The following is a 56,183-nucleotide window of genomic DNA, read 5'->3' on the forward strand; positions in this document are numbered from 1 at the left end:
GGCATGCGGACACACTTTTCTTTACTTAACCCGCCAAGAGGGCGCAGGGGCGGCGGCAGGAGGGCAGCGACTAGCCGCCGAAAATTGCCAGCGCGTCGGCAGCGAACGCTTCAATGATTGCGGAGTTGTCAACATCTCCCGCGCGGTTGATGTAGGCGGCCTCCGTAGTCGAGGCGGAGGCATGGCCCAGTTGCAAGGTGGCCAGCGCCGCGTTGCCCGTTGCAGCCATGGCGGTCGCTACCGTGTGACGGAGGTCGTGATAGGAAATCACCGCAGGCAGCAGCTCCCGGTCGGCCTGCGCCACATCGTCGCCGGCGAGGTGCGGCAAGCCTGCCCATGTTAGAGCCCGGCCAGAGTTTTGCCAGGGTGGGGGTATGTGCCGGATGGGTCGTCACGCATAGGCAGTACCCGCGTCGTCGGTGCCCCTGTCGTGCGTTGGCCGTGGAACAAGCTCGTAGGCTTATCGGCCAAGCGCTCGGCAATCCTTGAGTCTATTGGCCCGAGAAGCTGGTCTGGCAAAAACATGTAGGTGTGTGACGATCAGCTATAACTTTCCTCCTTGTAAGCAGGAAACCCGCTCGCCTCTCATGACAGCAATGTACTTGGATAACCACATCGCTACTTGACCGTAGATTGATGTAGCGATACGATTTGAACATGTTCAGTGAACAAGTTCAATCAAGTCGTGCTACTCAAAAGGAGGCGACGCGCAATAAAGTCTTGGATACCGCCTATGCCCTTTTTGTGTCAGTCGGGTACGCGGATACAAATGTGCGTGCCATCGCGCAGAAAGCTAACGTCAGCGTTGGAACCGTTATGAACGTCGGGAGCAAGCAGTCGCTGTTGATTCAGACCATCGGACATCGAATCACCGTCATGCACGATGAGCTCCGTGGGCAATCAGACAACCTTCTCGACGTTCTCGCTCCTTTCCTGAAAATGTTTACTGGGCAGGAAGAATTATCGAAAGCGTATGGCGCTGCCCTAATCACACAGGGAGACAACGGAGAGATTCTCAACGAGCTTCGAACTCTCTTGGTAGATGAAATCGTGTTGCGCCTAGGCAATATGCTCCCTAAAGATGACGCTAAAGAGTTCGCGACAATCCTTTACAACATTTATCTTGGGTTGCTTCTTGGCTGGGCTGCCGGTGCATACGACACCGACGAACTATCCATTCACGCGAACAGTTCCATCTCCCGTCTTAAAATCGCGTACGGAGTAAAATAATGATTCTCGAATCTTCGCCTGCTTGGCCCTCCATCATTCTTGCAGCCATTTTGTTCGGAGACGCGGTACTCTCGCTCAAACCCGTAGCATTCATCGAGGCCTGCCTCAGAGGAGTACGACTTCCTACAGAGTGGTGGTGGGCTCTTATCGTTATCAAGTGCCTAGCAGCAAGTGGACTCATTATTGGGCTCTGGATACCAGGCATTGGAATAGCGACGATGGTTGGAGTCATTGCCTACTTCTGCACCGCAGCAATCGCACATATCCGAGCCAAGTTTCTAGGTAGCGAGTTTTGGGTCAATTGCTTAGGGATGCTCGCTATTTCACTAGGCGCTCTCATTGCGACACTATTGATAGCCTGAAACGACCAATTTACCAATTGTGTTCGCCCATTGAGGGGCGCCGTTGCCCGCGCCGGGCGGCTTGCCGCGGGTGCCTGGGACCCGCTAGCCGCCTACCGCCTCGCCGGCCTGTCGAAGGGTATGAGCGTCTGCCTCGGTGCAGAAGGCATGACAAAGCCCTAGCTGATGGGTCGGGGTTGTGGGATTTGCAGAGTGGCGGGCTGCTGCGGGACTGGTAGATAGGCGTCCAGCTCTTCGACGGGTATCTGCGGTACTGCATCCGAGATACCAGTGGCGAGCGCTGCGCGACTGGGCCCGCGCCGGGATGTCACACCCGACGACGTGGGGTGGCAGGAGCAGTAACCGGAATTGAGGGGTTGGGGGCAATCCCAGTCCATTTTTATGCGTGGGGGGTAGGGGTGCGACGGGCAGGGGTTGCTGGGGCAAGGGGTGTGTGGCCCCTAGTCGACACCGTGTAGCCACCGCCGGTTAAGTCTTGTACTCAGGCTGTGGCGTATGTCCAGCTGCGGGTCTACTTCGGAAAACTCCGCACTTCCCCAAAGACTTTCCTCAAAAACTAGTAGGGGAGGTGTCCCTGTGTGGCGCGAGAAACGGCTTTGACAGGCATAAATGGCATTATAGGTCAAACCTTTACAGGGTACCCTAACGGTAGGTTACGGGTTCGAGTCCCGTTTCCGGCTCCAAAACTCCAGGTCAGGAAGTTTTCCGGCCTGGGGTTCTTTGGTTTAAAGGGGAAAATGTAGGGGTTAAGTAGCGTGAGGGGTGAAATCGTCTAACAGAACGTCCGCATCCCCTCTGTCCCGTAAGTCGGCTTAGAAGCTGGAAGAACCGCCTGAACCGGAAAACCCTGAGCTAAACCCGCTGTTGACGCCACCGCTACTGGAAGAGCTGTCGCGGGCAGTGGTGGCATCGCTATCCCAGGTGCTCACGACATAGAAGGGCACGTAGCCGTGGTAGCCAGAGCCAGCGAAGAAATCAGAGTCGTAGATGCGCGTGCGCTCGGGGCGCTCGTCGGCCTCATTGCGCTTCTGCAGCTGGGACTGCACGTGCTCCGACAAGAGCGCGGAGCGATCCAAGAGTTCTAGGTAGCGCTCCATGAACTGCGGATGGTGTGGTTCCTTGGATAATTCAGTGGCGGCATCTTCCAACTCCTTCGCGTGGCGCTCAAGCGCCGAGTCGATGCTTGCGGCCAAGTAGCCTGCCTGTGCCAGATCCTTCTCCAGCTCGTAGAGTTCATAGCGGCGAGCATCCGCATCAGCGTTCTCAATGCGGTGCAGCTTTTCAATATTGGCCTCAGCGGTTTCCACGCGCTCGCACAGTTGGCGCGCGTTGGCGATGAGCTCGGAGTGTGAGCGGAATTGCTCATCTGGCGCATCCGCCGGAATCGACATGAGGAAACCAACCTGGCTATCGATTGCTAGGAAGTCATCGCGCAAACCCTCCCAGTCCTGGCGCAGGCGCTCATCCACCAGCCCTGATTGGAGCGAGTGCGCTCGAATATCAATCTCCCTTAGCCGTTGCGCCACATCGGTGTAGGTCTGCGACACGTAGTCCCAGTCCTCGCGTGCCTGCTGTGTCTTCTTCTGCCGGCTGCGGCGTACACCGCCGGCGAGGCCGACACCAGCGCCGCCAACGCTCAGGCCCGCCACCCCGAGGCCAACGGCCGCCGCCATCCGGTCCTCTTTTGCGCCCTCGTACTGAGTATCCGCAGCACGGTCTACGTCGATTGCAGCCGCTGCGCCAGCAAAGAGGCCAGCAGGAATGTTGTCATCCCGCACGCCCGGCTTAATTGCTTCGATGGACTGTTTCAGATGGCTGTCATTCTTGCGTAGCTTCATTTGAGCAGCCACGTCCTCACCCGCGAAGACGAAGGCTTGGCGCGGATCAAGGCCCACGCCGACGAAGACCTGGCCATCAGCAAACTTATCCTTGCCGATGAGCTCCTGGTGGTTATCGCGCAGGTACTCCTCTACGGAGTCATTAACGTTTTCCTTGTTCTCGGCAAAGACCATGTAGTGCAGCCCTTGGACCACGTCAGGGGCGGCGATCCGGGAGACATCGCGAAGCATGCGCTGTTCTTCCTCCGGGGTGAGCACATCGTCTGAGTCCATGATGTCAGCCTGCACCTCACGCTGCGCGGGCTGCATGACGTAGTCAGAGCGCTCGGGCGAATCAAAGACCGCCAAGCAGGTGCCCGCACCGACACCTCCGAGAAGCAGGCCGCCCACTGCTGCTGCGCCGATGATGGCACCGATGGAGGTCACTTTGGGGCCGCGGTTGGATGCAAAAGGTTTAATATCGCGAGAGTCGGTCACGGTGATTCTCCTATTCGCGAGCGATCGGCCCCGCCAATTTTATCTGGTTTAAGGAGGTCGGGCGGGGAACAAAGGGTGCGTTTGAAGACTGATTAAAGGGCAAATGCCTGTCGGGGGCTGGGGCGGGGGAATTTTCTTTCACTTATGCGCACGTTGTCGGAAGTCCCGGTCAACATATGGATGAGCTATTCACTTATGGCCACGCTGCTGCGTATCGATAGGTGAATATTGCATCGATAGGACAGCGCAACGCCGCCAGCAGGACAGCGCAACACCGACAGCAGGACAGCGCAACGCCGACAGCCGGAAAATCACAGGCCACGGAGCTTTCACATCTGCAACTCTAGCCCCACGCTTCACAGGGGTTACATGCGCATGTAAAGTGGACTTTGTTCTTAAGTCATAAGCGTCGATAGGGCTGGTCTCGGGGAAGGGCCTGCGCTATGGGCGCTTTTGGCATTTTTCTGCAAAACCTTCCAGAAAACCCCACAAGCTGGGGTGATTTCTCCGAGAAAAATATTCTACGATAGAGCCATGTCAGAGGTGCTCTTTGTCAGTAGTTCAAACATGGGACTCTCACGCGTACTAGAAGGGCTGCTGCGGCAAGCTGCCCCAGGCCTGACAGTGTTGTCAGCAGGTATCAGCATCGATGATGATGACCGCGGTCTGGATGAAGACGCGCGGCGTGCGCTCTGTGAGGTGGGGGCACGGTGCGATGGCGATCCTCATCAACTCACGCCGTCTCTCGCAGACAGTGCGGATGTGGTCATTGTTGTGGGGAAAATCGACGTTTCGGACTACATCGCGCCAGATGTAGAGACTGAGCGCTGGGAATATGATGACCCAGCTGACCGCGGGATTTATGGTTATTCCCGCTACGCGGAATTGCGGGATTTCTTCACTCTGCGCGTCAATACGCTGGCGGAACGGTTTGCTGCCTAAATAGTCGCTGAAATAGTCGCTGTCTTAATAAAAGGTGGGGCGCGGGAACCGTCGTAAAGCATGTGCTGAAGCTGACACACTTTTGTTTTCTGACAATAATGCCCGCGTTCGCCCGGTCAACACCTAATGTAAGTAGTTATGTCTATTGGTCCATCGCTGCGACGCACCCTGTACAAACTTGCTGAGAAAGAGATGTCCCCGGCTAAGGCAAAGTTCTTGCTGAACATTTGGCCGCCGCTGTTTGGCACCGGCATCCGTATCACTGAGATTGCGGATGACTGGTCTGAGGGGCGATTGGAGCTGCGCCTAAACGCTCTGACTGCGAATATGCATGGCGCGGCATTTGGCGGTGCACTGTTTTCGATGACGGATGTGCTGTTTGGCACGCTGGTTATGCAGCGTCTGGATGTCAAGAAGTACGAGGCGTGGACGCGAACTGGGTCGTTTGAATTTATCCGGCCGGGTAAGAATGGTGCGTACCTTGAGGTAGAGGTGCCGGATGAGATGGTCGAAAAGCTTAAGGCCGAAACTGAAGGTGGCTATTCGACGGTCGTTCCATACACCTCTGTAATCCGAAACCGCGATGGCTCCCTGGTCGGTATTGGTCAGCAGGAGCTCTACGTGCGCCGTCGTGGTCGTAAGAAGCCGCCGGCCAATCCGAACCAGCAGGATTGTGTTGCCGGTGAGAACCTCATCTCTGCTGCTCGCACTCTTGCACGGCTGGGGATGCGCGGGGTGGAAAACCGTGATGTGCTCGTCCAGCAGGAACGCACCGCACGACGCTGCATTTCACCAGAGTCGCGTGCAGTCGCATGGCTCCACGGGGTCCTCGAGTACGGCGATGTCACTGTCGACGACTACCGCGCCGCAGGGCTTCCCGACGTCGTCATCGAGGCCCTCACCTCCGATAACCCCTCGCCAGCCGCGCAGCAGCTGCTTGCGGATGTCGTCACCGCGCGCGAGTCGCTGACCAAGTTCTAGGTCGAAGCTCTACGCCAATAGCCGAGTGATCAGTTCGATCACTTCGGGGTCTGTTTGCTGCTTCCAATGCGCAACAGACCTGCCCTCCAGCTCGGTTTCGAGCAAAACAGCTCGACTGTCCGGCAGGAAGCTCTGCGCGGTATCGGACCACGGAATGACCAGGTTGTCATGGTGGCTGATGACATTAATCCAGTCAGGTGTGGCTGCCTTGCGCCTTCGGAGGTGTGGGGCAGTGTTGGCTGCAGGAAGTTCATATTGTCCTGCCGCTACCGCAATTTGATCGGCTAAAGCCTGTCCCATTAGCCAGCGGGCAGGAGCCCCATTCCACCAGCCCAAAATGCGGGAGATCTCAGTCAGATTTACACCGCCGACAGAGCCCGACACACTGATGACACGTCGAAACGAAAAACGCTCGCATTCATGGTTTGCAAGACGCGTAAACAGCAGGAAAGCCAGTAGCCCACCCTGCGAGTGAGCCACAATATCGACCGTGTCCGAGTTCGTTTCAGTGCAGACTCCGTTGATATAGGCCTCGACTTCGGCGACAGAATCTACGAGGGCAGCAGTGCCACGGTCTCCGTAGGCCGGTACATAGACTCGGCGGCCGCGGGCACGGAGTCCGTCGGCAAGCGGTGCCCACGCGCCGGGACTATCGAGCGTGCCATGAAGTGCGATAACCGGAACGGGGTCTCTGAGGTCCCCCGACGCTGGACTTGGATTTGGCAGGGACGGATGTGCGGCTGTCGGTGGGAAAATCCGCGTTAGGAGCGGTCTATTCCGCATGCTCGATTGGGTCAAAATCCTCGCCTACCAGCTTGAATAGTGCCTCGCGAGTAAGCGCGCGGGGGCGCCAATCGTGCGCCATCTGCTCATGCAAAACGATGGCTTGAGGGAACGTGTCCTGCACATAGAGATTGGTGACCATGCCTGTGTCACCATCATCCAAGAAACAGGACTGTGGAGGGGAAATGAGCTGGTCATACTTGGTGGCAATGCAGGTGTAAGTAACACCGGGACCGAGGATATCGTGGGAATTGGAGTTCAAAACCATCTTTGAACCCGTGAGCTGTTCCAAACCGGAAACGCCCCAATAGCTCTGCACAAAGTTGCTCATCAGCGACTTTGTGCCGGGGATCTTAGTGATACTGGAAGCGATGCCGCCCAGATTGGTGCCGTGATTGGGCGCGGCAAGGCAGACAACATGCTTGATGTACTTGGAAATGCGCAGAGAAAGCAGGGTGGCAATTAAGCCGCCTTGCGAGTGCCCCACGATAACGGCGTGCTTTGCGTCAGTGGCGTGCAGGACAGCCTTGATGTAAGGCACGAGCATGTCGATGGACTGATTGATGGGGTCTGTTGCACGGTGCCCAAAATCTGGCGCGAAGACAGCCCAGCCATCCTCCCGTAACTGACCGCCGAGGGTCTCCCAAATGCCCTTGACCTGGCCTGTTCCATGCAGGAGGATGACCGGCCACGGCCGGGATTTGGACACTTTGGCTCCCCAGTTATCTTCGAAAACACCGCGCAGCGGACGGAAGATGGCATAGGGGAGCGATGCTGATCCTTCAGCTGCAGCCGGTTGTTGCGCCTCCGGTTCCTGCGCTTCAGGGGCAGGGACTACCGGAAGTTGTTCTTCCCGAAAATCCTCGTTTGAAGCGGCGATTAGCGCACCAACTTTCCGTCTTCGTCAGTCCCGAGGGCCTTCCGTAGCTTGGCGGCGGCCTCATCCATGGACTCTGCGGAAGGATTGCGATCTACCGACTGTAGGTTGTACCCGGACATATCGTGGGCAGGGAAGATATGAATGTGCGTGTGCGGAACCTCGAAGCCGGCGATGAGGTAGCCAGCACGCGGAGCGTCAAAAGCGGAGACAACAGCCTGACCAACCTTCTGGGCAACCTCATTGAGGTGGGCCCATAGCTCAGGCGAGGCGTCCGTCCACTTGTCCACCTCTTCAACAGGGACGACCAGCGTATGACCAGGCGCAATTGGCTCGATGGTCAAAAATGCGACGACCTTGTCATCGCGGTAGACAAAACGACCGGGGAGTTCACCGTTGATGATTTTGGTAAATACTGTGCTCATGTGCCAAGGGTAACCCGAATAGCGGATTGAGGGGTTGGGTGCGATGAGAGTTATCCGGGCTGATTAGTAAGATGATTGCTATGCGCATCCTCGTAATTGGCTCCGGTGCCCGTGAGCACGCCCTGTTGTACGCAATGAGTAAGGACCCGCAGGCTACTGATCTTCACGTAGCCCCTGGTAATGCGGGTATGAGTGAAATTGCAACCATGCATCCACTGGTCGTGGATGACCCCGCTGGCGCTGTTGCGCTGGCCAAGGAAATTGGGGCCGATTTGGTTGTTATTGGCCCTGAGGTTCCGCTGGTCGCGGGTGTGGCAGACGCGCTGCGCGACGCTGGTTTCGCAGTCTTCGGACCGAACGCTGACGCAGCTCGGATTGAGGGGTCCAAGGCTTTCGCTAAGGACGTCATGAAGGCAGCTGGGGTAAAGACCGCCTCGGCAGAGGCCATCCAGCCGGAGGCCTCCGACGAAGACATCGAGGCCGCCATTGACCGCTTTGGCCCGAACTGGGTCGTGAAGGATGACGGTCTGGCTGCTGGCAAGGGAGTCGTGGTCACTAAGGACCGCGCTGAAGCTCTCGAACACGCAAAGGCTGTTCTGGCCGCCGGTAACCCGGTGCTGCTGGAGTCCTTCCTGGACGGCCCGGAAGTTTCCCTGTTCTGCCTGGTCGACGGCGAAATCGTCGTCCCGCTGTTGCCGGCTCAGGACCACAAGCGCGTCGGTAATAACGACGAGGGGCCGAACACCGGTGGCATGGGTGCTTACAGCCCGCTGTCCTGGCTGCCGGAAGGCGCAACTGAGCGCATTGTCACCGAGGTCTGCGAGCCGGTCGCTCGTGAGATGGCCGCTCGCGGTTGCCCGTTCCAGGGTCTGCTGTACGCAGGTCTGGCCTGGGGCGAGGACGGCCCGGCTGTCATTGAGTTCAACTGCCGTTTCGGTGACCCGGAGACCCAGGCCGTGCTGGCGCTGCTGGAGTCCCCGGTGGCGCAGCTGCTCAACGCCGCTGCTACCGGAACATTGGCGGACTTCGGTCCGCTGTCTTGGCGTGATGGTTACGCTCTGACTGTTGTGCTGGCCGCTGAAGGCTACCCGGTGTCGACGCGCACGGGTGATGTCATTGAAGGTGCAGAGCCTGGCCGTGAGGCAGATGGCATTCTCCACGCAGGTACTGCCCGCAATGCTGCGGGTGAGCTGGTCTCCGCTGGTGGCCGTGTGCTCAACGTCATCGGCGTTGGTGACACGCTGGAAGAGGCCCGCGACAAGGCGTACGAGACCATCAAGACCATTAAGCTCGAGGGCTCGCACTACCGCACCGACATTGCACTACCTGCAGTTGAGGGCCGTATTTCCATCTAAATAATGCTTGAGGTGGTCCGGCTGCACTCGGATGCCTCACTGGTGCACCCACCCGGGATGAACTGGATTTCCCGGGTGGCCTCGGCGGCTGCAAAGATGAAGGTATGCACGCCGAATCTCCGCAGTCGCCAAAGTCGTCGCAGTCACCGCAGCCGTTAAACTCCTCGCAGTCACCGCAGGCATCCCAGCCCCAGCGCGACCTAGCATCCCGCCGTTGTGAGGTCGCACCCTTCCATGTGATGGATGTTCTCGCGCTCGCACAGGAGCGTCAGCGCACTCACGGTGACGCTCTATTCCTCTGCGTGGGACAGCCCGCGACCGCGGCTCCGGCTGCCGCGATTGCCCGTGCGCGTGCTGATTTAGAAAATCAGGTTCTGGGCTACACAGCGGCCGTCGGCACGCCTGAGCTGCGTGCAACCATCGCCGCCTGGCATCGTGAAAACTACGGCACGGCCACGGAAGCCGCTGATGTTGTCATCACTACCGGTTCTTCCGGCGGTTTCGTAGCGCTCTTCCTCGCAGCCCTCGATGTTGGCGACGACATCGTGCTCGCGCGCCCGGGCTATCCCGCATACCGCAATACGCTGCAGGCGCTCGGCGCCAACATTGTCGAGATTGACTGTGGTCCTGAGACTCGTTTCCAACTCACCGCCCAACACCTGGAGGCACTTCCGCGCGTGCCCAAGGCCGTGATTGTCACCAGCCCGGACAACCCCACTGGCACCATTATCGATGCCGACGAGCTGCGTGCCATTGCGAAGTGGTGTGAGCAGCACGATTGCCTGCTCATTTCCGACGAGATTTATCACGGCATTACTTATGGCCGACAGTGTGCGTCTGCACGCGAGTTCTCCGACGCGGCGGTCGTGGTCGGCAGTGTCAGTAAGTACTTCTCGATGACCGGCTGGCGCGTTGGCTGGCTAATCGTTCCCAAGTGGCTGCGTGCGCCGCTTGATCGCCTCGAAGCCAACCTCACTGTCTGTCCACCGGCAATTTCGCAGGCAGCGGCGGTGGAAGCGTTCAGCCCCGAGTCCATTGCCGAGCTCAATTCGCACGTGACGCGTTACGCACGCAACCGCGACGTTTTGCTCGAGGGGCTGCCCCGCGTCGGTCTCGGAAATATCGCCCCACCCGACGGCGGTTTCTATATCTACGCCAATATCGCAGGGCTTTACGACGACCCGAACTCCGTCGACTCCATGACTTGGGCTCGGGAACTGTTGGCCGCAACGGGCGTGGCCGTTGCCCCTGGAATCGACTTCGACACAGAGAACGGCCATCAGTGGGTTCGCCTCTGCTTCGCCGGTGAGACGTCCGAGATGGAAGAGGCTGTTCGGCGTATTGGGGTGTTCACTGATCGTCGTTAAAACGGCTTTTAGTGGCGCTCGCGGTGTGATTTACCTCACCCTTTTAGGGGTGTTTTTCAGTCGGGCGAGATAGGGTGCTCGACGGGCGAATCGCTGCTTTAAACCCTCTACCGACGGTCGCTGGTAGAGCCGATGTTGGGGGCATTCCTGGAAGGGGCCGTTGGGGCTCTGTTTTCTTGATCGCCGGTTTGCTGTAAAGGCGGAAAAACTGCCTCAGATTGAGGGTTCTGTGGCTGCGGTCACATCAAGTGAGGCTGGGGTTGGGTCGATAGTGGGGTGGGGTGGCCTTCGCGGCAGCATCTTTGACAGCCGGCAGCTCTGTCGGTGGTCTATTTCCGCTGGCAGGGGGCCCTTTTTCTTTAATTGTCGATGGGGTTGACCTCTGAGGAACTGGCGGCTATCCCTGCGTGGGGTGACGATTGAGCGCGGTGTGTAACCCACATTCAATGTTGGCTGCAAGCGCTTTTAGTGGGGATAGTTTATGTCTGACCAAAAGAGACTTCCGCGCCCTGTTTTTGGTTGTGTAAAAGCGTGATTTTTGAAGCCGTTATCAACGGCAGTAAAGCGAGGTATGGGGCGGCGTCGAGGGGCGCTGTTTGTGGCTCAGTGCCTGAGCTAAAAAGCGTCCAAAAGTTAACAAAAGGTTAACTAAAAATAAAGTTTAGCGCTTGCCAGGTCTTGTGTTGTCGTCTACGGTTGCAAGTCATAAGTTCCAAACGATTCGATGAAACGACGTTTCAACTGCGGAATCGCAAAGAATCGGTTGGAGAAGTCCAACAATAAAGATCAAAGAGATCTTAAGAGAGGTGACCTCTGATGAACGCATTCAACGAGATTATGGATACTGTGTCCCCGATTTTCCAGGACGGCAAGGAATCCAAGCAGGATGCGCTGGCATCGCTGCTTGCCGAAGCCATCGTGGAGGCGAACCCGAAGCAGGGCATCGCCGCCGACGATCGCCGTGCTGCCTAACAAGAATTAGCTTTGGTCCGATTCCTGCTAGGCAGCTAGTGGGGAAGCAATCCCTACTGGTTATTCCTACTGGTTCAGGAACTCCCGGACCTGCTCCATATCCTTATCACCGCGACCCGACAGGTTCACGAGCAACAGCAAAGGCTCATCGCCTTCGTGAACCGGCAGCCCGAGCTCGCTAACAGCGGCAGGGTCGGTTTCACGGAGTCGCGCAATCTTAATGGCCTGCGCCAGCGCATGCGAGGATTCCATCGCCGGAATAATGCCCTCCATGCGGCTGAGCAGCTGGAACGCTTCCAGCGCCTCCTCGTCGGTAATTCCGACATAGCTGGCGCGGCCATTCTCCTTCAGCATGCCGTGCTCCGGGCCAACAGACGGGTAATCCAAGCCCGCCGAGATGGAGTGCGATGGCAACACCTCGCCGTCGTCGGAAAGCATGACAAATGAGCGCATGCCGTGAAGGACACCAGTCTTGCCCGCATTGATGGGCGCGCCGTGACGGTCGGTGTCGAGACCCTCACCTGCGGGTTCGACGCCAATGAGGGCGACATCGGAGTCGTCGATGTAGTTAGCAAATGCGCCGATGGCGTTGGAGCCGCCACCGACGGCTGCGATCACAGCGTCGGGAAGCTTGCCGTAACGCTCGACCATCTGACTGCGTGATTCCTCCGAGATGACCTGCTGGAATTCACGCACGATAGTGGGGAATGGGTGCGGACCGGCGGCGGTGCCCAGCAGGTAGAAAGTGGAGTCGAGAGTCTTGCTCCACTCGACCAGTGCCTCGTCAATAGCATCCTTCAAACCGGCCTCGCCGGTGGTGACGGGAACGACCTTCGCGCCCATGAGCTCCATGCGCTCGACATTGGGGTGCTGGCGGGCGACATCGTGTGCGCCCATGTAAATCTCGCACTCAAGTCCCAGCAGTGCTGCGGCCATCGCGGTGGCCGTGCCGTGCTGGCCTGCACCTGTCTCAGCAATGAGGCGGGTTTTTCCCATGCGCTTTGCCAGCAGCGCCTGGCCGACCACATTGTTGCCCTTGTGCGCGCCGCCGTGGTTCAAGTCCTCGCGTTTCAGCACAATCGTCGTGTTCGGCGTGGATAGACGACGGCATTCGAACAGCGGGGTCGCGCGGCCGAGGAAATCGCGACGCAGTTCTTCCAGCTCGCGCTGGAACTCCGGATTGCTCATCGCCTCGATGTAAGCCGCTTCCAGTTCATCGAGAGCTGGCAGCAGGAACTCTGGCACTTCCTGTCCGCCGAAGCGACCGAAAAATGCAGGTAAGAGGGTTTCGCGCACCTCGCCCGCGCCGTTAACGCTTGCCGACGGCACCCTAGTTGCAGTCGGTGCTGAAGCCTTGGCGATGGCATCCGCGCTGGGGTTGTAATCAGTCATTGAGGGGGCCTTTCGTTGCTGTTGTTTATTTCAGCGGGCCCTGGTTCTCTTCGTCGAGCCGACAAAAGAAAAGAGCCCGCCAGTTTTATCTTCTTGCGAGCTCGTACTTGACGGGTTTGCCGTCGACATTAATGAGATGACGTGACGTTGCTCGCGGACTTAAGCGAGCCACCACCACTGTGCGCCGCACGGCGCGGGTGTGTTCATCAGGGGTGTCATCATGAATCTGACCATAACTCAAGGTTTCCGCAGTAGCCAAAGCGGGTGGGGTGTGGGGGCGGGGATTGGGCGCGAAATGTGTACGGGATATCGCAACTGTGCCTGGGGTGTAGGGTAGTTCCCCTCTAGGCCGGGTATATGCAGAGGCGGAATATCAACATTCCCCTCGACACCGCTGGCCATGAGGACTAACGTTCCGATGGTGATTACGCTGTCGCGGCAGACCACTAAATCACGTCGGGGAGTTCGTCCCACGACGCTGGTGGTGTGGTGTTATGTCGCCCTCATAACCGTTGGCACGGTTTTGTTAATGCTGCCGATTTCGGCAGCCAATAGCCACCCCACGGGACATTGTGCCCCGAGCCCTGGGGATATGTGCCTGCCCACGGCGCTGTCTGATGCGCTGTTCACAGCCACCTCGGCAACGAGCCTGACCGGCCTGATCACCGTAGATACGGCTACCCATTGGTCAACCTTCGGCAAGGTTGTCATCATGCTGTTGATTCAGCTGGGTGGCCTCGGGTTCATGACCTTGGCTTCTCTTTTTGGCCTCTTCGTAGCAGGAAGACTCGGCCTTAACCGCCGTGCTGGTGCGCGCGTTGAGGGCCGCGGTATGGACATGGGCGAGATCTCATGGGTTGTCCGTGCTGCCGTTAGCTTCACGCTGTTGGTGGAGTTTGTTGTGGCAGTGGCACTTATGCTGCGGTTCCACCTAGGTTACGGGTACGGCTGGGGGAGAGCTGCGTGGGAGGGCTTGTTCCATGCCATCTCAAGCTTCAACAATGCCGGTTTTGCTCTGTATACGGACAACGTCATTGGGTTCCACAGTGATGCCTGGATACTTTTGCCGCTGGCCTTCTCTCTTATCGTTGGTGGTCTGGGTTTTTCTGTTCTGCTCGAGGCCTGGCGACACCTGAAAGCGTGGCTTAGTGTCCGCACGCGAGGGCAGTTGCCTAAACGCTGGTCTCTGACTACTCGCTTCACTATCAAAGGCACCATCCTGCTGATTGCTTTGGGCACAATCATGGTGGCATTTGGTGAGTGGTCCAATACCATGTCTGGTTTCACTACAGGGGAGAAGATACTCAACTCATTCTTCGCTAGTGTGAGCCCGCGTACCGCGGGGTTCAACGCGCTCGATTACGCGGACTTCCACCCATCGACACTGCTGGGCACTGACTTCCTCATGTTCATTGGTGGCGGCACCGGTGGTACTGCAGGTGGCGTGAAAATCACGACGTCGGCAGTCATTCTCGCCGCCGTTCTCGCGGAGATTCGCGGTGACACCTCCGTGTCCGTGGCTCGGCGGCGCCTCAACCCAAAGGTGCTGCGTCAGGCCCTCGTCGTTCTTGCATTCGGTGTTGGCCAGGTTTTTCTGGCAGTAATCGCCGTCAGTTTCCTAGCGCCACAGTTTTCTACTGACCAAATCCTTTTTGAAGTAGTCAGTGCCTTCGCCACGGTAGGCCTTTCCACAGGTATCACCGCTGACCTGCCGGTGGCAGCACAGGCAATCTTCATCGTGCTGATGTTCGCCGGACGTGTTGGCCCAATCGCCTTGGCGACGGCCTTGGCCGCCCGCCCACGCCAGCGCATCTACGAATATCCAGAAGAAAGGCCCTTCATTGGCTAACTCGAAATTCAATCCGTTTGCTGGTTTTGCAGAGCATTTCGCCGACCAAGTCAGCTCTTCTCCTGTTGTAATCCTTGGCATGGGGCGTTTCGGACAGGCGCTCGGCGAGGAGCTGGTCGCTGGCGGTATCGAGGTTCTCTGCGTAGACCATCGCGAAAAGGTGGTTCAGGAGCTGTCCTCGACCTTCGACCACGTGGTCACCGCCGACACCACCATGCCGGAAGTACTGAAGCAGCTCGGCGTCGATGAAGCCGAACGTGTGGTCATTGCCATCGGCAGTGATATCGAGGCGTCGTTGCTGACCGCGTCCGCACTGGTGGACATGGATGTGCCGCTGATTTGGGCAAAGGCCGATAACCAGGCTCACGCCAAGATTCTGGGCCAGATCGGTGTGCACCATGTCATTCGCCCGGAGGCCGACACCGGCCGTCGTATTGCGCACCTAATCGGCGGCAAGGTCCAGGACTTCCTGGAGTTCGATCGCGACTACGCAGTCGGTAAGGTCGCCCCACCAATCCATTGCCTGGATAAGACGGTGGCGGAGATTAACCAGAGCGCACCGATTACGGTCGTCGCCGTACAAAAGCGCGGTCAGCGCTTCCGCCCCGCGCTTGCCGACGACCGCATTACCGCAGGTGACCTGTTGATTGTCTCCGGTGCCATTCGGCAGTTGGAGACGTTCGCCGGGGAGTAGGCGCTGATTGCTACTTGTCGCCGTGGCTGTCGATTCCGTCGACGCCTGTGACCGTGGTCAGCAAAAACACGGAATCTGTTAGAGCTTTCACGCCATGCTTGACGTGGGTGAGCACTTTGAGATTGCCCTCGGAAATCGTGGTTTCATCGGCACCGGTGATTTCAACTTCGCCAACAAGAACAAGCATCGAGGCTGCGGGCGGCGAGTTATGGGCGGAAAGCTCAGTTCCTTCAGTCAGTGCGATGAGAGTCTGGCGTAGCGGGCCGTCGTGGACAACAATTTCCGCAGCGCGGCCATTGCTATTCGCTTTAGCTTGAGTCAGAAGGTCGTCTTGTTGTGAATTAATATTCACAGCGTCCTAGCTCCTTGGTGAAACCACAGCGCGCAGAGCACGCGCTGCCTCTTCCGGATTTGCTGCCTCGGTTAGTGCGCGAACCACCACAATGCGCTCCGCGCCAGCGGCGATAACTTCGCCGGCGGTCTCGGCGTTGATACCGCCGATTGCCCACCATGGCTTTACCGGGTCACTTGCGCCGCGGTCGTGCGGGCGCACAATATCGGCCACGGAATCCTGGTGGGACTCCGCTGAACCCTGTGCACGCGCCCTCCGCACGAGTGCCGCAGCTTCACGGACCATCTCGACTCCGACGGGCTGACGGTCGGGCTTCGTCGGGGTGGCATACACCGGACCGATCACCGCGTAATCGATGCCATCGTCGGCAAGCGAGGTGGCGAACATGTCCAGATTTCGGTTGGATCGGCCGATGAGAACCTCGGGGCCAACGATCTGGCGGGCCTGCTCGGTGGTGAGGTCTTCCTGACCCACATGCAGGATGTCTGCGCCGGTCAGCGCGGCAATGTCGGCGCGGTCATTGACGGCGAAGAGCTTGCCGTGTTCAGCGGCGACCTCGGCGAGGGTCTCCACAGCGGCAATCTCGTCGCGGGTGTCGACTTTCTTGTCGCGCAGCTGGATGATGTCGGTGCCGCCTTCGTAACAGGCGTGCAGGAATTCACGCAGATCACCGCGGGATGCGCGCGAGTCGGTGCAGAGGTACAGGCGGGCGTCGGCAAGCAGGGCGCGTCGTGTTGTGCGAGTGGCAGCTGATGAGGCGTTCATGTCCCCATGTTAGGCGAGGTTGAGGATGCGGTGTCGTGACGGAGAGCCCGAAGTCATATGATGGGGGAGTACCACGTTCCGCGGGAGCCGTACTCGGTATCGATGAGATGCCGCTGGCTGAGAGGGCGAATAACGCCGACCGCTTTTACCTGATGCGGGTTATGCCGCCGGAGGGAGGAATGGCAGTGAATGCTGCCGCTATGGGTGCCGCCTCGACAAGTGAGGGCGGCACAGGGGATACGTCGTCAAGCGTTGTTATCGCAGGCGCGGGCATTATCGGCTTGGCGACGGCATGGAGACTACTCCGCCAGGGATTCGATGTGACCGTCCTCGATGCCGAGCCCGTTTCCGGCGCAACCTTCGCCGCGGCTGGCATGCTGGCGCCGGTTGCCGAAGTCGTGTGGGATCAGCCGACGCTGTATCCGCTGATGGTGGAATCGGGCAAGCTCTACCGCGACTTTGCCCTGGCTATCGCCGAGGAATCGGGCCACGATGTTGGCTATATCGAGAATTCCACGTTTGTTTGTGCGGGCGATGCCGCTGACCGGCAGACACTCAGCGAGCTCGTTGAGCTGCAGCATGACATGGGCATGGAGATCAACCGCATCACCGCCACCGAGGCGCGCCGGGCAGAACCGGCACTGGGGCCGGGCTGTGTTGGTGCGGTGGATATTCCGGGAGATCACCAGGTCAATCCGCGTCTGCTCGCCGAAGCGTTGCTGACCATTCTGGGAGACCGCGTCATCCGCACCCGCGCGGAAGAGGTTATTTACGCTTCCGATGCCGACCCCCGCCAAGCCATTGGGCTGCGCGGCACGGACGGAAATGACTACCTCGCCGATGAGGTCGTTCTGGCTGCGGGGCTGAACACCGCCGATATGGCCGGTCTGCCGGAGAATCTGAATCTGCCGCTGCGCCCGGTCTATGGAGATGTGCTGCGTCTGCGTGTACCGGAGCGCCTGCAGCCACTGGTCACTCGCACTATTCGCGGTGTGGTTCAGGGGCGTCCGGTTTATATCGTCCCGCGTGCCGACGGCACCGTCGTGCTCGGCGCAACCTCGCGTGAAGATGACCTGACCGGCGTCTCCGCCGAAGGAGTCCACCAGCTACTCCGCGACGCATACCGCCTGGTGCCCGGCATTCTCGACTGCGAAATCTACGAGATGACCGCCCGCGCCCGGCCTGGTTCCCCAGACGATGTCCCCATGATTGGTCGCGTGGCTCCAGGACTGACCGTGTCCACCGGCTACTTCCGTCACGGCATTCTGCTTACGGCCATCGGCTCCAAGCTCACGGCCGATGTCGTCGCAGGTCGGGAAACTGACAACGACCCGGCGCTTCTTTCCGCCGTCAATCCATTCCGCTTCAGCGATTAGAGGAGGCTCGCTTATGTCCACCACAACACTCAATGGCGAAGGCTACACACCGGCTGCGGGGGAGATGGTCGCAGATCTCGTCGCAAAGCACACGGGGCACGCGCTTAACGACGACGGCACTGCCGCGGACGGCACCCGCCTGGGAATCGCGGTAGCCGTGGATGGTGCGGTAATCCCGCGAGCCAAGTGGGCGAGCACGCCCGTGACAGGTGCAATCGACATCGTGACAGCAGTTCAGGGAGGCTAGAGATGACCGCGAATTCCGCACAAGCAAACATGTCCGCGCAGGAAAATGAAACTGGGGCGGCGAGCGGACTTACACGCGAACCGCTGCGCATTGGCGGGCTGGAGTTGAACTCCCGTCTGATTATGGGAACTGGCGGTGCGACCAGCATGGATACGCTGGAGCGCGCGCTGGTGGCTTCGGGCACCGAGCTGACTACGGTGGCGATGCGCCGCTTTACGCCCGGCACGAAGCAGAACGTTTTTGAGATTCTGCAGCGCAACAATATTGCGGCGCTGCCGAATACTGCGGGGTGCTATACCGCTCGTGACGCGGTGCTGACTGCGCAGTTGGCCCGCGAGGCGCTGGAGACCAATCTGCTAAAGCTCGAGGTCATCGCCGACGAGGACACGCTGCTGCCGGACCCGGTCGAGCTGGTTGCGGCAGCGGAGCAGTTGGTAGCTGACGACTTCGTCGTTTTCGCCTACACCAACGACGATCCGGCGCTGGCCAAGCGGCTGGAAGATCTGGGCTGTGCAGCTGTCATGCCGGCGGGCTCGCCGATTGGCACTGGTCTGGGCATTCTTAACCCACACAACATCGAGCTGATTGTGGACCGCGCGAATGTGCCCATCATCCTGGATGCGGGCATCGGTACCGCGTCTGAGGCAGCTCAGGCGATGGAGCTTGGCTGCGATGCAGTGCTGTTGGCATCCGCAGTGACCCGTGCACATGATCCGGTGGGCATGGCCACGGCGATGCGCTTCGGCGTTGAGGCAGGACTGACTGCTCGCGAGTCCGGCCGCATTCCACGGCGTCGACTAGCCCAGGCGAGCTCGTCGTTTGAGGGCATCATCACTGAGCGCGTCAGCGGCGCACGCGAGCAGGATTCTCTGTAATGGCTGAGCAGGGGGTCAATCTTTCGGACCGCGACCTGCGCCGGTACGCCCGGCACCTAACACTTCCGGGCTTTGGTGCCGAGGGGCAGCGAACTTTGCGAGCCTCCCGCGTCCTCGTCATCGGAGCTGGTGGCTTGGGATCGCCTGCGCTGTTGTACCTGGCCGGGGCAGGGGTCGGGCACATCACCATCATTGACGATGACGTGGTCGACGAGTCCAATCTTCAGCGCCAGGTCATTCACCGTGAGTCCGACATTGGTCGCCCGAAGGCCGAATCTGCCGCGGATGCCGTGCGGCGCCTTGACTCCGAGGCATCGGTGACCGCAATCGTCGGCAGGTTAAGCGTCGACAATGCTGAGGAGCTCTTCGCCACTCACGATGTAGTGCTCGACGGCGCGGACAACTTCGCCACGCGCTACCTGTCCTCCGATGCCGCGGAGCTGACCGGAACGCCACTGGTCTGGGCCACAATCCTGCAGTTCGCAGGACAACTATCCGTCTTCTGGCCTGGCCACGGCCCCATGCTTCGCGATCTCTACCCCGACATCCCCGACCCCGGCTCCGTGCCGTCGTGCGCCGCAGGCGGTGTCCTCGGCGCAATGGTCGGACAAATCGGCTCCATGATGGTCGTCGAAGCTATCAAGGTGCTCACCGGTGTCGGCAAGGTCGCCGTCGGCAAACTCGTGCTTATCGACGCCCTGGAGGCAACCACCCGCACACTGTCCTTTGCGGCCGACCCGGAGCGCGAACCCGTTTCCGACTTGACCGAAATTGCGCAGGTGTGCGCAGCTTCGTGGACCGAGGATGAGGAGGCCCCGGCGCAGAGCGTGCGCAGCATTGGTCCCAACACGGCGCACGAGCTTCTTGCCGAGGGGGTGCCTCTCATCGATGTACGCGAACCCGAAGAGCACGCGGAGGTCGCCATTGCCGAATCTGTGCTTGTGCCACTCGGCGACATTCGCAGCCGTGGGTGGGCTGCGATTCGCGAAGCGTGGGCTGAGCGGAACCTCCAGTCGAACTACCCACGAGTTCTGATTCACTGCCACTCGGGTGCCCGCTCGCAACAGGCAATTGAGCTGTTGGCCAGCGAGATCGAGGCTGATGGCGCCATACCGGAGCTCATCAATCTGGACGGGGGCATTGTGGCCTGGCAGGCTGCAGGGCAGGAGACCGTCGTAAAGCGTGGCGGAACGCACTAATTAGTGGCTACCGCCACGCGCTGTTGAACAGTGTGCCTACGCCTGCGGCTTCAGCGTTGTCGACCACAACTCGGTGCCACGAGTGGTGAGCAGGCGGACGGTCATCTCGCGTGAGTCGCCGTCGATATCGACTTCGCCGAAGTGCTGGAAATCCTGTGTGGGGTCGGCGTTGGCATTGTCTTTACCCGGTGCGTGGACGTACTCCACCTTCGGCCCGAAGGTCGAATCCATTTCGTTGGGGCCGAAAGCGCCCGCGTGGAGAGGACCGGAGACGAATTCCCAGAAGGGTGCGAAGTCGGTGAACTGTGCGCGCTCTGGGCTGTAGTGGTGAGCCGCGGTGTAGTGCACATCGGCGGTGAGCCAGACGACATTTGAAACATCTTTAATGGCGCTGAGCAGGCGGGCGATTTCACGTTCACGTCCTGCAGGTGCACCGGCGGCACCATTGGATACGCTTTCTTGGTCACCATCGTCGCCGTCGGGGACGATGATTCCAAGCGGTAGGTCATTAGCAACAATCTTCCACGTCGCGCGGGAGTCCTTGAGGGAGTCGATTAACCAGTTGGTCTGCTTTTCGCCAAGGATTGGTTCTTCGGTTGTCGAGCGCGGATTATTGGAAGTGTTTTCTCCCTTGTAACTGCGCATATCCAGAATGAATATGTCTAGCAACGGGCCGTAGGAAACCTTGCGGTAGACGCGCCCATCTACAGCCATTTGTTGATCAATTGGCTGCCACTCATGGAAGGCCTGGTAGGCACGCTTGGCCAGGGTGTTGACATCGCGCTCGGTATAGCGATCATCGTCTAGGACTTCGTTGGGGTACCAGTTGTTGACTGTTTCGTGGTCATCCCACTGGACTAGCTGCGGAACCTGCGCATTGAAGGCCAAGTAGTTCTTGTCCATGAGGTTGTAGGAGTACTGGCCACGATACTCTTCGAGGGTTTCAGCAACCTTGGATTTGGCCGGAGTGACATGGTTGCGCCACACAGTGCCGTCGGAAAGCGTGACGGATTCATCCAGCGGACCGTCGGCATAGCAGGTATCGCCTGAGTGAATGAATAGGTCTGGATTGCGCTCCATCATGGTGGAAAAGCCGGTGTATCCACCGATTTCGTCGTTAATTCCCCAACCCTGACCTGCGACATCGCCGGACCAGTGCAGGCGGATGTTGGATGCGCGGTTTGGGGCAGTACGGAAGGTGCCGATAACGGGATCAGAGCAGATTCCAGTATCTGCCTCTTCGAGCGTGACACGATAGAAGATTTCCTGCCCCGGTTCGAGACCGACGACACGTAGACGTCCGGTGCCGTCAGTGTCTGGAGTTAACAGAGAGTTACTGCGGAATACCTTGGCATTCTGGAAGCTCTCAGTTGCAGCAGTTTCAACCACCATATGGGCGGGGCGGTCTGAGCGAGCCCAAATCAATGCGCCGTCGCCGCGGATATCGCCACTTGCAACGCCGTGGGTGAGCTGTGGCCGAGAACGCAGTAACCCTGGGGAGGCCAGTGACGGCGAACCCGGTGTAGCTGAAGCCGCAGCTCTAGAGGCATGAGCGAGCGTGACTGAAGTGGCAAGTGCGGTGGATGCGCCTAAACGTAGAGCGCTGCGACGGGAAAGCTGCATGGAGTCGAACGATAGGTTTTCCACTTTGACGTTCAGTTAAACCAGCGTGAACTCGAAGGAAAAAGTCGCAATTACAGAACAAAGGCTTAGTTATTGAGAATGACTGGGCTTCCTTTTGTAACGTAGATAACCGACTTGGGAGGAATGTGTCTTCCGAGCTGTCTTTTCTGAGACAAACAATCTAGAAGTGAAAGGCGCTGACCCCGATAATGGGATCTACACAAACGCCACAAGTAAAAACGCAAGAAAAGAAGTCGGGCGGTTTTCTTAAGAACCTGCCGACCGACCCGTTGATCTTCACGACGGCGATGGGTTTCATTGTCCTCTTTGTGGCAGTGACCATAGCGCTGGGGGATACCGCTCGGGATGCCTACTCGGCCGCTTCCGATTGGGTTACGTCTAACATGGGCTGGCTGTTCATCGGTGGTGTCTCGGCAAGCTTTATCTTCCTCATCGGCTTGTTTGTGTCCCGCTACGGACGCATCCAGCTTGGCGATGATGACGAAGAGCCCGAATACACCATCGCCGAGTGGTTCGGCATGCTCTTCGCCGGTGGTACTGGCTCCATGCTGATGTTCTGGGGCGTGGCTGAACCGCTCAACCACGCTTACAACCCGCCGTTCGGTCAAGAGCCGATGAGCCGCGAAGCTCAGAACACTGCGATGGCATTTACCATCTACCACCTGGGTATTCACATGTGGGTCATCATGGCGCTGCCGGGGCTCGCGCTGGGGTACTTCATTTACAAGCGTCACCTGCCGCCGCGCGTCTCCTCCATCTTCGCGCCGCTGCTCGGTACCCGCATCTACTCATGGCCGGGCAAGCTTATCGACGCCGTCGCCATCATCGGTACCGTCGTCGGTATCGCGGTATCGGTGGGCATGGGTGCGCTGCAGATTAACTCCGGTGCTGCACGTGTAATCGGTACCCCGGAAAGCTCGATGGTGCAGCTCATTCTGATTGCCATCATTATTGTGATTGCCTCGATTTCCGTGGCCCGCGGTCTGGACAAAGGTATTAAGGTGTTGTCCAATGCGAACATTTGGGCCGCCATGGCATTGATGGTCTTCGTGCTGCTCATGGGCCCGACATTGACGCTGCTGCGCCAGACCGTCGATACGACAGGTGTCTACTTGGATGCGCTGCCTCGCATCATGTTCTGGACTGACTCCTACGACGTCAACCCGAATTGGAAACAGGGCGCCTGGACGGTCTTCTACTGGGCCTGGACAATCTGCTGGTCGCCATTTGTGGGCATGTTCGTCGCCCGTATTTCCCGCGGCCGTACTGTGCGTCAGTTCATTGCCGGTGTGATTGCACTGCCGACAATCGTGTCAATCATGTGGTTCTCTATCTTCGGCCGCGCTGGCTTCGAACTGGAAAATGAGCAGCCGGGCATTCTGACGGAACCAGTCGTCGAAGGAGGGGATCCCTCGCCGGCTCTATTTATCCTGCTGGAGCAGTACCCACTGGCAACCCTTGTCAGTGTGTTTGCGCTCTTTGTGATTATGATCTTCTTCGTCACCTCCATTGACTCCGCTTCGATGGTGATGGACATGATGTCTACCGGTGAGGAAAACAAGGCTCCGACCTTCTACCGCGTGCTGTGGGGCGTCATGATTGGTGCTGTGGCAGCTTCTCTGCTGCTGATTTCTGGTGAAACCGCACTGGAAGCGCTGCAGTCTGCCGTGATTGTTATCGGTGTACCGTTCTTCTTCCTCCACTTTGTGATGATGTACTCCTTGGTCAAAGGCATGAGTGATGACCACATGGCAGTGCGCAAGCCGGTTACCCGCCAGTGGGAGAAGACCGATACTCCAGAGAAGTTGGAGAAGCACGAAGCCGCACCCGCGCCGGGCTACGACGAAGAGGGCAATGAGCTGCCGCGCTTTGAGTACACCCACGATGAAGAGGGACGTCTGGTTATTCAGTCCGATGTGGTCGTTGAAGGCGAGTTTGAGTCTGGCGAAAAGTCGGAATCAGAGAGCCCAGAGGAGTCGGGGACGAAGTCTGAGTCGTAGTAGAGCACGGTCGCAGTAGTGCCCGGCACTTGTGGCCACGCTATTCACCTATCGTTGCGCTGTAGCGTGGCCATCAGTGAGTAGCTCATCGATAGGAGCGAAGGCAAAGGCCGTAGCCAAACAAAAACGCCGCCCGGCGGAAACCATAAGCAGTTTCCGTGGGCGGCGTCGCTGTGTTCGTCGTAAAGCAAGTGTGGCGTTAAGCCGTGATTAGCTTTACTCGTAGGTGCCTCGGAGGTCCTTGTAGTCCTCATCGTGCCAATCCACGTTGGCCTGGTCCTTGGTGGTGACACCGACATCAGGCTGATGCGGGACCTTCGCAATGATGTTGCGGCGGGCGCGGCCGGCGCGGAGCTGGCTTTCGATGCGCTCAGCAAGGTTGGCAAGGCCGAAGTTGATGGCAATGAGAATGATTGCTACGACGACCAGCGATGGAATCATGGCGCCGTAGTACTCGCCAAGCTGGCGGCCAGAGCGGACAACCTCGACGTAGCCAATCATGTAACCCAGCGCGGAGTCCTTCAGCGCAATGACCATCTGCGAGATAATCGCCGGCAGCATGGCGGCGACTGCCTGCGGCAGCAAAATAGTGACCATCGTCTGGCGGTGGGAGAGACCCAGCGCAATCGCAGCCTCACGCTGGCCCTTCGGCAGCGACTCGATGCCGGAACGCAGTGTCTCGCCAATGACGGAGCCGTTGTACATGGTCAGGCCAAACACAACGGCGGCAAAGCCGAGGTAGTTCGACGGAAACAGCTGCCAAAGCGCGAACACCGAGTAGGCAAACAGCATGAGCACCAGCACCGGAATGGCGCGGAAGAACTCGACAATCACCGAGCACAGCCAGCGCACCGGTGCGACCGGGCTCAGCCTGCCGACGCCCAGGAGAGCGCCAATAACCAGTGCCAACACAATAGAGACCACAGCCGCGATAATGGTGCTGACCAAGCCGGGCAGAATGTACGTGGTCCAAGTGGTGGATTCGAGGAAGAACGACCACTTATTCGCCTCGAACTGGCCCTTGTCGGCCAGTTTCATTCCGACCCCGGCGAGGATCGCAACGGTGATTGCAGCCACGATCCAGGTGAGGGTTCGGTTGAAGCGCTGAGCCTTGGGGCCCGGCGCGTCGTAAAGAACTGTTGCGCGAGTAGCCATTAGCGCTTCACCGCCCATCGCTTGCCAGCCCAGCCGAAGAACAGGCCGGTCGGCAGAGTCAGAATAATAAAGCCGACAGCGATGATGCCGAAGATAATCAGGATATCGCTGGCGTAGTTTTCGGTCATGGTCTTCATCAGCAGCGACGCTTCAGCCACACCGATTACCGAGGCAATCGTGGTGTTCTTGGTCAGCGCGATCAGGGTGTTGCCGAGCGGCACGATAGCGCCACGGAACGCCTGCGGGAAGATGATGTAGCGGAAGCTCTGGCCGAAGCTAAGCCCCAGGGAGCGGGCGGCTTCGGCCTGACCGAACGGCACAGTATTAATACCGGCGCGCAGGGACTCCGCAACGAAGCACGAGGTGTAGGCAACAAACGCCAACACCGCGAGACGGAAGTTCTGCTTGACAATGAAGGAGTCATTCTCCGCAGCCAGCAGCAGCCCCAAGTTGTAGTAGAGACCCATCGAGGCCAGCAGCACAATCAACGTCAGCGGGGTATTGCGGACAATGCTGATGTACCAGGTCGACAGGGTACGTAGGATTCCCACGGGGCTCACGCGCATAGCGGTGAGAAGCGTGCCAAAAATCAGGGAACCAATTGCCGAAGCAATCGTCAGTTTGATGGTTACCCAGAAAGCCGGAAGCAGTTCCGGCCCCATTTCACTCCATAGTTCTGGATTCATTGTTTGCTCGCACCCCTTCCTACTTCTTCTCTACGAACGACAGATCGCCGATTGCCGGCTTGTCGTCGAGCTCGAACTTGTCGCCCAAATGCTTCTTCAGGATCTTCTGAAGCTCACCGGTGTCGTACAGCGACTCCAGCGCCTCATTGATGGCCTCACGGCTGGCATCATCACCCTTGGGCAGGCCGATGCCGTAGTACTCATTGGTCCAGTAGGAACCATCGGGGTTGCGCAGCTCGACCACGCGGAAGTCGTCGCCGAAGCGCTCCTTGTAGCGCTGGGCGAAGCCCGCGAGAATGGTCGCATCGGTGGTCAGGGCATCGACGACACCCTGCTTCACACCTTCCGCGCACGCGGCGTAGGTATCGAACTCCTGCAGCTGTACCTCCGGCAGAGCGTCCTTGACCTTCTGCGCTGGGGTGGAGCCGGATACAGAACACAGGCGAGTGCCCGGGGCGACGTCGTCAAGCCCCTGGATACCCTCGGAACCGCGCACCAACAGTGCCTGGTGCGTGACCAGGTACGGGCCGGCGAAGTCGACGGCAGCCAGGCGGCCAGCGTTGATGGAGTAGGTGGCGGCGATCATGTTGACCTCGCCGTTGTTAATCAGCGTCTCGCGCTGAGCGGACGGGGTCTCGCGCCACTCCATCTCGGGCACATCCCAACCGTTCTTGTTGGCGATGTACTCAATGACGTAGCGGGAAACATCGTTGTCGACGCCCGCGAACTCACGGTCCGGGGTGCGCTCGCCGAGACCCGGCTGGTCAAACTTCGTACCCAGTGTCACGTGCCCGGCTTCGATATCGGCCAGCAGGTTTCGGGGTCCGCTGCTACCGCAGGCCGCGAGGCTCATTGTCGTGGCAACAGCTACGACAGCCGCCGCAACTCGCTTGCCGACGACACCTCGGCGGCCCTGGTTGCGACTGCGTCCCCGGCCTCCTCGTAATAGTGAAAGCTTCATGGTGACCAGCCCCGCCTAGTGTCCGACGATCTTGGCCAAGAAGTCCTTGGCACGATCGCTCTGCGGGTTGGTGAAGAAGGTCTCCGGGTCGGTGTCTTCGACAATCGCACCGTCGGCCATGAACAGGATGCGGTCGGCCACGCGGCGGGCGAAGCTCATCTCGTGGGTGACGCAAACCATGGTCATGCCGCCCTTGGCCAGGTCGGTCATGACATCGAGGACCTCGTTGATCATTTCCGGGTCGAGCGCGGAGGTGGGCTCGTCGAAAAGCATGACCTTCGGGTCCATGGCCAGGGCGCGTGCGATGGCGACGCGCTGCTGCTGACCGCCGGAGAGCTGCGCCGGGTACTTGTCAGCCTGTTCCGCAATGCCGACACGGGCGAGCAGCTTGTCCGCACGCTCGCGGGCCTCGGCTTTGGAGATCTTGCGGACCTTCAGTGGGGCCAACGTGACATTGTCGCGAATGGTCATGTGGCTGAAGAGGTTGAACTGCTGGAAGACCATGCCGACCTCAGCGCGCAGGCGGGTGAGTTCCTTACCTTCTTCGGGAAGGAGCTTGCCGTTGATGCGAATTTCGCCGCTGTCGATGGTTTCCAGGCGGTTGATGGTTCGGCACAGTGTGGATTTACCAGAGCCGGAGGGGCCGAGGATAACTACGACCTGGCCAGCTGGGATTTCCAGGTTGATGTCGCGCAAAGCGTGGTAATCGCCGTAGTGCTTGTTCACCTCGGCAATCGAAATCATGCTCTGTGGTGTGGATGATTCAGTCATGGGGGAAAGTATAGGTGACTCACGACACATAACTGCTATCGGTGTTCCTTGCCCGATATTCACCTGTAAAAAGTGACTGCACACCAATTAGTTCTAAAGATCCACGCGATGGCGCCTCGCAACAGGCTTGCGGCCATGCACGAACCAGTAGAAGACGGCCGCGAGAACCACCACGACCGCCAGGCCTGCGTACATCTTGTCGAAGCCCATAGTGGCGGCTACCGAACCAAGCACGATTGGGCCGAGGCCGATGCCCGCGTCGACAAGCAAGAGCAGCGTCGAGATGCCCGTGCCCAACTTGTGCGCCGGCGCCAGGTGCACAGAGATGGTCTGGCAGGCCGGCATCAGCGTGCCGTAGCCCAGGCCGCAGAGCGCACCGGCGGCGATAACGTGCCAGTCAGCGCTAGCGAAAGCCAGAACAAGCAGTGAGATGGTGAAGCACACCAGGCCGATGGCGATGACGGGGTTGTCGCCGCGGCGATCTTGTAGGCGTCCCAGTGAGAAACGCGCCGCCATCATCGCCACCGCATAGGCGATGAAGAAGAAGCTGGCGCCCCTAGTCAGGCCGCTCAGCTGCGAGTATCGGTTCAGGAATGTAATCACGCCCGCATACGCCAGGCCGACGAGCAGCATGAACAGGCCGATTGGCACCACTCTCGGCGTCATGATGTCATCGAAGGAAAACGTGCGCTTCGTCTCGCTTGCCGACGAGTCTTCGGTGGCCTCGTCCTTGGTTGCCACAGTGGCAGGCTCGTTGGGTTGTGGCAGAACGAGCGCCAGCACCAGTCCGACAATGGACAGGCCGAGGGCTGTGGCAAAGAGGACGCCGTAGCCGACCGAACCAATAAGGGCAAGGCCGAGAGCTGGGCCAATCGCTGTGGCCAGGGTGGTGCCGAGCGAAATGTAGCCAGTTCCCTCTGCGCGCCGCGAAGCCGGAATAGCGGTTTGGGCGGCGGCCATCACGGCGGTGGAAGCGAATGCGTAGGTCAGGCCGTGGATGATGCGGATTGCAATCAGGATCGGCAGGGATGCGGCCCACAGGTAGGCGGCACAGGCTGCCACGATGACAGCGAGCGAGCCAAGCATGATTCTGCGACCACCGAAGGTGTCCACCAAGTAGCCGGAAAAGAGACGAGCGATGGTGGCGCCGACCACGAAAGAACTGGCGGCGAAGCCACCGGCGGCATCGGAGGCGGAGAAGCGCTGGACGGCGTAGAGCGCCATGACCGTGATTGAAAGGTAGAACACCAGGTACATGCTGAAGTTAATCAGCCAGCTGATGATGAACGCGGGGGAGAAGAGCTTGTCCTGCCCGTGCTGCTCGTCCTGCTCGTTCTGTTTGTGCCTGTTCTGTGTGGTCGTATGCGTTGTCATGCTGAAGATACGGTCTCTTTTCTCGTTTGAAAACGATCGTGGGATTAGTGCTTTGGCGAAACTGCTTTCCGGCATTTGTATCATGCAAAAATGCAGTTAGGGCTCGAATTATAACAATTGGTTTGTATGATGCAAATGTGCTTTTTCGGCCTTAACCGCATCCGTGGCGCGCTAGAATAGGGGCTGTTCAGCAAACAGATACATCCCGCAGGCCCATTAAAGGGCCGACATAAAGGCGACAAGAGGATTGACTGCCACCGTGCGAAACGACGACCTGGCCGCGCTCGTTTACGAGAACATGCTGCTATCCCGGGTGAGCTCCAGCGGCTACCGACCACATCGTAAGGACATCCTGTTGGATCGCTCCGCCGCAGCACTGCTGGCTAGGCTGGAAGCACAGCCGGATATGACAGTCGCCGAGCTCTCCGATGCACTAGGGCTGGACATTTCTACAGTGCATCGCCAGCTGGCCGCCGCCATGCGGCAGGGGTATATCGCGAAGAGGTCCGCGCCGTCGTCAAGCGCGAAGGTGCATAGCGCGACCGACAAGGGGCTAGAGCTGCTGCACCGGGAGATTGAGGCGCGTAAGAATACCGTCGATGACATTACGCATGGCTGGGAAGACTCGGAGCTCGCGGAGTTCGTGCGATTGATGCGCAAATTCAACGAGGGCGTGGAAGAAATGCGTGGTCATCCATGGCCTAGATAACCGCGGATGCAGTGGTCATGGAATACTTGAGGGCGTGGCTGAGAAAAAGAAGATCGCAAACGTCCTTGCTAACCGATACGCCTCTGCGACTCTGGCTGAGTTGTGGAGCCCTGAGTACAAGATCATCCTCGAGCGCAAGCTCTGGATTGCCGTTCTGAAGGCTCAGGTCGCTCGCGGAATTGAGGTGCCGGAGGGCACTATCGAGGCGTATGAGAAGGTCATCGACCAGGTTGACCTCGACTCCATTGCCGCCCGTGAGCGTATTACTCGCCACGATGTGAAGGCTCGCATTGAAGAGTTCTGCGACCTGGCTGGCACCGAGCACATTCACAAGGGTATGACCTCGCGTGACCTGACCGAAAACGTTGAGCAGCTGCAGGTTCTGCAGTCGCTGAAGGTCGTGCGCGACAAGGCCGTTGCCGTTGCCGCCCGCACTGCGGAAAAGGCCTCCGAGTACCAGTCGCTGGTGATGGCAGGTCGCTCCCACAACGTCGCCGCACAGGCAACAACCCTGGGTAAGCGCTTCGCCTCTGCTGCGGACGAGATGCTGCTGGGCATCGAGCGCGTAGAAGACCTGATTTCCCGCTACCCACTGCGTGGCATCAAGGGCCCGATGGGTACCGCCCAGGACATGCTGGATCTGCTTGACGGTGATGAGTCCGCACTGGCCTCCCTCGAAAACGAAATCGCTGAAGGCCTCGGCTTCGACCGCGTCTTTGACTCCGTTGGTCAGGTCTACCCGCGCACCCTCGACTTCGACGCTCTGTCCGCACTGGTCGAGCTGGGCGCAGGCCCGGCGTCGCTGGCCACCACCATCCGCCTGATGGCCGGTAATGAGACCGTCACCGAGGGCTTCAAGGAAGGCCAGGTCGGCTCTTCCGCCATGCCGCACAAGATGAACGCCCGCTCCTGTGAGCGCGTCCACGGTTTCCAGGTCATCCTGCGTGGTTACATGACCATGCTCTCCGAATACGCCGGTACTCAGTGGAACGAAGGCGACGTTTCCTGCTCCGTGGTTCGCCGCGTTGCACTGCCGGATGCTTTCTTCGCCATGGACGGCATGTTCGAAACCTTCCTCACCGTCCTGTCCGAGTTCGGTGCATTCCCGGCCATGATCGACCGTGAGCTGGAGCGCTACCTGCCGTTCCTGGCTTCCACCAAGATCCTCATGGCAGCCGTTCGCGCTGGTATGGGCCGCGAGGAAGCCCACGAGATCATCAAGGAGCACGCCGTCGCCACCGCACTGGATATGCGCGAAAAGGGTGCTGAGCAGAATCTCACTGAACGTCTCGCTGCAGATGAGCGTTTCCCGCTGGATGCCGCAGGGCTTGCCGACGCTCTGGCGAACCGCCATGCGTTCATCGGTGCCGCGGAATCCCAGGTTGACCGCGTAGTTGCACGTGTGCAGGCTGTCGTGGACAAGTACCCAGAGGCCGCGGCCTACAAGCCGGGCGAGATTCTGTAGCTTCGCGAGCGTCACGCGCGAAACACGTAAACGAAAAAACGTAAAGACGTAAGGTCCCTTGAAAAACTCTGTCACGTTGGTGGCAGAGTTTTTCTTTGTTTGTTGACGAAAGCACCAGTGAGCAGCCAAGTTCCTCGGTACGATGAGCGATAAGCATCGAAACCTCTACTCGAAAGGTGCCCGACGTGACATCGGCTGTTAGGACTTCGCTTTCTCGCCCAGGTGCCACATTGAATGTGCTGCGCTGGGTTCCAGAAAATGACAAGGGCGCGCCCATTACTCCTAAGGGAGTGGTGCAGATTGTCCACGGCATGGTCGAGTACGCCAACCGCTACGCCAAGTTCGCCGAGTACCTCGTATCCCAGGGTTATGCCGTCGTCGCGCACGACCATCGCGGCCACGGTATGACCAAGACGGATGCTGGCATCCCGGGCTTCTTCGCTGACTACGGTGGCTGGAACCTGATTCTCGAAGACCTCCACGCGGTGCGCCAGTACGTTGATGCAGAATTCCCAGGTAGCAAGCACTATATTCTCGGCCACTCCATGGGGTCGCTTCTGACTCGTAACTACATCGCCAAGTACGGCGAGGGGCTCACCGGTGTCATTATCATGGGCACTGTGTCGTGGCCAGGGGCTAAGGGCGACGCGGGAATGAAGGTGGCAAACCTGCTGGCTAAGATTCGTCCTACCGCGCCGGGCAAGCTGCTCAACACTCTCACCTTTGCTGATTACAACAAGGACTTTGAGCGCCGCACTAAGTTTGATTGGCTCACCCGCGACCACAAGATTGTCGATGCTTATATTGCGGACGACAAGTGTGGTTTCGTTCCCACCAATGCCTTTTTCCGCGACCTTCTCGTCGGCACGCACTACGCGAACTCGCCTGAAGCCTATGAGAAAGCGCCTGATGAGCTGCCGCTTTTCGTGGTTTCCGGTGCCGTTGATCCGGCGGGTGGCGCTGCCTGTGTGACTGAGGTCGTGGGCAAATACCTGAACGCGGGCAAGAAGGACGTGCGCTTTAAGGTCTATCCGGATGGTCGCCATGAGATTCTCAACGAGTTGAATAAGGAAGAGGTCTACTCCGACATTGTGGCGTGGTTGGAGTCCCGCTAGGGGGAGCTGGTTAATAGACAAAAAGTATGCCCGTTCGGCGGGTCGACCGGTGGGCATCTTTTGCTACTTATCCCAATGCGAGTTACTGACTGCGTTTATGTCAGCGGCGGCAGGGCGATGCAAGTTACTGACTGCGTTTATGACAAAAATGGCCTGAAAAATTGCCTGAAAGTGTCATAAACTCATACAGTTTCACATTTGCAGCCCGTAATCATATTTGGCGCCCGTAATTTTTGGGGTCTGCCCAGTCATTATCTTGAGAATCAGACATACTTTTGTCATGTAACGTTCTTTTTACGCTTGAAGATTTACGCTTGAAGAAAAGGAACCGACCACATGATCAGAACAAAACAACTCTCGGCGGTCGTGCTCACCATCTCCATGCTGCTGGTGCTCGCAGGATCGTTCATGGGAGTCACCGCTGGACGTGCGCAGGCGCAAGAGGCTGCGAGTACTATCTCGCCAACCATGGTGATCCTGGATGCTTCAGGGTCAATGCTTGCCGACGATGCGGGTGGCCAAACCCGAATGGAGGCAGCGAAGGACGCGACGAGTAAGTTCGCAGAATCTGTGTCAGAGGACTCCGAAATTGGGTTCATGGTCTACGGCACGGAAGTCGGCAATTCGCCGGAGGAGCGGGAAGCTGGCTGTCAGGACATCACCACGCTGCTGCCCGTGCAAGCTGGCAACTCGGCGAAGATTCCTGCTGAAGTAGGAAAGATCCAAGCCTCCGGCCACACCCCGATGGGGCCTGCGCTGCGTCAGGCTGCCGATGAGTTGCCGAAAGAAGGGCAACGTTCGATTGTGTTGGTCTCCGATGGTGAGGACACCTGTGCTCCGCCACCGGTGTGCGAGGTAGCCAAGGAACTCAAGCAGCAGGGCATTGATCTGGTCATCAACACAGTTGGTTTCCTCGTTGATGCGGGCGCACGTGCTGAACTGGAGTGCATTGCTGAGGCCACAGGCGGCGAGTACCTAGACGCCCAGGACTCCGATTCGCTGGCTGAGTCCATGAAGACGCTGGCGACCCGCACCGCACGCACCGCGCAGTCCAGCGCGCAAGAGATACAGGGCGGCGACGCTCCTACGAGCGCTACCCAGGTGCCTGCCGACGTGGAAACGTTCTCGACCAAGCTGCGGGAAAAGACTCCTGAGTCCGAGCGCAGCATCAGTAATCAGGAAGGCGACGGTGCTGAGTACTTCTCCGTCCCGGTCGCTGAGGGAGAGCGGCTTGCAATTAGTGCGGCCACGGTGCCGGGAGCGTCGTCAGGCGCGACTTTGATGGACCTAGATGTCCGCAACTTCGCGCTCACTATGCATTTGGACGACAGCAGTTGCTTCCTTGCCAATGATTTCGGCAATGGCATCATCGACTCCAATGGCCCCTTTTTCGCATCGATAACAACCAAGCAGTCCGGAGGAGCGGAGGGGGACTGTAAGTCGGGCAATATGGTGTTCTCCGTGGCCCGAAAAGGAGGCCCGTTTGAAGGTCAGGACATTCCTGCAGAAGTAACCATCAAGCGTTTCGCCAACGAAAACCTGACTGATGTGCCGGAGGCGTTCCCGTCCGACAAGGAGAGCTTGACCCCTCCGCCCGCGACACCGGAAGCGGATCAGGCTAAGAAGGTCACCCCAGGTTCGTGGTTCGATGACGCCACGGAACTTACTGCCGACAGCATCAGCAGCGTCACGGCCGACATCGTTCCTGGTGAGACACACGTGTACAAGATCAAGTCCGAGTATGGGCAGCAGCTCCGCGGCGCCGTCAAACTCATTGACGCCCCAGAAGCGGACAAGCTTGCACAGATCTCCGGCCTGGATATCAAGACGCTGAACTCGGCACGCCAGCTCGCCGGCAGCGAGGAAAACCGTCCGGCCAATGAACACCAGATCGGTGAAGAGACTACATTTGGTAACTCGGCCCGGATTAACTATCGCAATCGGATCGGCGAAGATAGTGAAAAGTCGGGCGATTACGAGGCTGAAAGAGCCTGGTTGGATGGCGACCAGTACATCGTTGTCTTCTTCAACAACAGCTGGGGTGCCGGTCAATCCCACGATGTCGCGGGTGTTCAAAACGTCCCGGTGACTTACCAGCTGACCACGGAGTTGGTCGGCGAGAAGATTCCGGGCCCAGCTTTTGAACAGGTCGCGCACAAGTCGCCAAGTAGCGAGGCCCCGACTAGTAGCCAGCAGAATCCGAAGGGCACCGAAGAAAACGAGGATGACGGCTCTTCCAACATGATGTGGTTCTCTATTGGTGCAGTTCTGTTAGCCGTCGTCGGCGCGGCAATCGCGTTGACCCGTAAGTAACGCTAGAGCGTCCAGTACACGCCGAATCGGTCAGGCTTGACGACGGCTTCCGTGCCCTCGGCAACCTCAGCGCCTGTTAGGCCAAGCGCTTGGCAGGCGCTTTCGACCTCTTCGGCCGAATCGCTGGAGAGGCGCATCGCCACACCGTCGCCGAAGGTGAAATTGTGCATGCCCGGCGAGTCGAGCGTCATGAAATTCCCTGACCCGAAAAGCCGGTTGTATACCTCGGTGGCGGCGGCAGCCTGTGGTTCGTCGCCTGTCCACATGAAGTAGGGAATAACGGCGGGATTCGCTGTCTTTGCGGCAGCGTCCGTGCTTGCAGCCCCGCTGGTTAAGGAATCAATCATCAGTTGCCAGTTGACCCCATTGCCGTCGACCAACCAGCCAAAGAGCGGCGAGAAATCGTAGCTGGTCAGGGGCATGAGCGTAGCACCACCGCTGATGGTTTCATCACCCGCCATCAGATGCTCCCACAGTCTGCGCAGCTGGTTTTCCTGACCAGGGGCAAATCGCACCATAAAAGACACAGCGGGGGTTAATCGGCGGTTCCCGTTCTCAATGAGTTCAAAGTCCATCCCGCCGATGGTGAGCGTGGTGGAGTTGGGCTTGATGTTGGAGTGAAAACCTTCGGCGTAAAACCGCGCAGCGGCGCGGGGGTCGTCGTTAAGCGCGATCACGGCCGAGATAGAAACAGTCATGAAAATGAGCCTAACGACGAGCGCCTAACCGCGCAGAGAACGCAGCGTTTGATCCTAGTCAGTGAAGAATCTTCATACGGCGATATCCCCAGTAACGCTGCGCTGATTAGGGGATTTCAGTTAGTGGCGTGGGCTCTGCTCGCGAACTAGGTCTGCAAATCTGTTGATGTAGTCGCGAACAAAGTCCTCAGTGCTTGACGACGTGAATTCTCCTTGTTCGTCAATGAGTGTTGGCGATTGTCCCAGGAAGACCTCTGGCTGACCGAGCATCGGCATGTCGAAGTACGACAGCGCGAGTCGCAAGTTCTTCTGAGAGCTATAACCGCCCATACGGCCGACGGAGTGGCTGATAATTCCCGCGGGCAGGTTCTTCCATGCCACATCACCGTTGGGCTTAGATCCGATGTCTACGGCATTCTTCAGAGCTGCAGGAATTGTGCGGTTGTTTTCTGGGGTGACAAATAGGATGCCATCGCTGGCTTTAATGGTTTCCCGGAAACTGGTGTATTCCGCGGGAGTCGCAATATCGGACACTGCGGGGTCGTCGTAGTCGAAGTTGTAGAGAGGGAGGTCACGAATCTCGACGATGTCGACTTTGAAGTCATCGGGGAAGTACGTGGCTGCCTTGAGTGCAATCTTTCGTGCATAGGAGGCTCGACGCAAGCTTCCTACCAGGATAGAAATCTGTGCAGTCATGCGAATGTTCCTTTCTTAGGATGTATGGGGAAAGACGTGGATTTAGAAATCCCAGTCTTCATCTGCGGTGTCTTCGGCTTTTCCGATGACATATGCGGAGCCGGAACCGGAGAAAAAGTCGTGGTTTTCATCTGACCCCGGGGTGAGGGCGGCGAGAATTTCGGGCTTGAAGGCGGTCTCTTCATGGTTAAACCGCTGCGGGTATCCCAAGTTCATGAGCGCTTTGTTGGCGTTGTATCGAATGAAGTTGGCAACGTCGTCGTAGAGCCCGAGTGGTTGGTATAGGGCTTCGGAGTACCTCAGTTCGAGCTGGTATAGATCATCGAGAAGTTCGAAGACGAAAGCCTTCATCTGCGTTTGCGTGGCGGTGTCGTAGGTTTCTACGCCTCGCTGGAATTTGTAGCCGGAGTAATAGCCGTGAACAGCTTTGTCACGCAGAATCAGGCGCACCATGTCGGCGGTATTGGTCAGGATGGCCACGTGATGCGAAGTGCAGCGGGAGGTAGAAGCCGGCGTAGAGCGAGAAGGACGAAAGAAGCGTTGCTGCCGCCTTTCGCTTGAGTGGAACGTCGCCGTAATAGTGTTTGAGCACAGCTTTTGACCGAGCCTGCAGGATGTCATTGGCGACTGCCCATTGGTAGGCAGCGTCGATGTCAGGGGTATTGGATAGCGTAGAAAATACTGAAGAATAAGACTTTGCATGCACTGCTTGCATGAAAGCGATATTCGTGTAGACGGCCTCTTCATGTTCGGTGCGGGCATCTTGAATTTGGGAAATCTCCCCGACAGACGCCTGGACTGTGTCGAGCATGGTCAGTCCGGTGAAGACCTTCATGGTCAGCTCGCGTTCTAGATCGGTGAGACGTCGCCAGTCTGCAAGGTCATTGGACAGCGGAACTTTTTCGGGCAGCCAAAAATTTGCTGTTAGGCGATTCCACACTTCGAGATCTTTGTCATCTTGCACTCGGTTCCAGTTGATTGGCCGAAGGCGGGCAGCTGGGTCCTTTCGAAAAGACGGTGGCGTAGTTGAATAGCTGTAGATGTTCAAGAAGTAGCGCTCCTCCAGAATTTTTCCAGGCCCTCTTTGACGTTCTCCACATCGTGGTCTGTCCCCAGTAGCTCATAGTGGTATAGCTCCGGAACCTGGCATTTTGCAGAAATGATGGCTCCGGCTATGCAAAAGTCGGTGCCGAAATTTGTGTTGCCCGAGGTGATGACACCGCGGATGAAACTCCTGTTGGTTTCGTCGTTGAGAAAAGCGATGACTTGCTTAGGTACCGCGCGGCGCCGACATCCGCCACCATAAGTCGGTGTGATCAGGACAAATGGGCTGCAAACGCGAATCATTCCGTCTTTTCGCGGATGTAACGGGATGCGTGCTGCTGGTTGAGCCAGCTTTTGGACGAACCGGTGAGTGTTTTCAGAAGCACTGGAGAAGTACACGATTCGGGGTGACTCCTCCGGTGGGAGTTCCGTGAAAGTCAGCGGCGTCTTCGATGATGAAGACACTCGATTACCTCCTATGTTCAATGGATTGAACATAAAATAGAGGAGTGAATGGGGTGTCAACAAGGCGTTGCCTACATGCGGTTGAAAAGTGCTTAGTCACGCAATTGCGAAGTAAAGCCGCGACTCTTCATTAACGGCGGAAAAACCCAGCAGCTGATCTTCAAGGCGGGAAAGTGGCGGGGTTGCCGGCCGGGGGGAGAGGGAGGGGGTGGTGTCTCTCGGAGGGGGCTCCAGTCGTGCCCCGGGCAAAAGCACAACAGGGAAACAAAACCGCCGCGCTTTGGAAAGGCCCAGTCGATGAGGAGACTGGTTTTCCAAAGCGCGGCGTTTTCTACAGCGCTTTCGCATCAACTACTTCAGCGGACGAACACTTCCGGTGAAGTGCGGACGCTTCTTCTTGCGATCCCACGCGACAATGTTGACTGCGCGGCCGATGTTGGAGCTGCCCTCAGTCAGGTTGTGAGCAGCACCTGCACCGTCACCGGTGTGGGTGAGTGCGACATTGATGGTGGTCGGCAGAACGACCGGCGCACCGAAGGAAATCTGGAACTCGTACGACTGACCCGGCAGAACCTGTGCCTCAGCCAGCGCGCGGGAGGCGGTGTACATGCCGTGTGCAATCGCTGCTGGCATGCCCAGAGCCTTCGCGGAGACAGAGGTGATGTGAATCGGGTTCCAGTCACCGGAAACCTTGGCCCACTTGCGGCCGGTGTTGCCAGCCAGCTTCCACTGAGCGGTGGGGAAGGGAACCTTGAACTGCTCGCGTTTGATGGTCTCGGCGCCGGACTTGATGGCCTCACGCTGTGCCTGGACCTCTTCGAAGCCCTCGGCATCCTTCAGGCGAACGCCCTTGGCCAGATACACCGACTGCTCCTCGACCAAGGTGGCGCCGGATGTGGACGATGTAACAGTTGACTCCAGAACAACCTCAGTGCCCGAGCGGTGAGCGCGGAATGCGGCAACCTTCACCGCGATATCAACTTTGCCACCGAGTGTGACAGGCGAGATTTCGCGGTAGGTGTTCTCGGTGTGGACCAGGCCCATCATCGGCAGCGGGAAATCATCCGCAGCCATTAGCTCCATCTGGATGGGCATGATTAGGGCGTGGATGTGGCCGAAGAAAGCCTGTTCAGACTTCGGGGCGCCAACGACGTCGCGGAAGTCCTGGTCACGGTCGGCATCGACAGTGACGCCCTTGACCACTAGTTCATCGACCTTGATTTCGGTGGAGTTCGGGCGTTTCTTCGCCGAACCAGCAGCTGCCTTGGCGTAGAGCGGAACCAGATTGGGAATGGCATCCAGGGTCTTAGCCATAAGTTTTCCTCTTTCCTCCTTATCGGGAGCCTATGCGGAAGCCGCGACTTCGCTTAGGCGCCGACGATGTTCTGACCGCAGACGCGCAGGACGTGACCATTGACGCCGAGAGCGCGGTCGGAGACCAGGAAGGCGATTGCCTGGGCGACATCGCCCGGCTGGCCACCCTGCTGCAGCGAGTTCACGCGTCGAGCAACCTGGCGGTTGACGAACGGAATAGCAGCGGTCATGTCGGTCTCGATGAAGCCCGGAGCAACAGCGTTGATGTTGCCGCCGCGCTTAGCAAACTCCTCAGCGTAAGCCTCGACCATTGCGATAACGCCGGCCTTGGAGGTGGCGTAGTTGGTCTGGCCGCGGTTACCTGCGATACCGGAGGTGGAAGCCATGGTGGCAATACGCGGAGCCTTCTCGAAGGCCTTGTGGTTCAGCAGCTGCTCGTTCATCTTCAGCTGAGACTCGATGTTGACGGCGATGACCGAGCCCCACTTGGCGTCGTCCATGTTGGCGAACATCTTGTCGCGGGTGATGCCTGCGTTGTGGATGACGATGTCCAGGCGACCGTAGCGGGCCACAGCGGCATCGGCAATGGCGTTGCCGGCGTCGTCGGCAGTGATGTCCTGCTGCAGAGCCAGGCCACCGAGCTCGTTGGCAACCTTGGACAGAGCCTCGCCCGCCTGTGGAACGTCGATGACGATGACCTCTGCGCCGTCAGCCTTGAGCTGGCGAGCGATAGCGGCACCGATACCACGGGCGGAACCGGTGACAGCGGCAACCTTGCCAGCCAGCGGCTTATCCCAGTCGGACGGGATCTCGCCCGCGTCGGAGGTGACGCGGAGGAACTGGCCGTCGATGAAGGCCGAGCGGCCGGAGAGGAAGAAGTGCAGGGAGGAAATCACGGATGGCGCGGTGACCGAGACCCCCGGAGCAACGAGGATGCCGTTGGCGGTGGAGCCGCCACGAACCTCGTGGCCGAGGGAGCGAATCAGGCCCTCGATACCACCGGCGACAGCGTTCTCAGCGATCTCGGCCGGGGTTGCGTTGTGGTGAGCATCCTTGGCGCGGGAGACGGTGACGATGCGACCACCCTTGTCCAGCTTGCGCATGTGCTTTGCAGCAGCGAGCACTGGGCCCTGCAGCTCTGCCGGACGCTTGGCCTCAGTGGCGACGAGGACAATGGCACCAATCTTGTCGTCAGCGGCGTTGCCACGACGGACCTGCAGACCCCACTCAGCCAGCTGAGCTGCAACTGCGTCTGCATCTGCACCCTCGCCGGTGACGAGCACCTTGTCGTTGTTCAGCAGCGGACCGCCCGGCTTGTGGCGGCGCAGGAACGGTGGCTGCGGCAGGCCAGCGGCCTTAGCCAGTCCAGTGAGCGGACCACCGTTGACGAGTTCCTGGTACTTATCGGTCATGGAAAATTCTCCTTGAAAGTAAAAGTGTCTTTATCGGTGGTGCGCTTTTAGACGCGAGCCTCGAGAACTGCGACAACACCCTGGCCGCCCGCAGCACAAACGGAGATCAGGCCGCGAGTGGTCTTGCCGGTCTCGTCTGCCTTCTGGCGCAGCATCTTGGCGAGGGCTGCCACAATGCGGCCGCCGGTAGCGGCGAATGGGTGGCCGGCTGCCAGAGAAGAGCCCTTGACGTTGAGCTTCTCGCGCGGGATGGAGCCCAGCGGGCCTTCCAGTCCGAGCTTGGTGCGGCAGAACTCCTCGTCCTCCCATGCCTTCATGGTGGACAGGACAGTGCCGGCGAAGGCCTCGTGGATCTCGAAGAAGTCGAAGTCGTCGAAGGTCCAGCCGTTGCGGGCCAGCAGGCGCGGGGTGGCGTAAGCCGGAGCCATCAGCAGGCCCTCGTCGCCGTGGACGAAGTCAACTGCGGCCGCCTCGGAATCGACGACGTCGGCAAGCACCGGCAGACCGCGCTCAGCGGCCCACTCCGGGGTGGAGACGAGGACGGCGGAGGCGCCGTCGGTAAGCGGAGTGGAGTTACCGGCGGTCATGGTCGGCTCTGCTTCCAGGCCGCGGCCGAAGACTGGCTTGAGCTTGGCCAGCTTCTCCGGGGTGGAGTCCGGGCGCATGTTGGTGTCGCGGGAAACGCCCTTGTACGGGGTGACGAGGTCAGTGAAGAAGCCCTCGTCGTAAGCGTTTGCCATGTTCTGGTGGGAAGCGGCGGCGAGCTCGTCCTGCTCGGCGCGGGTAACGCCCCACTTGGCGGTGGTGATTGCCTGGTGCTCACCCATGGACAGGCCAGTGCGTGGCTCGCCGGTCGACGGAGTGTCTGGAGCCAGGTCGGACGGACGAGCCTTCAGGAAGACCTTTGCCATGTCCAGAGTGGACTTCTGGCGGCTGGCCTCCAGCAGGATCTTGCGCAGACGGTCGTTGACAGCAATCGGAGCGTCGGAGGTGGTGTCCACGCCGCCGGCGATGGCGGAGTCAATCTGGCCCAGCTTGATCATGTTGGAGACAGAGTTGAGGGCTTCCATGCCGGTGGCACATGCCATCTGAATGTCGAAAGCCGGGGTGTCCGGCGCCAGTGCGGAGCCGAGGACACACTCACGGGTGAGGTTAAAGTCACGGGAGTGCTTCAGTACAGCGCCGGCGGAGACTGCGCCGAGGCGCTCGCCGCCGATACCGAAGCGAGCGACGAGACCGTCGATTGCGGCGGTCAGCATGTCCTGGTTCGACTCGTTAGCGTATTCCTTGTTAGAACGAGCGAACGGAATGCGGTTACCACCGACGACGACTGCGCGGCGCAGAGAGTTATTGTTGGCCTGAGCTGCCATGTGATTGTTCCCTTCAAAATCCTTGAAGTGTGACGTGAATTACTAAATTTAGACAATACTGGTATCGGTGTTTTCTGTCACGTTTTTAGAAATATTTTTGCCCAGTCATCTACCGAGCGGGGGAGGTGAGGGGTAAACACCGTCGTCCACCTGTGAAAAATTCGATGGGCAGCACTGCGGAATCTCAAAAGTTTTCCCGCTTGACGACGGTAATTGCGTCAATCCCCACTAGTTGGGGTGGCGGCCGGAGGTATCAATAGAGTGCAAAGGCGTATAGGGGTTTAGACTTTATCGCCATGCGACCTGAACTTTCCTCGTATAACCATCTTTCCGCGGGCAAGGTCCGGGAAATCTACGAGATTGACCCTGAGACTCTGCTGCTTGTGGTCAGTGACCGTATTTCTGCCTTCGACCACATTCTGGAGACCCCGATTCCTGACAAGGGTCGAGTGCTCACCGCGATGAGCGTGTTCTTCTTCGATGAGATTGACTTCCCGAACCACATGGCTGGCCCGGCTGACGATGAGCGCATTCCGGAGGAGTGCCTAGGTCGTGCGCTGGTGTGCAAGAAGCTGGACATGCTGCCATTCGAGTGCGTCGCACGTGGCTACCTGACAGGCTCTGGCCTGGTCGAGTACAAGGAAAACGGCACTGTCTGTGGCATTGAGCTGCCAGAGGGCCTCGTCGAGGGCTCCAAGTTGCCAGAACCGATTTTTACCCCGGCCACCAAGGCTGAGCTGGGCGAGCACGACGAGAATGTCTCCTTCGACGCCGTTGTGGAGTCCCTGGGGCAGAAGCGCGCCGAAGAGCTTCGCGATGCCACCCTGCGCATCTACTCCCAGGCTGCTGAACTGGCTGCTAAGCGCGGCATCATCCTGGCCGACACCAAGTTTGAGTTCGGCCTCGACTCCGACGGCAACCTGGTGCTGGCCGACGAGGTTCTCACCCCGGACTCCTCCCGCTACTGGCCAGCCGACTCCTACCAGGAGGGTTCGGTTAACCCGAGCTTCGACAAGCAGTACGTCCGAAACTGGCTGACCTGCTCCAAGTCCGGCTGGAAGAAGGACGAGGGCACTCCGCCGCCGGCGCTGCCGGGTAGTGTTGTGGAAGCAACTCGCGAGCGGTACGTCGAGGCCTACGAACGACTGTCGGGCCGCCGCTTCTCGGACTGGATTGGAGAACCTGCGTGAGCGAAGTGACCTTGGACTCGGCATCCGTCGGCAAGCCTGCAAAAAAGGATTTGCCCGCACCCCGTGCACAACGGAAGCCGGTGACTCGGTCCTTCCACGGAAGGGACTTCACCGATAACTTCGAGTGGCTCCGCGATAAGGAAAACTCCGAGGTTATCGACTACCTAGAGGCTGAAAATGCCTATACGGAGGCTTTTACCTCCGATCTTGACGGCACCGCGGACGCGATTTTTAAGGAGATCAAGTCGCGCGTGCAGGAGACCGACATGTCGGTCCCAACTCGCCTTAACGGCTGGTGGTACTACTCGCGCACGCAGGAGGGCAAGTCCTACGGGATGAGCTGTCGCGTGCGTGCGGAGGCCGGTGACGGTCTTGCCGCGTGGACGCCGCCGACCATCGCCGACGATGCCCCAGCACCAGGAGAACAGGTCATCCTGGATGCCAACGAGCTGGCCGAAGGCCATGATTTCTTCGCCCTCGGCGCAGCGAGCGTCTCCGCGGACGGCAATCTGCTGGCCTATTCCACCGACGTCACAGGCGACGAACGCTACACGCTGCGCGTAAAGGATCTGCGCACGGGTGAACTGCTTGATGACGAAATTGCGGGCATCGCCGCAGGTGCTACCTGGGTCGGCTCCGAGTGGATCTTCTACCAGAAGGTCGACGAAGCCTGGCGGCCGGATTCCGTGTGGCGTCACCGCGTGGGCACCTCCACCGAGGATGATGTCTGTGTCTTCCATGAGCCCGATGAGGCCTACTGGGTTGGAGTCGGCACGGTACGCAGCGAAAAGTACCTGATTATTGAGAGCTCCTCGAAGATTACTTCCGAGGTTTGGTACCTGGACGCCAGTGACCCGACCGGTGAGTTCACCTGCGTGCGCCCGCGTGAGGCCGGTGTTGAATACGACATCGATCACGCCGTCATTAGCGGCCGGGATATGTGGCTGATTACACACAATATGACTGGTTCGAACTTCGCACTGGCCATGGTGCCGGCGGGGTCTTTCGACAGCATTTCGGATCTCACTGAGCTGGTTCCGCACCGCGATGACGTCCGCGTTGAGGGCGTCGACTGCTTCGCTGGGCACATCGCGTTTGGTTACCGTCGTGGCGGTATTGGCCGTGTGGCGCTGGCGGTATTGGGTCAGGATGAGGATGGTGCTGGCTCCGCTGGTGATGCCTCTGATACAAGCCATGCTGCTGCTCCAGTGCCAGCGTCCGCTGTGAACTTCGTCGAGCTCGACTTCGACGAAGAGCTCTACTCTGCAGGCACTACCGGCAATGCTGAATGGGACACCCCGGTGTTGCGCTACGCTTACGGCTCCTTCACCACGCCGTCGCAGCTTTGGCAGATTGATATTGCCTCGGGCAAGCGGGTGCTGCTCAAGGAGCAGAAGATTCGCGGGAAGTTTAATCGCGGTGATTACGTCGCCAAGCGTGAATGGGTGAGTGCAGCCGACGGTGCCCAGATTCCGGTATCGATTATCCACCGCGCGGACCTGGACCTGAGCAAGCCGAATCCGACGCTGCTCTACGGCTACGGTTCCTATGAAGCCTCGATGGATCCTGGCTTTTCCATCGCGCGACTGTCGCTGCTGGATCGTGGGATGATTTTTGTCATTGCACACGTCCGCGGTGGTGGCGAAATGGGCCGCGGCTGGTGGGAGAACGGTCGCGCAACCACGAAGAAGAACACATTCACTGACTTCGTCGCCGTCGCTGACTACCTGCTGGATTCTGGGTGGACCACACGCGAGCAGCTGGTAGCACTCGGCGGTTCGGCGGGCGGCATGCTGATGGGCGTGGTCGCGAACATTGCTGGCGATAGGTTCGCGGGCATTCAGGCCGTGGTCCCGTTTGTCGACTGCCTGACATCCATGCTGATGCCAGAGCTGCCGCTGACCGTGGTGGAGTGGGATGAGTGGGGCGATCCCTACCACGACCCGGAGGTCTACGACTACATGGCCTCCTACGCGCCGTACGAGAACATCTCGGCCGATGCGAAGTACCCGAAGATTCTCGCGATTACTAGTTTGAACGACACTCGCGTGCTCTATGTGGAGCCGGCAAAGTGGATTGCCAAGCTGCGCGAGGTTGTCGGAGGTCAGCCGGGGCAGTTCCTGCTCAAGACCGAGATGTCCGCTGGTCATGGTGGTGTTTCCGGTCGTTACGAACGTTGGCGTCAGACTGCCTTCGAGTACGCCTGGATTGTCCACACTGCTGGTGCGGTGGAGTAACGGCATGGATATGCGCACGCTGCTGGCAGCGCAGGGTTTTGACACCGATTCGCTTTCCGACGATCAGTTGGCCGTCTACCACACCCTTTTTCGGCGGCGGGATGTGCGCCGCGAATTCGCCGGAGAAGTGGTGGACAGGGAGCGATTGATGCGCGTGTTGGCAGCGGCCCACGCCGCCCCATCGGTGGGGCTGTCCCAACCATGGGACTTTCATATCATTCAGAGCCCGGACCGCCTGCGGCAGTTTGCCGACCACGTAGCCGGACGCCGCGCTGAATTCGCGGCCAAGCTCGAAGGCGAGCGGCGTGAGACCTTCAATCCGATTCAGATTGAAGGAATTGTGGACTCGGGAACGGGCATCGTCGTCACCTATGACCCGACCCGTGGCGGCAAGAACATTCTCGGCCGCGACACCGTCGATGACACCGGCCTCATGTCAGTCGCGCTGGCTATTCAGAATCTGTGGCTGGCTGCTACGGCAGAGGGGCTCGGCGTCGGCTGGGTCAGTTTCTACCATGAGGATTTCCTGGCTGACTTTGTCGGTGTCGAGGCACCCGTGCGCCCGGTGGCCTGGCTGTGCATTGGTCCAGTAACGCACCTGGCCGAGGAGCGTGACTTGGAGAAGTTCGGTTGGCGCAAGGGACTGGCGCTCGATGAGGTTGTGCATTGGGGATAATCCGCGCTGCAGACGCACATTGATGCCCTGCATGGCGCTTATCTGAACTCTTATTTGAAAGGCCTCTGAGTATTCTCCAAGCCTTGTCCTCTCCGTTACCAAAAATTTACATACGCCTGTTTTTGTTGAATCCATGGCAGGCAGTGGGGTGCAAGAACAGATTCGGACGACCGACCAGGTCATTCGTCCAGCGGGCAAAGAGCTCGTAACTGTTGACGGTGGTGAGTTCGGTTCGCCGCTTTTGGTGTCGGTGTCGGGTTTGCGCGATGGCACGTTGCTCGACGTCGCTCGTTTCGTGGCAGCGATGGAACAGCGTGGTATTACACCGTCTCTGCTGGTAGCGCCGCATGCGGGTAAAAACTGGTCGTTGCGGGAAGCTCCGGCGGTGCTGGATTGGCTCCGCCGTCGTAGTGATGACGGCATCGAGATTATTCTCGCGGGGTTCGATCAGTCAGTTCGAGGCCGGGGCGCGGAATTTGCGTCGTTAAGCGAACATGAAGCGCGTTTGCGCCTGACTGCCGCAACGCGCCAGATGCGTGCGATGGGTTTTGAGACGGACGTCTTTGCACCGCCGAAGTGGACCATGTCGCCAGAGACCATGAACGTGCTGCCGGAGCTGGGCTTCCGTGTGGCAGCGGACCGAAATGGTGTCCGCGACCTGACCACTGGTGCTGTTGATCCGACTCGCGTGCTGGCTATCGGCGAGGGCTTTGGCGGCGCCGGTTGGTGGCGCCGTGCGGTGCGCTCCTCGGTGCAGCGCTCGCTGGAGAAGGGCCGCGCGGTGCGCATCTCCGTTAACGCTTCGAAACTGCGGGAGCACAAGCTGCGCCAGGATGTTGTCGGCATCATTGACCAGGCGGTCGATGGGGGTGCGCAGCCGGTCAACCACTCTTCGGTGCCGCTGGGCCGCGAGCTCTTTGAAGGCATGGAGCAGGTCGGCTAGTCGCTACCTCTGACGGCTATCGGGGGACTGCCCTAGTGTGGGGTTTATGAGCAATCTCTTCGACATCCCAGTGACCACCATCGACGGCAACGAAGCAACGATGAATGACTGGGCAGGCCACGTTCTGCTTATCGTCAACACCGCCTCGGAGTGCGGTTTCACGGATCAGTACGACGATCTGCAAGGACTTTTCGACGAATTCGCACCCCGTGGCTTCTTCGTCCTCGGCTTCCCCTGCAATCAGTTCGGTGGGCAAGAGCCCGGCAACGCCGAGGAAATCAAGCAGTTCTGCCAGCGCGAATTCGGCGTTACCTTCCCGCTCTTCCAAAAGACGAAGGTCAACGGCCATGGCGCGCACCCACTGTACAAGCTGTTGAAGGAAACCCCGGACGCCGACGGCGAGGCTGGGGATGTGAAGTGGAACTTCGAAAAGTTCGTTGTCTCGCCCGAGGGTGAGGTCATCGGCCGTTTCCGCTCCAAGGTCTCGCCTGACGACGATGCTCTGCGCGACCTCATCGAGGAAAACTTGCCTATTTAAACTTGGCTATTTGGTGGCGTCCAGCGGTGCCTGCTCGAAGTAGCCCGTGGCACCGTAGCCCACGATGCCACCTCGGTTGCGCAGGGTCATGCTAGCTAGACCGACCTTGCCAAGCTCATCGCCACCGATGGTGACCCAGTCACCCTGAACCGCGACAACCATGTTGGCGTGCACCCCAAGGCCTGCGGGGTAGCGGTAGAAAATGATGTCACCCACCTGAGGAGAGAAGTCCTTGTCGGTGACGAAAGCATCATGTGCCTTGTAGGCATCCATGAGCTGTTCGACATCCGTAACCAGCCATGGGTTCTCGGCTGCGGCAGCCGAATCCTCGGGCGTATCAAAGACCGGAACACCCGCGGACGCGAGCAGGAATGACAAGAATGGCGCAGTCCAGGAACCGGAGCAGTCGACCGTGTTGCCGAATGCGTCAAGGTTTGGATTCAGCTTCGCGGTCTGGTTCGCAGCTGTGGGTGCAGAACCCGGCCTGGTGGCAGCAGCGGCGGCGACGGCATCTGCATCAGCAGTTGGGTCTGCGTCTGAATTCGGGTGCTCGCCGACCTTGGGGATAACGCTGCGGATGTCGTCATCAGTAGCGCCACACGCCAGGCCGAAGTAAACCTCAGGGGAGGGCTGCTCCTCGTACTGATAGCGCGCAACATCCTTCAGAGCCTGCTGATAGTAAGGGCGGTCTGCCTCGGTGCGGGGGAACGTGCCACCACGCCACGCCAGAACATTGATAGGACCGAAGAGCGTGAACCACCCGGCGAAGAGGAATACCGCCGTCAGTACCAGGATGGACACAGGCGGGATAGCGGCGCGAACACGTTGCAGCATGCTCGGTGAGGATGCGTTCTCCTGGCCGTCGTCAAGCGATGGTGAGGAAGACTCAGACCGTGCTGCATGAGGCTGCTGTGCGGGTACAGGCGCGGGTGAATCGGTGGTCATATCTTCCCAGGATAGTAGGCGGCGCTGCGGTCGTCCTTGGCGAGTGCGTCTGAGCCGTACGTAATGGCCTAGTCTGCGGCTCCTGCTGCAGAAGAGGGCGTGCAGTTAAACTGTGGTTCATGACTTCACCCGACATGCGTAACGAGGCCGAGCACGACCCTCGTGAGGATTTGCCGAGCTTCCTGCGTGAGCCGGACAAAATAGACAAGCTTCTCTATGCATCGCTGATGCTGGTTGCCGTGTATGGCTTTGCAATCATCCCGTTCCGTGCGGTTTTGCTGCTCAAGTACACGTTCTTGCACACATGGCTGACAGGATCGAATCTGTCGGTGCTGATTCTCGCGTCGGAAAACGAGGACCGGCCGCTCTTCCTCTTCGCTGTTGTAGTGATTGCGGCGCTTTCGACAATCAAGTTCATGCCGTTCTTCTACTGGATGGGCAAGAAGTGGGGCACGGAATTCATCACGATGAGTTTCGGCGGACACCCACCGCGATGGTTTAAGAAGATGGAGAACTTCATCTATGAACGCATCGGGCTGAGTGTGCTGGCATCGTTTGTGCCATTCTCGCCGATTCCGGCCACGATTGTCGTGGCCATCGGTGGTATTGCGAAGGTGCGCGGCTGGGTAGTAGGCGTGTACCTCTTCCTCTGTGCCGCAATGCTCAAGTGCTTCTACCTGTACTTGGGCCTGAAGTTTGGCCCAAGCATCCAGGGCTCCCTGCAGACGATTGACCGGTACGTCACCTACATCACCTTCGCGCTGATTGGCTGGATGTTCCTATCCATCTGGTGGAAAAACAGGAAGCCGGGTAGCCAGGCGGCTTAATCCTGTTCGCGCTCAATCAGCGGCAGTGGGCTGTACTTGTCACGCAACGCCTTCAGTGACAGATCGTGAGCGTGCAGGCGCTTGTCCTCATCCGTCGTCGGCTGGAAGTGCGGTACCGGCTGCGGGTTGAAATCGTCATCAATTGCGACATACGTCATGGTCGAATGCAGTGCCTTGCGCAGGCCGCCGACACCCTTGCGGGGCTCACAGCAGTAGACCTGCACCGACAGGTGCATCGAGGTCGTGCCTGTACGCAGGATGCGTGCGCGCACCTCAACCAGGTCGCCAATGTGGATTGGGCTGTAGAAGCGAATACCACCTGCGTAGACAGAAATGGTCTGGCGCCCTGCCCAGTTGGTGGTAACTGCCGTCGCAGCCTCGTCGATCCACTCCATGGCGGTGCCGCCGTGGACGTTTCCGCCCCAGTTGACATCGGTCGGCTTTGCCAGGAAACGTGTGGTCAGTTCGGGTGCGGAAGAGTCCGCGGAGTAGGTCTGCGCGCGCATGCTGGCTTCGATGTCGCGGCGGAGCTCAAAACGGGAAAGAGCGGCTTTCTCAACGCGCTCTTCTTCCTCTGTTTGCGGCACCCACTTCGGCACCGGAGTCGACTTACCGTTTTCATCCATGGCCACGAAGATCACCAGGCAGTCAGCTGCGCGGGTGAACTTGCCCTCGCGCGGATCAGCCGAGAGCACTTCGTTGACGATGTGCATGGAACTGCGGCCGGTATGCGCAATCTTGGAGCGCACCTCGACAATGTGGCCACTGGGAATCGGGCGAGTGAAGTGAATGTGACCGAAGTACGCAGTCACGCAGTAGCGTCCCGACCAGCCGGTCGCGCAGGCGTAAGCGGCCTTGTCAATCCACTGCAACACACGGCCGCCGTGGACAGAATTGGTTCCGGCCATAATGACATCGGTCGGCGATGCCATAAAACGGAGTACAAGAGATGGTGACGCTGGAGCATGCACCTGTTCAGCTTTTTCAGTTGACTGCGTATCCATATATGAAAGCATAACTCTAGGATGAGGTTATGGTATCCAAAATCTCGCCTTTCGACGTTCGCAGCGCTCTTTCCACCGCCGCACCCTGGGCGGCGCAACGGCTTCTCGGCCGCGAATTGCTATCTGACCAAGAGGCTGCCTCCTTCATCGGGCCGGATGGGGCGCAGGGGTCGTCGTTAAGCCGTGCGAGCCTTGCCAAAGCGGTACGTCTGTCCGTGCGGATGCTCGCCCAAGAGGCTCCGGGGCATAGCGTCGAGGTGCGCGTGCCGCCCTTCGTCGCGGTCCAGTGCATTGAGGGCCCCAGGCACACGCGCGGTACGCCGCCCAATGTCGTGGAGATGTCGCCGGAGATTTGGCTGGGACTCGCGTGCGGAATGATCACGTTAGAGCAGGTGCAGGCGCACATCGATATGTCGGGAACGCGCGCGGCGGAAATTGGGAATCATCTGCCGGTGGCGCGCATTTCTTAAAGCCCGTGGGGGGATGCTGAATTGGTGCCCAGGCGGGTGGGGCTATTAGTGTGAATGTCGTGGCCGATACCAACATTTCAGGTGCACCAAAGACCAAACTTTTGCCAATTTCGCCATACGACGATTTGGGGGAGACATCCCCGCGCGAAGAATGTGGCGTTTTTGGCGTTTGGGCACCTGGCGAAGACGTGTCCAAACTCACCTACTATGGCCTGTTTGCCCTGCAGCATCGCGGCCAGGAAGCCGCCGGTATCGCAGTCGGCGACGGCGACCAAATTCTCGTATTCAAGGACCTGGGCCTTGTTTCCCAGGTTTTTGATGAGCAGACGCTCGACGCTCTGAAGGGGCACGTAGCGGTGGGGCACACGCGCTACACCACCGCTGGCGCTCCTGCGTGGGAGAATGCACAGCCGATGTTCCAGATGGCCTCCGACGGCACGGACATCGCGCTGGGGCACAACGGCAACCTGACCAACCACCTCACGCTGTTCCATGAGGCGGTCGACAAGGGCCTGCTGCGTGAAGAGGGCGAGCTGCCCAGTGACTCCGCAATCATGACCACTTTGCTTGCCGACGAAACCGGCAAGATTGACCACCCCGAAGATTACGGCTGCAGCACCAATGTAGAAGCGGCCGCGATGGCACTGCTGCCGCGTTTGAAGGGCGCTTTCTGTCTTACTTTCACCGATGGCGAGACGCTGTACGCCGCGCGTGACCCATACGGTGTGCGCCCGCTGTGCCTGGGGCGCCTGTCCGGTGGCTGGGTAGTCGCATCCGAGACTTGCGCGCTGGATATCGTCGGTGCATCGTTCGTCCGCGAGATCGAGCCAGGCGAGATGGTGACCATTGATGCTTCCGGTGTGCGTTCGCAGCGTTTTGCCGAGACCACCCACGCTGGATGCATTTTTGAGTACGTCTACCTGGCGCGCCCGGACTCCAACATCCGTGGTCGCTCCGTCAACGCGGTGCGTCTTGAGCTGGGCCGCCAGTTGGCCCGCGAGTTCCCGGCTGACGGTGACCTGGTGATGCCGGTGCCGGAATCCGGTACCCCGGCCGCTGTTGGCTACGCCCAGGAATCGGGCATCCCGTTTGGACAGGGGCTGACCAAAAACGGCTACGTGGGGCGTACCTTCATTCAGCCTTCGCAGACGATTCGTCAGCTGGGCATCCGACTGAAGCTGAACCCGCTGAAGGAAGTTATCGCCGGTAAGCGCTTGGTCGTGGTCGATGACTCCATCGTCCGCGGCAACACTCAGCGTGCCCTGATTCGCATGCTGCGTGAGGCCGGTGCAAAGGAAGTGCACGTGCGCATCGCCGCGCCGCCGGTGAAATGGCCGTGCTTCTACGGCATTGACTTCGCCTCTCCGGGCGAGCTGTTGGCCAACGGCGTAGATGAGAATGACATCGTCGCCGGTATCGCAACCGCGATTGGCGCCGACAGCCTGGGATTTGTCTCCATCGATGGCATGGTCGCCGCTTCCGAGCAGGCAAAGACCGAAGTCTGTTGTGCCTGCTTCGATGGCAAGTACCCGTTGGGTCTGCCGGAGGGCAATCCGAATGCGGCAGCTGTGGAGAGGATGCAGGCAGCCCAGGCTGCCAAAGCCGCAACGAGCAATTAGCCTCGAAACCTCCTTAGAATGAACTACGAGAACTGAACCGAGAACAAAGCGCAAGCGGTGCTGTGGATTGCAGCCGTTGCTTTGTTCCCGGTCCGCCAATACTCCCGGATACGGCAGTAACGCCGCCCGGGGGAGAAAGTTTAAAGCGAGAGCCTCTAATGACCGAGAACGTTTCTGGTGCTTCCTACGCTGCAGCCGGCGTCGACATCGAAGCCGGCGACCGCGCCGTTGAACTATTCGCCCCGATTGCCAAGAAGGCCACTCGCCCAGAGGTCCGTGGCGGGCTCGGCGGTTTTGCCGGCCTGTTTGCACTGGGCAACTACGAAAAGCCGCTGCTGGCCGCATCCTCCGATGGTGTGGGGACCAAGTTGGCCGTGGCGCAGGCCGTCGGCAAGCACGACACCATCGGCCTGGACCTGGTCGCCATGGTCGTCGATGACCTGGTCGTGTGCGGCGCCGAGCCGCTGTTCCTGCAGGACTACATCGCAATTGGCAAGGTCGTGCCGGAGCACGTCGCCGAGATCGTTTCCGGCATCGCCGAGGGATGCGTCCAGGCGGGTTGCGCTCTCCTGGGCGGCGAGACTGCAGAGCACCCGGGTGTGATGGAACCAGGCGAGTACGATGTCTCCGCTACCGGCGTCGGTGTCGTGGAAGAGGACAAGCTTCTCGGCCCGGACCGCGTGCGTGAGGGCGATGTCATTATCGCCATGGAGTCCTCTGGACTTCACTCCAATGGCTACTCGCTGGCTCGCTACGTTCTCCTGGAAAAGGCCGGTCTGGAGCTCGACGGATACGTCGAAGACTTCGGACGTACCCTCGGTGAGGAGCTGCTGGAGCCAACCAAGATTTATGCGAAGGACTGCCTGGCTCTCATGAACGAGGCCGAGGTCCGCACTTTCTGCCACGTCACCGGTGGTGGATTGGCTGGCAACATGGTTCGCATCATGCCGGAAGGCCTGACCGCCGACATGAGCCGCGCAACTTGGACCCCGGGTCCGATTTTCAAGACCATTGCTGAGCTCGGCAACGTCTCCCGCGAGGAGATGGAGAAGACCTTCAACATGGGTGTTGGCATGGTTGCGATTGTTTCCGCAGAGGACCGCGATCGTGCCCTGGCTCTGCTGACTGCCCGCCACATCAACGCTTGGGAGCTGGGTACTGTACGCAAGAGCGAGGCGGGCGAGGACGGGGCTGTTTTGCGCGGCAGCCACCCGCGCTTCTAGGTTCGGCCGGCCGTCGGTTTACTGCGACGGGCGGCCGGGATGCGGGTTGCACAACGGAGATCCCAGAAAACCACGGGCTGCAAATGTGAAACTGTATGAGTTTATGACACTTTCGAGCCGTTTTTTGGGCGATTTTTGTCATAAACGCAGTCAGTAACTCGGATTGATCCGCTGCGGCCGAGCATAAACGGCCGAACATAATCGCAGTCGACTAAGCAAAAGCAAGCACCCACCAACGGAATCGTTGGTGGGTGCTTGTTTTATTGAAATAGAAACGCTTTGCGGAAAATACGACAGCGGTTAGCTTGCGCTAGCTGTCGCGACCAGCGCCTGAGGCCCATTCCTCCCAGTCAGAGTAATAGTCGTCTCGATCGGACTCGTTCGACTTGCCGACGAGTTCCCGCTGCAGACGTTCCAAATCCATTTCTGGTGAATCGTACTTGAGCTGACGGGCAACCTTCGCCTGCTTTGCTTTCGCACGGCCGCGACCCATGGCCTGACCCCCTTGTGTAATCCGTGGGACGGCACGGGGATACGGCCGACCCACTTATGTCTTATTGCGTTAATTCCTGTAAGACACCATAGCCGATTTTTAGACGAAGGGGTTACGCGGGGAGGCCCATAGTGGGTTGTGTCCTCGCGATCAGGCAACTCAATATGTGTAGTGACCTGGGGAAATATCCTTTCTGAAAAAGAATGGAAAAAGTTATTTTTTCACCACTCTGTCTGGTGGCTTTACCTATTTCCTGTTACCTATTTCCCACGCAGGCGGTTGATGGCCACACGGCCCGGCGGCAGCTGCTCAACGCGGTCGATGGAGGAAGGGTCGACGGCCACGGCGCAGTCACCCACCACAAGGCCCTCGCGCTCCTGAGCTGAGCGTTTAAGCAGAGCCAAAGCAATCGGGCCGTAATCGGCATGTTGCACGACGGTGCCCACGCGGCCCACGGCGCGCTTGCCCATCATCACTGGATTGCCGGTTTCCGGCAGGGTGGCCGAGCCGTCGAGCTGCAGCATCACCAAAATTCGTGGGGAGCGACCAACATTGTGGACACGTGATACCGTCTCTTGGCCGCGATAGCAGCCCTTGTCCAAGTGCACGGCAGCCGTGTCGAATTCAGAAGCAATCCAGCGGGGAGCCTCATGCGGAATCATCTTCTCGTCTACGTCGATTCCCAGCTCGGGCCGCAAGGAGACTACGCGTTCGGCCTCCCAGCCCATCAGGCCGACTGGGGAGGCGCCAGCGGCCACCAGCGCGTCCCAAGCACCGACTAAATCCTGTCGGCGTACGAGCACATCCACACGCCCGCCGCGTGGCCACGGCAGGTGCCGGACGTAGGAATGTCCCACAGTCGTAGCTTTACCCACCTGCGGGAATGCGAGACCAGCGGCTACCAGGACCTCAGGGGCATTCGGCCCCATGACGGAAATAATCGCCCTTTCTACCTCAGCAATTTCCACCTTGGACCAGAACACCATCATGTTCAGGTACTTCAACAGGGAGTCGAAGCCGGCAGGGGGCACGTCGATAAGCACGGAATCGTCCAAAACAGTCAACGTCATGTGATGGAGAACGTGACCGTTTGCATCCAGGTTCAGTGCTTCAGTGACAGTGCCGGGGGTGGCATCGTCGACCTTCTGTGAAAAAAGTGTGTTGAGGTAGGTCAGGCGATCCTCGCCAGTAACCTCAATAACGCGGTAGTACGAGCGATCTACTACTCCGCAGTCCTCTTGTAGATGACGTTGCTCTATCAGTGGACGGCCGTAGTGCCATGCCACGCTAGCTTGCCCTGTGGTTTGCTCGACGTTTTTCTCTGAGGTTCCGTCTGGGGCGTTCTCTGGAGCCTTCTCTGAACCTTCCGTCTGTCCGCCCAATTCGAGGGCGGCGGCACCAGCCACGTGAGACATCAAAGGACTTACATACTCAACACTCACTCCCTCATGTTAACCAGAAATCCCCAAATTAAGCATGGATTAAGCTTGGAGGTATGACGGATTCGCTTTCTTCTCTAGTGCTTATCGACGTCTTCGCAGACGGTGGCCCGATTGCTGTCGAGGCAGGACAGCCGTTCCTCTACGCGGATGATCTCGGGGCTATTCGCGGCGACGGAGTTTTTGAAACACTCCTGGTCAGGGGTGGTCATACCTGTAATACCGACCGGCACGAGAAGCGGTTCGCATCGTCAGCGCTAATGCTGGATTTGCCAACCCCGGATCTGGAGCAATGGCGGGCGGCTACCGAGGTTGCACTACGGGAGTTGCGCGATAGGTCAATTGAGGGGGATGCGACGTTGCGGTGGGTTTACTCGCGTGGTCGCGAGTCCACTGGAAGGCCGACTGGCTACGTTTTGGCAAGCTCCGCGGAAAAGGTGGCGGAAAATCGCCTGAAGCCGGTATCGGTCATGCTTGCAGAGCGTGGTTTCTCGCTCGACCTTGGCTCCCGTGCACCGTGGGCGCTCATCGGCGCGAAAACGTTGTCATACGCAGCTAATATGGCCGCATTACGCTATGCCAAGTCCAAGGGTTTTGACGATGTCATCTTCACCTCCGCAGAGGGAAAGCTCCTGGAAGGCCCGACATCGACCATCATCGTTCAGCGCGGCAATGAGCTGCTGACCCCCAACCCCGGTGAAGGAGTGCTGCCGGGCACGACTCAGGCAGCGCTGTTTGAAACAGCTGCCAACTGCGGCTGGAAAGTCACTCCGACGGTTCTGGTACCAAGGGACCTATTCACCGCTGATGCGGTGTGGCTAGTGTCCTCGGTGCGCATCGCGGTCGTGGTTAAGTCCATCGATGGTGAGCCCATTCGACAGCCGGATGTAGCCGCGGAAAAGGAATTCCGTGACCTGTGTGACGAGGCGCTGGCGACGCAGTAGGGCTTGTCGCAGTAGGGCGCCAAGCCGTAGTGCGCAAAGTAATAGGGCCCCGCAGCCAGGCCACACAGCGCCCGTCGTAAAGCGG

Annotated in this window: 52 protein-coding genes, 1 pseudogene and 1 riboswitch; of the genes and pseudogenes, 28 read left to right on the forward strand and 25 right to left on the reverse strand. The window is 59.0% G+C overall.

Annotated elements, in window-relative coordinates; genetic code table 11:
• Positions 1–70 precede the first annotated feature (70 nt).
• Positions 71–328, reverse strand: a complete 258-nt coding sequence (locus tag HMPREF2878_RS09005; protein WP_016421438.1) for a tyrosine-type recombinase/integrase — start codon at positions 326–328, stop codon at positions 71–73.
• A gap of 329 nt (positions 329–657) precedes the next feature.
• Between HMPREF2878_RS09005 and HMPREF2878_RS09010 the strand changes: the two genes are divergently transcribed.
• On the forward strand, positions 658–1,230 hold the full coding sequence (locus HMPREF2878_RS09010; RefSeq protein WP_016421437.1) for a TetR/AcrR family transcriptional regulator: 573 nt from the start codon (positions 658–660) through the stop codon (positions 1,228–1,230).
• Positions 1,230–1,592, forward strand: a complete 363-nt coding sequence (locus HMPREF2878_RS11540) for a DoxX family protein (protein WP_016421436.1) — start codon at positions 1,230–1,232, stop codon at positions 1,590–1,592. The genes HMPREF2878_RS09010 and HMPREF2878_RS11540 overlap by 1 nt, the downstream gene beginning before the upstream one ends.
• Before the next feature lie 812 nt (positions 1,593–2,404).
• On the opposite strand, the gene HMPREF2878_RS09020 is transcribed toward HMPREF2878_RS11540, so the two are convergent.
• Positions 2,405–3,907 (reverse strand): hypothetical protein, encoded by a 1,503-nt coding sequence (locus HMPREF2878_RS09020; RefSeq protein WP_016421435.1) that lies wholly within the window; start codon positions 3,905–3,907, stop codon positions 2,405–2,407.
• A 567-nt stretch (positions 3,908–4,474) separates the two neighbouring features.
• On the opposite strand from HMPREF2878_RS09020, the gene HMPREF2878_RS09025 reads away from it, so the two are divergent.
• Together HMPREF2878_RS09025 and HMPREF2878_RS09030 are read left to right on the forward strand one after the other, a co-directional pair.
• Positions 4,475–4,849, forward strand: coding sequence for a hypothetical protein (locus HMPREF2878_RS09025; RefSeq protein ID WP_016421434.1), 375 nt, complete (start codon positions 4,475–4,477; stop codon positions 4,847–4,849).
• A 138-nt stretch (positions 4,850–4,987) separates the two neighbouring features.
• Complete coding sequence (locus tag HMPREF2878_RS09030) at positions 4,988–5,830, forward strand: PaaI family thioesterase (RefSeq protein ID WP_016421433.1); 843 nt, start codon at positions 4,988–4,990, stop codon at positions 5,828–5,830.
• A gap of 9 nt (positions 5,831–5,839) precedes the next feature.
• Here HMPREF2878_RS09030 and HMPREF2878_RS09035 read toward each other — a convergent pair whose 3' ends face one another.
• The 3 genes from HMPREF2878_RS09035 to HMPREF2878_RS09045 form a co-directional block, all read right to left on the reverse strand.
• Entirely contained in the window at positions 5,840–6,613 is a 774-nt protein-coding gene (locus tag HMPREF2878_RS09035) for an alpha/beta fold hydrolase (RefSeq protein ID WP_016421432.1), read from the reverse strand.
• The gene (locus tag HMPREF2878_RS09040; protein WP_049172143.1) at positions 6,603–7,322 is read right to left on the reverse strand and encodes an esterase/lipase family protein; all 720 of its coding nucleotides are present in this window, start codon (positions 7,320–7,322) and stop codon (positions 6,603–6,605) included. Before HMPREF2878_RS09040 ends, HMPREF2878_RS09035 begins: the two co-directional genes overlap by 11 nt.
• A 170-nt stretch (positions 7,323–7,492) precedes the next feature.
• On the reverse strand, positions 7,493–7,915 hold the full coding sequence (locus HMPREF2878_RS09045; protein ID WP_049172147.1) for an HIT family protein: 423 nt from the start codon (positions 7,913–7,915) through the stop codon (positions 7,493–7,495).
• A gap of 80 nt (positions 7,916–7,995) precedes the next feature.
• On the opposite strand from HMPREF2878_RS09045, the gene purD reads away from it, so the two are divergent.
• The 3 genes from purD (at position 7,996) to HMPREF2878_RS11335 (ending at position 11,609) form a co-directional block, all read left to right on the forward strand.
• Entirely contained in the window at positions 7,996–9,270 is a 1,275-nt protein-coding gene (gene purD, locus HMPREF2878_RS09050) for a phosphoribosylamine--glycine ligase (RefSeq protein ID WP_049172166.1), read from the forward strand.
• Between the two features lie 239 nt (positions 9,271–9,509).
• A complete protein-coding gene (locus tag HMPREF2878_RS09055; RefSeq protein ID WP_049172167.1) occupies positions 9,510–10,637 on the forward strand; it encodes an aminotransferase class I/II-fold pyridoxal phosphate-dependent enzyme in 1,128 nt (375 codons plus the stop codon).
• 816 nt (positions 10,638–11,453) lie between these two features.
• Positions 11,454–11,609, forward strand: coding sequence for a hypothetical protein (locus tag HMPREF2878_RS11335; RefSeq protein WP_162837147.1), 156 nt, complete (start codon positions 11,454–11,456; stop codon positions 11,607–11,609).
• Between the two features lie 66 nt (positions 11,610–11,675).
• On the opposite strand, the gene trpB is transcribed toward HMPREF2878_RS11335, so the two are convergent.
• Positions 11,676–13,001 (reverse strand): tryptophan synthase subunit beta, encoded by a 1,326-nt coding sequence (gene trpB, locus HMPREF2878_RS09060; RefSeq protein WP_070653377.1) that lies wholly within the window; start codon positions 12,999–13,001, stop codon positions 11,676–11,678.
• A 418-nt stretch (positions 13,002–13,419) separates the two neighbouring features.
• Here trpB and HMPREF2878_RS09065 point away from each other — a divergent pair, with 418 nt between their 5' ends.
• Entirely contained in the window at positions 13,420–14,850 is a 1,431-nt protein-coding gene (locus HMPREF2878_RS09065) for a TrkH family potassium uptake protein (protein WP_070653379.1), read from the forward strand.
• Positions 14,843–15,544 (forward strand): potassium channel family protein, encoded by a 702-nt coding sequence (locus HMPREF2878_RS09070; protein ID WP_016421425.1) that lies wholly within the window; start codon positions 14,843–14,845, stop codon positions 15,542–15,544. The genes HMPREF2878_RS09065 and HMPREF2878_RS09070 overlap by 8 nt, the downstream gene beginning before the upstream one ends.
• A gap of 10 nt (positions 15,545–15,554) precedes the next feature.
• Here the strand turns inward: HMPREF2878_RS09070 and HMPREF2878_RS09075 are convergent, their stop codons facing one another.
• Positions 15,555–15,896: a cupin domain-containing protein gene (locus tag HMPREF2878_RS09075; RefSeq protein ID WP_049172151.1), complete on the reverse strand. Its 342-nt coding sequence runs from the start codon at positions 15,894–15,896 to the stop codon at positions 15,555–15,557.
• A gap of 6 nt (positions 15,897–15,902) precedes the next feature.
• The gene (locus HMPREF2878_RS09080) at positions 15,903–16,661 is read right to left on the reverse strand and encodes a thiamine phosphate synthase (RefSeq protein ID WP_049189686.1); all 759 of its coding nucleotides are present in this window, start codon (positions 16,659–16,661) and stop codon (positions 15,903–15,905) included.
• 70 nt (positions 16,662–16,731) lie between these two features.
• Positions 16,732–16,854, forward strand: a riboswitch (TPP riboswitch).
• Between the two features lie 7 nt (positions 16,855–16,861).
• On the opposite strand from HMPREF2878_RS09080, the gene thiO reads away from it, so the two are divergent.
• From thiO to HMPREF2878_RS09100, 4 genes are read left to right on the forward strand one after another with little or no spacing between them, the layout of a single operon-like run.
• A complete protein-coding gene (thiO, locus tag HMPREF2878_RS09085) occupies positions 16,862–18,037 on the forward strand; it encodes a glycine oxidase ThiO (protein WP_070653381.1) in 1,176 nt (391 codons plus the stop codon).
• A 13-nt stretch (positions 18,038–18,050) separates the two neighbouring features.
• Positions 18,051–18,284, forward strand: a complete 234-nt coding sequence (gene thiS, locus HMPREF2878_RS09090) for a sulfur carrier protein ThiS (RefSeq protein ID WP_049172154.1) — start codon at positions 18,051–18,053, stop codon at positions 18,282–18,284.
• A 29-nt stretch (positions 18,285–18,313) separates the two neighbouring features.
• On the forward strand, positions 18,314–19,159 hold the full coding sequence (locus tag HMPREF2878_RS09095; protein ID WP_049172170.1) for a thiazole synthase: 846 nt from the start codon (positions 18,314–18,316) through the stop codon (positions 19,157–19,159).
• The gene (locus HMPREF2878_RS09100) at positions 19,159–20,358 is read left to right on the forward strand and encodes a ThiF family adenylyltransferase (protein ID WP_070653383.1); all 1,200 of its coding nucleotides are present in this window, start codon (positions 19,159–19,161) and stop codon (positions 20,356–20,358) included. The genes HMPREF2878_RS09095 and HMPREF2878_RS09100 overlap by 1 nt, the downstream gene beginning before the upstream one ends.
• A 36-nt stretch (positions 20,359–20,394) precedes the next feature.
• Here the strand turns inward: HMPREF2878_RS09100 and HMPREF2878_RS09105 are convergent, their stop codons facing one another.
• Positions 20,395–21,981 (reverse strand): alkaline phosphatase D family protein, encoded by a 1,587-nt coding sequence (locus HMPREF2878_RS09105; protein WP_016421418.1) that lies wholly within the window; start codon positions 21,979–21,981, stop codon positions 20,395–20,397.
• Positions 21,982–22,190: 209 nt separating this feature from the next.
• On the opposite strand from HMPREF2878_RS09105, the gene HMPREF2878_RS09110 reads away from it, so the two are divergent.
• Positions 22,191–24,002 carry a BCCT family transporter gene (locus HMPREF2878_RS09110; protein ID WP_049189683.1) on the forward strand — a complete coding sequence of 604 codons (1,812 nt, stop codon included), beginning with the start codon at positions 22,191–22,193 and terminating at the stop codon, positions 24,000–24,002.
• Positions 24,003–24,218: 216 nt separating this feature from the next.
• Here HMPREF2878_RS09110 and HMPREF2878_RS09115 read toward each other — a convergent pair whose 3' ends face one another.
• The 5 genes from HMPREF2878_RS09115 to HMPREF2878_RS09135 all read right to left on the reverse strand — a co-directional run bounded on the left by HMPREF2878_RS09115 (position 24,219) and on the right by HMPREF2878_RS09135 (position 28,949).
• Positions 24,219–25,157, reverse strand: coding sequence for an amino acid ABC transporter permease (locus HMPREF2878_RS09115; RefSeq protein ID WP_070438833.1), 939 nt, complete (start codon positions 25,155–25,157; stop codon positions 24,219–24,221).
• Positions 25,157–25,843, reverse strand: coding sequence for an amino acid ABC transporter permease (locus HMPREF2878_RS09120; protein ID WP_042388211.1), 687 nt, complete (start codon positions 25,841–25,843; stop codon positions 25,157–25,159). The genes HMPREF2878_RS09115 and HMPREF2878_RS09120 overlap by 1 nt, the downstream gene beginning before the upstream one ends.
• A gap of 19 nt (positions 25,844–25,862) precedes the next feature.
• Positions 25,863–26,804, reverse strand: a complete 942-nt coding sequence (locus HMPREF2878_RS09125; RefSeq protein WP_070429293.1) for a glutamate ABC transporter substrate-binding protein — start codon at positions 26,802–26,804, stop codon at positions 25,863–25,865.
• Between the two features lie 15 nt (positions 26,805–26,819).
• Positions 26,820–27,548 carry an amino acid ABC transporter ATP-binding protein gene (locus tag HMPREF2878_RS09130; RefSeq protein WP_042388208.1) on the reverse strand — a complete coding sequence of 243 codons (729 nt, stop codon included), beginning with the start codon at positions 27,546–27,548 and terminating at the stop codon, positions 26,820–26,822.
• A gap of 120 nt (positions 27,549–27,668) precedes the next feature.
• Positions 27,669–28,949: an MFS transporter gene (locus tag HMPREF2878_RS09135; protein ID WP_070429294.1), complete on the reverse strand. Its 1,281-nt coding sequence runs from the start codon at positions 28,947–28,949 to the stop codon at positions 27,669–27,671.
• 259 nt (positions 28,950–29,208) lie between these two features.
• On the opposite strand from HMPREF2878_RS09135, the gene HMPREF2878_RS09140 reads away from it, so the two are divergent.
• From HMPREF2878_RS09140 to HMPREF2878_RS09155, 4 genes are all read left to right on the forward strand, one after another.
• Positions 29,209–29,658, forward strand: coding sequence for a MarR family winged helix-turn-helix transcriptional regulator (locus HMPREF2878_RS09140; protein WP_049172172.1), 450 nt, complete (start codon positions 29,209–29,211; stop codon positions 29,656–29,658).
• 34 nt (positions 29,659–29,692) lie between these two features.
• Positions 29,693–31,123, forward strand: coding sequence for an adenylosuccinate lyase (gene purB / locus HMPREF2878_RS09145; protein ID WP_069359129.1), 1,431 nt, complete (start codon positions 29,693–29,695; stop codon positions 31,121–31,123).
• Between the two features lie 185 nt (positions 31,124–31,308).
• Positions 31,309–32,238: an alpha/beta fold hydrolase gene (locus HMPREF2878_RS09150; protein WP_049193820.1), complete on the forward strand. Its 930-nt coding sequence runs from the start codon at positions 31,309–31,311 to the stop codon at positions 32,236–32,238.
• A gap of 336 nt (positions 32,239–32,574) precedes the next feature.
• On the forward strand, positions 32,575–34,551 hold the full coding sequence (locus tag HMPREF2878_RS09155; protein ID WP_070653385.1) for a vWA domain-containing protein: 1,977 nt from the start codon (positions 32,575–32,577) through the stop codon (positions 34,549–34,551).
• A 2-nt stretch (positions 34,552–34,553) separates the two neighbouring features.
• On the opposite strand, the gene HMPREF2878_RS09160 is transcribed toward HMPREF2878_RS09155, so the two are convergent.
• From HMPREF2878_RS09160 to HMPREF2878_RS09190, 7 genes and pseudogenes are all read right to left on the reverse strand, one after another.
• A complete protein-coding gene (locus HMPREF2878_RS09160; RefSeq protein WP_049173075.1) occupies positions 34,554–35,249 on the reverse strand; it encodes a VOC family protein in 696 nt (231 codons plus the stop codon).
• A gap of 120 nt (positions 35,250–35,369) precedes the next feature.
• A complete protein-coding gene (locus HMPREF2878_RS09165; RefSeq protein ID WP_016421405.1) occupies positions 35,370–35,945 on the reverse strand; it encodes an NADPH-dependent FMN reductase in 576 nt (191 codons plus the stop codon).
• Positions 35,946–35,987: 42 nt separating this feature from the next.
• Positions 35,988–36,993, reverse strand: a pseudogene (gene nrdF / locus HMPREF2878_RS09170) (class 1b ribonucleoside-diphosphate reductase subunit beta).
• Positions 36,990–37,454: a class Ib ribonucleoside-diphosphate reductase assembly flavoprotein NrdI gene (gene nrdI, locus HMPREF2878_RS09175; RefSeq protein WP_080971522.1), complete on the reverse strand. Its 465-nt coding sequence runs from the start codon at positions 37,452–37,454 to the stop codon at positions 36,990–36,992. The pseudogene nrdF and the gene nrdI overlap by 4 nt, the downstream one beginning before the upstream one ends.
• 351 nt (positions 37,455–37,805) lie before the next feature.
• Positions 37,806–38,768: a MaoC/PaaZ C-terminal domain-containing protein gene (locus HMPREF2878_RS09180; RefSeq protein WP_016421402.1), complete on the reverse strand. Its 963-nt coding sequence runs from the start codon at positions 38,766–38,768 to the stop codon at positions 37,806–37,808.
• Between the two features lie 53 nt (positions 38,769–38,821).
• Positions 38,822–40,180, reverse strand: coding sequence for a 3-oxoacyl-ACP reductase (locus HMPREF2878_RS09185; RefSeq protein ID WP_049173074.1), 1,359 nt, complete (start codon positions 40,178–40,180; stop codon positions 38,822–38,824).
• Between the two features lie 47 nt (positions 40,181–40,227).
• Entirely contained in the window at positions 40,228–41,550 is a 1,323-nt protein-coding gene (locus HMPREF2878_RS09190) for an acetyl-CoA C-acetyltransferase (protein ID WP_016421400.1), read from the reverse strand.
• Positions 41,551–41,846: 296 nt separating this feature from the next.
• On the opposite strand from HMPREF2878_RS09190, the gene HMPREF2878_RS09195 reads away from it, so the two are divergent.
• The 5 genes from HMPREF2878_RS09195 to HMPREF2878_RS09215 all read left to right on the forward strand — a co-directional run bounded on the left by HMPREF2878_RS09195 (position 41,847) and on the right by HMPREF2878_RS09215 (position 47,134).
• Positions 41,847–42,740: a phosphoribosylaminoimidazolesuccinocarboxamide synthase gene (locus HMPREF2878_RS09195; RefSeq protein ID WP_049173073.1), complete on the forward strand. Its 894-nt coding sequence runs from the start codon at positions 41,847–41,849 to the stop codon at positions 42,738–42,740.
• Positions 42,741–42,745: 5 nt separating this feature from the next.
• Entirely contained in the window at positions 42,746–44,977 is a 2,232-nt protein-coding gene (locus HMPREF2878_RS09200; protein ID WP_370449653.1) for a S9 family peptidase, read from the forward strand.
• A 4-nt stretch (positions 44,978–44,981) separates the two neighbouring features.
• Positions 44,982–45,653, forward strand: coding sequence for a 5,6-dimethylbenzimidazole synthase (bluB, locus tag HMPREF2878_RS09205; RefSeq protein WP_048732096.1), 672 nt, complete (start codon positions 44,982–44,984; stop codon positions 45,651–45,653).
• Positions 45,654–45,786: 133 nt separating this feature from the next.
• Positions 45,787–46,596: a polysaccharide deacetylase family protein gene (locus HMPREF2878_RS09210; protein ID WP_222865215.1), complete on the forward strand. Its 810-nt coding sequence runs from the start codon at positions 45,787–45,789 to the stop codon at positions 46,594–46,596.
• A gap of 46 nt (positions 46,597–46,642) precedes the next feature.
• The gene (locus HMPREF2878_RS09215; protein WP_049173070.1) at positions 46,643–47,134 is read left to right on the forward strand and encodes a glutathione peroxidase; all 492 of its coding nucleotides are present in this window, start codon (positions 46,643–46,645) and stop codon (positions 47,132–47,134) included.
• A gap of 6 nt (positions 47,135–47,140) precedes the next feature.
• Here HMPREF2878_RS09215 and HMPREF2878_RS09220 read toward each other — a convergent pair whose 3' ends face one another.
• A complete protein-coding gene (locus HMPREF2878_RS09220; protein ID WP_224783816.1) occupies positions 47,141–48,079 on the reverse strand; it encodes a hypothetical protein in 939 nt (312 codons plus the stop codon).
• Positions 48,080–48,198: 119 nt separating this feature from the next.
• Here HMPREF2878_RS09220 and HMPREF2878_RS09225 point away from each other — a divergent pair, with 119 nt between their 5' ends.
• Positions 48,199–48,906, forward strand: coding sequence for a hypothetical protein (locus HMPREF2878_RS09225; protein ID WP_048732105.1), 708 nt, complete (start codon positions 48,199–48,201; stop codon positions 48,904–48,906).
• On the opposite strand, the gene HMPREF2878_RS09230 is transcribed toward HMPREF2878_RS09225, so the two are convergent.
• Positions 48,903–49,910 (reverse strand): acyl-CoA thioesterase, encoded by a 1,008-nt coding sequence (locus HMPREF2878_RS09230; protein WP_016421392.1) that lies wholly within the window; start codon positions 49,908–49,910, stop codon positions 48,903–48,905. The genes HMPREF2878_RS09225 and HMPREF2878_RS09230 overlap by 4 nt on opposite strands.
• A 29-nt stretch (positions 49,911–49,939) precedes the next feature.
• On the opposite strand from HMPREF2878_RS09230, the gene HMPREF2878_RS09235 reads away from it, so the two are divergent.
• From HMPREF2878_RS09235 to purM, 3 genes are all read left to right on the forward strand, one after another.
• Positions 49,940–50,380: a sterol carrier family protein gene (locus HMPREF2878_RS09235; protein ID WP_016421391.1), complete on the forward strand. Its 441-nt coding sequence runs from the start codon at positions 49,940–49,942 to the stop codon at positions 50,378–50,380.
• Positions 50,381–50,430: 50 nt separating this feature from the next.
• The gene (gene purF / locus HMPREF2878_RS09240; RefSeq protein ID WP_049193817.1) at positions 50,431–51,999 is read left to right on the forward strand and encodes an amidophosphoribosyltransferase; all 1,569 of its coding nucleotides are present in this window, start codon (positions 50,431–50,433) and stop codon (positions 51,997–51,999) included.
• 158 nt (positions 52,000–52,157) lie between these two features.
• Positions 52,158–53,222 carry a phosphoribosylformylglycinamidine cyclo-ligase gene (gene purM / locus HMPREF2878_RS09245; protein ID WP_016421389.1) on the forward strand — a complete coding sequence of 355 codons (1,065 nt, stop codon included), beginning with the start codon at positions 52,158–52,160 and terminating at the stop codon, positions 53,220–53,222.
• A gap of 310 nt (positions 53,223–53,532) precedes the next feature.
• Here purM and HMPREF2878_RS09250 read toward each other — a convergent pair whose 3' ends face one another.
• Entirely contained in the window at positions 53,533–53,715 is a 183-nt protein-coding gene (locus HMPREF2878_RS09250; RefSeq protein ID WP_005511943.1) for a DUF3073 domain-containing protein, read from the reverse strand.
• A gap of 260 nt (positions 53,716–53,975) precedes the next feature.
• Positions 53,976–55,130, reverse strand: coding sequence for a CAF17-like 4Fe-4S cluster assembly/insertion protein YgfZ (locus tag HMPREF2878_RS09255; protein WP_246821953.1), 1,155 nt, complete (start codon positions 55,128–55,130; stop codon positions 53,976–53,978).
• 80 nt (positions 55,131–55,210) lie between these two features.
• Here HMPREF2878_RS09255 and HMPREF2878_RS09260 point away from each other — a divergent pair, with 80 nt between their 5' ends.
• Positions 55,211–56,098 carry an aminodeoxychorismate lyase gene (locus HMPREF2878_RS09260; RefSeq protein WP_070653387.1) on the forward strand — a complete coding sequence of 296 codons (888 nt, stop codon included), beginning with the start codon at positions 55,211–55,213 and terminating at the stop codon, positions 56,096–56,098.
• Positions 56,099–56,183 lie beyond the last annotated feature (85 nt).

This window comes from Corynebacterium sp. HMSC065H09, assembly GCF_001812845.1.
GTDB classification, from domain to species: Bacteria; Actinomycetota; Actinomycetes; order Mycobacteriales; family Mycobacteriaceae; genus Corynebacterium; species Corynebacterium jeikeium_D.

Coding starts and splice junctions, on each gene's coding strand:
- purM (WP_016421389.1), top strand. CDS start 52,158: ATGACCGAGAACGTTTCTGGTGCTTCCTACGCTGCAGCCGGCGTCGAC.
- HMPREF2878_RS09135 (WP_070429294.1), bottom strand. CDS start 28,949: ATGACAACGCATACGACCACACAGAACAGGCACAAACAGAACGAGCAG.
- thiO (WP_070653381.1), top strand. CDS start 16,862: ATGGGTGCCGCCTCGACAAGTGAGGGCGGCACAGGGGATACGTCGTCA.
- HMPREF2878_RS09165 (WP_016421405.1), bottom strand. CDS start 35,945: ATGACTGCACAGATTTCTATCCTGGTAGGAAGCTTGCGTCGAGCCTCC.
- trpB (WP_070653377.1), bottom strand. CDS start 13,001: ATGACTGATTACAACCCCAGCGCGGATGCCATCGCCAAGGCTTCAGCA.
- HMPREF2878_RS09035 (WP_016421432.1), bottom strand. CDS start 6,613: ATGCGGAATAGACCGCTCCTAACGCGGATTTTCCCACCGACAGCCGCA.
- HMPREF2878_RS09210 (WP_222865215.1), top strand. CDS start 45,787: ATGGCAGGCAGTGGGGTGCAAGAACAGATTCGGACGACCGACCAGGTC.
- HMPREF2878_RS09180 (WP_016421402.1), bottom strand. CDS start 38,768: ATGGCTAAGACCCTGGATGCCATTCCCAATCTGGTTCCGCTCTACGCC.
- HMPREF2878_RS09225 (WP_048732105.1), top strand. CDS start 48,199: ATGACTTCACCCGACATGCGTAACGAGGCCGAGCACGACCCTCGTGAG.
- HMPREF2878_RS09185 (WP_049173074.1), bottom strand. CDS start 40,180: ATGACCGATAAGTACCAGGAACTCGTCAACGGTGGTCCGCTCACTGGA.
- HMPREF2878_RS09160 (WP_049173075.1), bottom strand. CDS start 35,249: ATGACTGTTTCTATCTCGGCCGTGATCGCGCTTAACGACGACCCCCGC.
- HMPREF2878_RS09080 (WP_049189686.1), bottom strand. CDS start 16,661: ATGAACGCCTCATCAGCTGCCACTCGCACAACACGACGCGCCCTGCTT.
- HMPREF2878_RS09215 (WP_049173070.1), top strand. CDS start 46,643: ATGAGCAATCTCTTCGACATCCCAGTGACCACCATCGACGGCAACGAA.
- HMPREF2878_RS09120 (WP_042388211.1), bottom strand. CDS start 25,843: ATGAATCCAGAACTATGGAGTGAAATGGGGCCGGAACTGCTTCCGGCT.
- HMPREF2878_RS09250 (WP_005511943.1), bottom strand. CDS start 53,715: ATGGGTCGCGGCCGTGCGAAAGCAAAGCAGGCGAAGGTTGCCCGTCAG.
- HMPREF2878_RS09115 (WP_070438833.1), bottom strand. CDS start 25,157: ATGGCTACTCGCGCAACAGTTCTTTACGACGCGCCGGGCCCCAAGGCT.
- HMPREF2878_RS09125 (WP_070429293.1), bottom strand. CDS start 26,804: ATGAAGCTTTCACTATTACGAGGAGGCCGGGGACGCAGTCGCAACCAG.
- HMPREF2878_RS09100 (WP_070653383.1), top strand. CDS start 19,159: ATGGCTGAGCAGGGGGTCAATCTTTCGGACCGCGACCTGCGCCGGTAC.
- thiS (WP_049172154.1), top strand. CDS start 18,051: ATGTCCACCACAACACTCAATGGCGAAGGCTACACACCGGCTGCGGGG.
- HMPREF2878_RS09230 (WP_016421392.1), bottom strand. CDS start 49,910: ATGGATACGCAGTCAACTGAAAAAGCTGAACAGGTGCATGCTCCAGCG.
- purD (WP_049172166.1), top strand. CDS start 7,996: ATGCGCATCCTCGTAATTGGCTCCGGTGCCCGTGAGCACGCCCTGTTG.
- HMPREF2878_RS09065 (WP_070653379.1), top strand. CDS start 13,420: ATGGTGATTACGCTGTCGCGGCAGACCACTAAATCACGTCGGGGAGTT.
- HMPREF2878_RS09055 (WP_049172167.1), top strand. CDS start 9,510: ATGGATGTTCTCGCGCTCGCACAGGAGCGTCAGCGCACTCACGGTGAC.
- HMPREF2878_RS09220 (WP_224783816.1), bottom strand. CDS start 48,079: ATGACCACCGATTCACCCGCGCCTGTACCCGCACAGCAGCCTCATGCA.
- HMPREF2878_RS09010 (WP_016421437.1), top strand. CDS start 658: ATGTTCAGTGAACAAGTTCAATCAAGTCGTGCTACTCAAAAGGAGGCG.
- HMPREF2878_RS09130 (WP_042388208.1), bottom strand. CDS start 27,548: ATGATTTCGATTGCCGAGGTGAACAAGCACTACGGCGATTACCACGCT.
- HMPREF2878_RS11335 (WP_162837147.1), top strand. CDS start 11,454: ATGAACGCATTCAACGAGATTATGGATACTGTGTCCCCGATTTTCCAG.
- HMPREF2878_RS09255 (WP_246821953.1), bottom strand. CDS start 55,130: ATGTCTCACGTGGCTGGTGCCGCCGCCCTCGAATTGGGCGGACAGACG.
- HMPREF2878_RS09105 (WP_016421418.1), bottom strand. CDS start 21,981: ATGCAGCTTTCCCGTCGCAGCGCTCTACGTTTAGGCGCATCCACCGCA.
- HMPREF2878_RS09025 (WP_016421434.1), top strand. CDS start 4,475: ATGGGACTCTCACGCGTACTAGAAGGGCTGCTGCGGCAAGCTGCCCCA.
- HMPREF2878_RS09030 (WP_016421433.1), top strand. CDS start 4,988: ATGTCTATTGGTCCATCGCTGCGACGCACCCTGTACAAACTTGCTGAG.
- bluB (WP_048732096.1), top strand. CDS start 44,982: ATGGATATGCGCACGCTGCTGGCAGCGCAGGGTTTTGACACCGATTCG.
- HMPREF2878_RS09045 (WP_049172147.1), bottom strand. CDS start 7,915: ATGAGCACAGTATTTACCAAAATCATCAACGGTGAACTCCCCGGTCGT.
- HMPREF2878_RS11540 (WP_016421436.1), top strand. CDS start 1,230: ATGATTCTCGAATCTTCGCCTGCTTGGCCCTCCATCATTCTTGCAGCC.
- HMPREF2878_RS09110 (WP_049189683.1), top strand. CDS start 22,191: ATGGGATCTACACAAACGCCACAAGTAAAAACGCAAGAAAAGAAGTCG.
- HMPREF2878_RS09155 (WP_070653385.1), top strand. CDS start 32,575: ATGATCAGAACAAAACAACTCTCGGCGGTCGTGCTCACCATCTCCATG.
- HMPREF2878_RS09235 (WP_016421391.1), top strand. CDS start 49,940: ATGGTATCCAAAATCTCGCCTTTCGACGTTCGCAGCGCTCTTTCCACC.
- HMPREF2878_RS09260 (WP_070653387.1), top strand. CDS start 55,211: ATGACGGATTCGCTTTCTTCTCTAGTGCTTATCGACGTCTTCGCAGAC.
- HMPREF2878_RS09095 (WP_049172170.1), top strand. CDS start 18,314: ATGTCCGCGCAGGAAAATGAAACTGGGGCGGCGAGCGGACTTACACGC.
- HMPREF2878_RS09190 (WP_016421400.1), bottom strand. CDS start 41,550: ATGGCAGCTCAGGCCAACAATAACTCTCTGCGCCGCGCAGTCGTCGTC.
- HMPREF2878_RS09195 (WP_049173073.1), top strand. CDS start 41,847: ATGCGACCTGAACTTTCCTCGTATAACCATCTTTCCGCGGGCAAGGTC.